The sequence below is a fragment of the Bradyrhizobium lupini genome, from assembly GCF_040939785.1.
Classification (GTDB): domain Bacteria; phylum Pseudomonadota; class Alphaproteobacteria; order Rhizobiales; family Xanthobacteraceae; genus Bradyrhizobium; species Bradyrhizobium canariense_D.
In genome coordinates this window covers 1,754,277-1,808,144 of the sequence record NZ_CP162553.1, presented here as the reverse complement: position 1 = coordinate 1,808,144, position 53,868 = coordinate 1,754,277, and the positions used below count along the sequence as shown (strand labels likewise).

60 protein-coding genes, 1 tRNA gene and 1 pseudogene (2 of these 62 running past the window's edge) are annotated in these 53,868 nt (G+C 64.2%); 37 read left to right on the top strand and 25 right to left on the bottom strand.

Annotated elements, in window-relative coordinates; all coding sequences use genetic code 11:
* Both AB3L03_RS08850 and AB3L03_RS08845 read right to left on the bottom strand, forming a co-directional pair.
* A protein-coding gene (locus tag AB3L03_RS08850) for an FAD-binding oxidoreductase (protein WP_368508441.1) crosses the window boundary here: on the bottom strand, nt 1-326 show its beginning. 1,102 nt of this gene lie to the left of the window's left edge; only the first 326 of its 1,428 coding nucleotides appear in the window; it begins with the start codon at nt 324-326; the stop codon falls past the left edge of the window.
* A 20-nt stretch (nt 327-346) separates the two neighbouring features.
* A complete protein-coding gene (locus tag AB3L03_RS08845) occupies nt 347-1,336 on the bottom strand; it encodes an L-threonylcarbamoyladenylate synthase (RefSeq protein WP_368508440.1) in 990 nt (329 codons plus the stop codon).
* A gap of 68 nt (nt 1,337-1,404) precedes the next feature.
* On the opposite strand from AB3L03_RS08845, the gene AB3L03_RS08840 reads away from it, so the two are divergent.
* Nucleotides 1,405-1,481 (top strand) — tRNA-Pro (locus AB3L03_RS08840).
* 198 nt (nt 1,482-1,679) lie between these two features.
* Here AB3L03_RS08840 and AB3L03_RS08835 read toward each other — a convergent pair.
* The 3 genes from AB3L03_RS08835 to AB3L03_RS08825 all read right to left on the bottom strand — a co-directional run bounded on the left by AB3L03_RS08835 (nt 1,680) and on the right by AB3L03_RS08825 (nt 2,873).
* Nucleotides 1,680-2,006 carry a hypothetical protein gene (locus AB3L03_RS08835; protein ID WP_085352582.1) on the bottom strand — a complete coding sequence of 109 codons (327 nt, stop codon included), beginning with the start codon at nt 2,004-2,006 and terminating at the stop codon, nt 1,680-1,682.
* A gap of 220 nt (nt 2,007-2,226) precedes the next feature.
* Nucleotides 2,227-2,451 (bottom strand): hypothetical protein, encoded by a 225-nt coding sequence (locus AB3L03_RS08830; RefSeq protein WP_368508439.1) that lies wholly within the window; start codon nt 2,449-2,451, stop codon nt 2,227-2,229.
* 161 nt (nt 2,452-2,612) lie between these two features.
* Nucleotides 2,613-2,873, bottom strand: a complete 261-nt coding sequence (locus AB3L03_RS08825; RefSeq protein ID WP_018458811.1) for a hypothetical protein — start codon at nt 2,871-2,873, stop codon at nt 2,613-2,615.
* Between the two features lie 177 nt (nt 2,874-3,050).
* Between AB3L03_RS08825 and AB3L03_RS08820 the strand changes: the two genes are divergently transcribed.
* From AB3L03_RS08820 to AB3L03_RS08795, 6 genes are all read left to right on the top strand, one after another.
* The gene (locus AB3L03_RS08820) at nt 3,051-3,485 is read left to right on the top strand and encodes a hypothetical protein (protein ID WP_018458810.1); all 435 of its coding nucleotides are present in this window, start codon (nt 3,051-3,053) and stop codon (nt 3,483-3,485) included.
* A 232-nt stretch (nt 3,486-3,717) separates the two neighbouring features.
* Nucleotides 3,718-4,677, top strand: coding sequence for an N-carbamoyl-D-amino-acid hydrolase (locus AB3L03_RS08815; RefSeq protein ID WP_026233664.1), 960 nt, complete (start codon nt 3,718-3,720; stop codon nt 4,675-4,677).
* A 1,105-nt stretch (nt 4,678-5,782) separates the two neighbouring features.
* A complete protein-coding gene (locus AB3L03_RS08810; protein ID WP_368508438.1) occupies nt 5,783-6,337 on the top strand; it encodes a TetR/AcrR family transcriptional regulator in 555 nt (184 codons plus the stop codon).
* A gap of 52 nt (nt 6,338-6,389) precedes the next feature.
* Nucleotides 6,390-7,583, top strand: coding sequence for an MFS transporter (locus tag AB3L03_RS08805; protein ID WP_368508437.1), 1,194 nt, complete (start codon nt 6,390-6,392; stop codon nt 7,581-7,583).
* A gap of 136 nt (nt 7,584-7,719) precedes the next feature.
* Nucleotides 7,720-8,130 (top strand): hypothetical protein, encoded by a 411-nt coding sequence (locus AB3L03_RS08800; protein WP_026233102.1) that lies wholly within the window; start codon nt 7,720-7,722, stop codon nt 8,128-8,130.
* A 138-nt stretch (nt 8,131-8,268) separates the two neighbouring features.
* On the top strand, nt 8,269-8,478 hold the full coding sequence (locus tag AB3L03_RS08795; protein ID WP_018456179.1) for a hypothetical protein: 210 nt from the start codon (nt 8,269-8,271) through the stop codon (nt 8,476-8,478).
* A gap of 257 nt (nt 8,479-8,735) precedes the next feature.
* Here AB3L03_RS08795 and AB3L03_RS08790 read toward each other — a convergent pair whose 3' ends face one another.
* The gene (locus tag AB3L03_RS08790; RefSeq protein WP_018456181.1) at nt 8,736-9,707 is read right to left on the bottom strand and encodes a LysR family transcriptional regulator; all 972 of its coding nucleotides are present in this window, start codon (nt 9,705-9,707) and stop codon (nt 8,736-8,738) included.
* Nucleotides 9,708-9,827: 120 nt separating this feature from the next.
* Between AB3L03_RS08790 and AB3L03_RS08785 the strand changes: the two genes are divergently transcribed.
* The 9 genes and pseudogenes from AB3L03_RS08785 to AB3L03_RS08745 all read left to right on the top strand — a co-directional run bounded on the left by AB3L03_RS08785 (nt 9,828) and on the right by AB3L03_RS08745 (nt 19,060).
* On the top strand, nt 9,828-10,865 hold the full coding sequence (locus AB3L03_RS08785; RefSeq protein ID WP_085352578.1) for a class 1 fructose-bisphosphatase: 1,038 nt from the start codon (nt 9,828-9,830) through the stop codon (nt 10,863-10,865).
* 13 nt (nt 10,866-10,878) lie between these two features.
* Complete coding sequence (locus AB3L03_RS08780) at nt 10,879-11,754, top strand: phosphoribulokinase (protein ID WP_063993396.1); 876 nt, start codon at nt 10,879-10,881, stop codon at nt 11,752-11,754.
* A 16-nt stretch (nt 11,755-11,770) separates the two neighbouring features.
* Nucleotides 11,771-13,792, top strand: coding sequence for a transketolase (gene tkt / locus AB3L03_RS08775; protein ID WP_247402984.1), 2,022 nt, complete (start codon nt 11,771-11,773; stop codon nt 13,790-13,792).
* Between the two features lie 14 nt (nt 13,793-13,806).
* Nucleotides 13,807-14,892, top strand: a complete 1,086-nt coding sequence (gene fba / locus AB3L03_RS08770) for a class II fructose-bisphosphate aldolase (protein ID WP_018456185.1) — start codon at nt 13,807-13,809, stop codon at nt 14,890-14,892.
* Nucleotides 14,893-14,921: 29 nt separating this feature from the next.
* Entirely contained in the window at nt 14,922-16,382 is a 1,461-nt protein-coding gene (locus AB3L03_RS08765; protein ID WP_368508436.1) for a form I ribulose bisphosphate carboxylase large subunit, read from the top strand.
* An 11-nt stretch (nt 16,383-16,393) separates the two neighbouring features.
* Nucleotides 16,394-16,801, top strand: a complete 408-nt coding sequence (locus tag AB3L03_RS08760; protein ID WP_018456187.1) for a ribulose bisphosphate carboxylase small subunit — start codon at nt 16,394-16,396, stop codon at nt 16,799-16,801.
* Nucleotides 16,802-16,899: 98 nt separating this feature from the next.
* Entirely contained in the window at nt 16,900-17,835 is a 936-nt protein-coding gene (gene cbbX, locus AB3L03_RS08755; protein ID WP_018456188.1) for a CbbX protein, read from the top strand.
* Nucleotides 17,832-18,568: pseudogene (gene rpe, locus AB3L03_RS08750) on the top strand (ribulose-phosphate 3-epimerase). The gene cbbX and the pseudogene rpe overlap by 4 nt, the downstream one beginning before the upstream one ends.
* 279 nt (nt 18,569-18,847) lie before the next feature.
* Nucleotides 18,848-19,060, top strand: coding sequence for a hypothetical protein (locus AB3L03_RS08745; RefSeq protein ID WP_018456190.1), 213 nt, complete (start codon nt 18,848-18,850; stop codon nt 19,058-19,060).
* 114 nt (nt 19,061-19,174) lie between these two features.
* On the opposite strand, the gene AB3L03_RS08740 is transcribed toward AB3L03_RS08745, so the two are convergent.
* Nucleotides 19,175-20,011 carry a universal stress protein gene (locus AB3L03_RS08740; RefSeq protein ID WP_368508435.1) on the bottom strand — a complete coding sequence of 279 codons (837 nt, stop codon included), beginning with the start codon at nt 20,009-20,011 and terminating at the stop codon, nt 19,175-19,177.
* Between the two features lie 209 nt (nt 20,012-20,220).
* Between AB3L03_RS08740 and AB3L03_RS08735 the strand changes: the two genes are divergently transcribed.
* Both AB3L03_RS08735 and AB3L03_RS08730 read left to right on the top strand, forming a co-directional pair.
* Nucleotides 20,221-21,759: a Do family serine endopeptidase gene (locus tag AB3L03_RS08735; protein ID WP_247298582.1), complete on the top strand. Its 1,539-nt coding sequence runs from the start codon at nt 20,221-20,223 to the stop codon at nt 21,757-21,759.
* 267 nt (nt 21,760-22,026) lie between these two features.
* The gene (locus tag AB3L03_RS08730) at nt 22,027-22,401 is read left to right on the top strand and encodes a hypothetical protein (protein ID WP_026233103.1); all 375 of its coding nucleotides are present in this window, start codon (nt 22,027-22,029) and stop codon (nt 22,399-22,401) included.
* 6 nt (nt 22,402-22,407) lie between these two features.
* Here the strand turns inward: AB3L03_RS08730 and AB3L03_RS08725 are convergent, their stop codons facing one another.
* A complete protein-coding gene (locus AB3L03_RS08725; protein WP_018456194.1) occupies nt 22,408-22,725 on the bottom strand; it encodes a DUF6496 domain-containing protein in 318 nt (105 codons plus the stop codon).
* 85 nt (nt 22,726-22,810) lie between these two features.
* Nucleotides 22,811-23,005: a DUF3072 domain-containing protein gene (locus tag AB3L03_RS08720; protein WP_018456195.1), complete on the bottom strand. Its 195-nt coding sequence runs from the start codon at nt 23,003-23,005 to the stop codon at nt 22,811-22,813.
* Nucleotides 23,006-23,120: 115 nt separating this feature from the next.
* On the opposite strand from AB3L03_RS08720, the gene AB3L03_RS08715 reads away from it, so the two are divergent.
* Together AB3L03_RS08715 and AB3L03_RS08710 are read left to right on the top strand one after the other, a co-directional pair.
* Nucleotides 23,121-23,342: a hypothetical protein gene (locus AB3L03_RS08715; protein ID WP_085352573.1), complete on the top strand. Its 222-nt coding sequence runs from the start codon at nt 23,121-23,123 to the stop codon at nt 23,340-23,342.
* An 18-nt stretch (nt 23,343-23,360) separates the two neighbouring features.
* Entirely contained in the window at nt 23,361-23,570 is a 210-nt protein-coding gene (locus AB3L03_RS08710; protein WP_085352572.1) for a hypothetical protein, read from the top strand.
* A 130-nt stretch (nt 23,571-23,700) separates the two neighbouring features.
* Here AB3L03_RS08710 and AB3L03_RS08705 read toward each other — a convergent pair whose 3' ends face one another.
* Together AB3L03_RS08705 and AB3L03_RS08700 are read right to left on the bottom strand one after the other, a co-directional pair.
* Nucleotides 23,701-23,949: a hypothetical protein gene (locus AB3L03_RS08705; RefSeq protein ID WP_085352571.1), complete on the bottom strand. Its 249-nt coding sequence runs from the start codon at nt 23,947-23,949 to the stop codon at nt 23,701-23,703.
* A gap of 95 nt (nt 23,950-24,044) precedes the next feature.
* Nucleotides 24,045-24,302 (bottom strand): hypothetical protein, encoded by a 258-nt coding sequence (locus AB3L03_RS08700; protein WP_368508434.1) that lies wholly within the window; start codon nt 24,300-24,302, stop codon nt 24,045-24,047.
* A gap of 138 nt (nt 24,303-24,440) precedes the next feature.
* Between AB3L03_RS08700 and AB3L03_RS08695 the strand changes: the two genes are divergently transcribed.
* Nucleotides 24,441-24,662, top strand: a complete 222-nt coding sequence (locus AB3L03_RS08695; protein WP_018456200.1) for a hypothetical protein — start codon at nt 24,441-24,443, stop codon at nt 24,660-24,662.
* Here AB3L03_RS08695 and AB3L03_RS08690 read toward each other — a convergent pair.
* Nucleotides 24,659-26,149, bottom strand: a complete 1,491-nt coding sequence (locus AB3L03_RS08690) for an HWE histidine kinase domain-containing protein (protein WP_368508433.1) — start codon at nt 26,147-26,149, stop codon at nt 24,659-24,661. The genes AB3L03_RS08695 and AB3L03_RS08690 overlap by 4 nt on opposite strands.
* A gap of 13 nt (nt 26,150-26,162) precedes the next feature.
* A complete protein-coding gene (locus AB3L03_RS08685) occupies nt 26,163-32,450 on the bottom strand; it encodes a HAMP domain-containing protein (protein ID WP_231188781.1) in 6,288 nt (2,095 codons plus the stop codon).
* 281 nt (nt 32,451-32,731) lie between these two features.
* Between AB3L03_RS08685 and AB3L03_RS08680 the strand changes: the two genes are divergently transcribed.
* The gene (locus AB3L03_RS08680; RefSeq protein WP_026233105.1) at nt 32,732-33,028 is read left to right on the top strand and encodes a hypothetical protein; all 297 of its coding nucleotides are present in this window, start codon (nt 32,732-32,734) and stop codon (nt 33,026-33,028) included.
* A gap of 4 nt (nt 33,029-33,032) precedes the next feature.
* Here the strand turns inward: AB3L03_RS08680 and AB3L03_RS08675 are convergent, their stop codons facing one another.
* The gene (locus AB3L03_RS08675; protein WP_368508432.1) at nt 33,033-33,545 is read right to left on the bottom strand and encodes a DUF4142 domain-containing protein; all 513 of its coding nucleotides are present in this window, start codon (nt 33,543-33,545) and stop codon (nt 33,033-33,035) included.
* A gap of 96 nt (nt 33,546-33,641) precedes the next feature.
* Here AB3L03_RS08675 and AB3L03_RS08670 point away from each other — a divergent pair, with 96 nt between their 5' ends.
* Complete coding sequence (locus tag AB3L03_RS08670) at nt 33,642-33,836, top strand: hypothetical protein (protein ID WP_026233106.1); 195 nt, start codon at nt 33,642-33,644, stop codon at nt 33,834-33,836.
* 315 nt (nt 33,837-34,151) lie between these two features.
* Nucleotides 34,152-34,358 carry a hypothetical protein gene (locus AB3L03_RS08665; protein WP_007594775.1) on the top strand — a complete coding sequence of 69 codons (207 nt, stop codon included), beginning with the start codon at nt 34,152-34,154 and terminating at the stop codon, nt 34,356-34,358.
* A 137-nt stretch (nt 34,359-34,495) separates the two neighbouring features.
* Here the strand turns inward: AB3L03_RS08665 and AB3L03_RS08660 are convergent, their stop codons facing one another.
* Nucleotides 34,496-34,744, bottom strand: a complete 249-nt coding sequence (locus AB3L03_RS08660; protein ID WP_018456205.1) for a hypothetical protein — start codon at nt 34,742-34,744, stop codon at nt 34,496-34,498.
* 176 nt (nt 34,745-34,920) lie between these two features.
* On the opposite strand from AB3L03_RS08660, the gene AB3L03_RS08655 reads away from it, so the two are divergent.
* Nucleotides 34,921-35,088 carry a hypothetical protein gene (locus AB3L03_RS08655; RefSeq protein WP_162847273.1) on the top strand — a complete coding sequence of 56 codons (168 nt, stop codon included), beginning with the start codon at nt 34,921-34,923 and terminating at the stop codon, nt 35,086-35,088.
* Here the strand turns inward: AB3L03_RS08655 and AB3L03_RS08650 are convergent.
* From AB3L03_RS08650 to AB3L03_RS08625, 6 genes are all read right to left on the bottom strand, one after another.
* Nucleotides 35,085-35,573 (bottom strand): DUF3147 family protein, encoded by a 489-nt coding sequence (locus AB3L03_RS08650; RefSeq protein ID WP_247298599.1) that lies wholly within the window; start codon nt 35,571-35,573, stop codon nt 35,085-35,087. The two genes, AB3L03_RS08655 and AB3L03_RS08650, sit on opposite strands and share 4 nt — an antisense overlap.
* Entirely contained in the window at nt 35,573-35,920 is a 348-nt protein-coding gene (locus AB3L03_RS08645; RefSeq protein ID WP_018456208.1) for a DUF3147 family protein, read from the bottom strand. Before AB3L03_RS08645 ends, AB3L03_RS08650 begins: the two co-directional genes overlap by 1 nt.
* Entirely contained in the window at nt 35,917-36,501 is a 585-nt protein-coding gene (locus tag AB3L03_RS08640; RefSeq protein WP_247298602.1) for a phosphatase PAP2 family protein, read from the bottom strand. The genes AB3L03_RS08645 and AB3L03_RS08640 overlap by 4 nt, the downstream gene beginning before the upstream one ends.
* Nucleotides 36,502-36,921: 420 nt before the next feature.
* Nucleotides 36,922-37,473, bottom strand: coding sequence for a DUF4142 domain-containing protein (locus tag AB3L03_RS08635; RefSeq protein WP_085352563.1), 552 nt, complete (start codon nt 37,471-37,473; stop codon nt 36,922-36,924).
* A gap of 87 nt (nt 37,474-37,560) precedes the next feature.
* The gene (locus AB3L03_RS08630) at nt 37,561-37,788 is read right to left on the bottom strand and encodes a hypothetical protein (RefSeq protein ID WP_018456212.1); all 228 of its coding nucleotides are present in this window, start codon (nt 37,786-37,788) and stop codon (nt 37,561-37,563) included.
* 8 nt (nt 37,789-37,796) lie between these two features.
* The gene (locus AB3L03_RS08625; RefSeq protein WP_018456213.1) at nt 37,797-39,584 is read right to left on the bottom strand and encodes a thiamine pyrophosphate-requiring protein; all 1,788 of its coding nucleotides are present in this window, start codon (nt 39,582-39,584) and stop codon (nt 37,797-37,799) included.
* A 157-nt stretch (nt 39,585-39,741) separates the two neighbouring features.
* Here AB3L03_RS08625 and AB3L03_RS08620 point away from each other — a divergent pair, with 157 nt between their 5' ends.
* From AB3L03_RS08620 to AB3L03_RS08590, 7 genes are all read left to right on the top strand, one after another.
* A complete protein-coding gene (locus tag AB3L03_RS08620; protein WP_007594753.1) occupies nt 39,742-40,116 on the top strand; it encodes a PRC-barrel domain-containing protein in 375 nt (124 codons plus the stop codon).
* Between the two features lie 24 nt (nt 40,117-40,140).
* A complete protein-coding gene (locus tag AB3L03_RS08615; RefSeq protein ID WP_204513880.1) occupies nt 40,141-40,299 on the top strand; it encodes a hypothetical protein in 159 nt (52 codons plus the stop codon).
* 198 nt (nt 40,300-40,497) lie between these two features.
* Nucleotides 40,498-41,640, top strand: a complete 1,143-nt coding sequence (locus tag AB3L03_RS08610) for an HlyD family secretion protein (RefSeq protein WP_368508431.1) — start codon at nt 40,498-40,500, stop codon at nt 41,638-41,640.
* The gene (locus AB3L03_RS08605) at nt 41,637-43,256 is read left to right on the top strand and encodes a DHA2 family efflux MFS transporter permease subunit (RefSeq protein WP_018456216.1); all 1,620 of its coding nucleotides are present in this window, start codon (nt 41,637-41,639) and stop codon (nt 43,254-43,256) included. The genes AB3L03_RS08610 and AB3L03_RS08605 overlap by 4 nt, the downstream gene beginning before the upstream one ends.
* Before the next feature lie 107 nt (nt 43,257-43,363).
* Entirely contained in the window at nt 43,364-44,365 is a 1,002-nt protein-coding gene (locus AB3L03_RS08600; RefSeq protein WP_018456217.1) for a nitronate monooxygenase family protein, read from the top strand.
* 107 nt (nt 44,366-44,472) lie between these two features.
* Nucleotides 44,473-44,892 carry a hypothetical protein gene (locus tag AB3L03_RS08595; RefSeq protein ID WP_026233109.1) on the top strand — a complete coding sequence of 140 codons (420 nt, stop codon included), beginning with the start codon at nt 44,473-44,475 and terminating at the stop codon, nt 44,890-44,892.
* A gap of 227 nt (nt 44,893-45,119) precedes the next feature.
* The gene (locus AB3L03_RS08590) at nt 45,120-45,938 is read left to right on the top strand and encodes an aldo/keto reductase (protein WP_085352693.1); all 819 of its coding nucleotides are present in this window, start codon (nt 45,120-45,122) and stop codon (nt 45,936-45,938) included.
* A 235-nt stretch (nt 45,939-46,173) separates the two neighbouring features.
* On the opposite strand, the gene AB3L03_RS08585 is transcribed toward AB3L03_RS08590, so the two are convergent.
* Nucleotides 46,174-46,401, bottom strand: a complete 228-nt coding sequence (locus tag AB3L03_RS08585; protein ID WP_026233110.1) for a hypothetical protein — start codon at nt 46,399-46,401, stop codon at nt 46,174-46,176.
* 96 nt (nt 46,402-46,497) lie between these two features.
* The gene (locus AB3L03_RS08580; protein WP_368508430.1) at nt 46,498-46,950 is read right to left on the bottom strand and encodes a hypothetical protein; all 453 of its coding nucleotides are present in this window, start codon (nt 46,948-46,950) and stop codon (nt 46,498-46,500) included.
* 157 nt (nt 46,951-47,107) lie between these two features.
* Between AB3L03_RS08580 and AB3L03_RS08575 the strand changes: the two genes are divergently transcribed.
* A complete protein-coding gene (locus AB3L03_RS08575; RefSeq protein ID WP_018456224.1) occupies nt 47,108-47,380 on the top strand; it encodes a helix-turn-helix domain-containing protein in 273 nt (90 codons plus the stop codon).
* A gap of 4 nt (nt 47,381-47,384) precedes the next feature.
* Here AB3L03_RS08575 and AB3L03_RS08570 read toward each other — a convergent pair whose 3' ends face one another.
* Nucleotides 47,385-48,617 carry a PLP-dependent aminotransferase family protein gene (locus AB3L03_RS08570; RefSeq protein ID WP_018456225.1) on the bottom strand — a complete coding sequence of 411 codons (1,233 nt, stop codon included), beginning with the start codon at nt 48,615-48,617 and terminating at the stop codon, nt 47,385-47,387.
* Between the two features lie 91 nt (nt 48,618-48,708).
* Nucleotides 48,709-49,236, bottom strand: a complete 528-nt coding sequence (locus AB3L03_RS08565; RefSeq protein WP_204513887.1) for a DUF3124 domain-containing protein — start codon at nt 49,234-49,236, stop codon at nt 48,709-48,711.
* Between the two features lie 67 nt (nt 49,237-49,303).
* Between AB3L03_RS08565 and AB3L03_RS08560 the strand changes: the two genes are divergently transcribed.
* The 4 genes from AB3L03_RS08560 to AB3L03_RS08545 form a co-directional block, all read left to right on the top strand.
* Nucleotides 49,304-51,031, top strand: a complete 1,728-nt coding sequence (locus AB3L03_RS08560; protein ID WP_085352555.1) for a cation:proton antiporter — start codon at nt 49,304-49,306, stop codon at nt 51,029-51,031.
* 153 nt (nt 51,032-51,184) lie between these two features.
* Complete coding sequence (ribB, locus tag AB3L03_RS08555) at nt 51,185-52,261, top strand: 3,4-dihydroxy-2-butanone-4-phosphate synthase (protein WP_018456228.1); 1,077 nt, start codon at nt 51,185-51,187, stop codon at nt 52,259-52,261.
* Nucleotides 52,262-52,421: 160 nt separating this feature from the next.
* A complete protein-coding gene (locus AB3L03_RS08550) occupies nt 52,422-53,636 on the top strand; it encodes an acyl-CoA dehydrogenase (protein ID WP_007594720.1) in 1,215 nt (404 codons plus the stop codon).
* Between the two features lie 149 nt (nt 53,637-53,785).
* Nucleotides 53,786-53,868 carry the start of an MBL fold metallo-hydrolase gene (locus AB3L03_RS08545; protein ID WP_204513888.1) on the top strand. The gene runs 841 nt beyond the window's last position, so 83 of the gene's 924 nt are visible here — the first part of the coding sequence; it begins with the start codon at nt 53,786-53,788; the stop codon falls past the right edge of the window.

The following is a 53,868-nucleotide window of genomic DNA, read 5'->3' as shown; positions in this document are numbered from 1 at the left end:
ATCTCGCGGATCTTGTCGAGCCGACGCAGCGACACCACCACCTCGCCATTGTGCGGGGTCTGGCCGCCGACGAGCCCGGTGTTGCCGCCCTGTGGCACCAGCGCGATCTTGTGCTCGGAGGCGAGCTTGCAGATTGCGGCGACTTCCGCGGTCGAGCCCGGGCGCAGCACCAGCGGCGAGCGGCCGTGGAATAGATTGCGCTCTTCGGTGACATAGGCCTCGATGTCGGCCGCATCGGTGATGGCGTGCCTCTCGCCGACGATCTTGCGGAATTGTTCGATCAGCTCGGGCGCAAGCGGAGGGGTGGCGGAATGATTGACGTTCATGGTCGTGTCTCTTGCTTCTCTTACCGCGCGACAGCCGCCCGGCGCAGCCGGTCGTTGATCGCTTCGCCCAGATCCTCTTCGGGGATCGCCATCACGGCGATCGCCCGCGGCCCCCTGGCATCGAGGGCGCGAAGATAGCCGAACAAATTGGCGGCGGCTTCATCGAGATCGCCGGTGGGCGACAAATTCATGACGGCAACGGCGGTCTCCAGGCCGGGCAGGCGCGCCGGGCCGAACGCCAGCAGCGCTTCGCCCGGCGCGACGTCCAGCGCATTGAGCCGCACATGGGCGTGTGGCGCGTAATGCGAGGCCAGCATGCCCGGCGCCAGCGGCTGGCTGTCTTCGCTGTCGGTCTCCGCGGGCAGTCGCGCCAGCGCTGCACCAAGCACGGCCTCGATCCGCTCGCGAGACAGCCCGCCGGGCCGCAGCAGCATCGGCGCCGCAAAACAGCCGACGATCGTCGATTCGACGCCGACCGTAACAGGCCCGCCGTCGACGATCAGGTCGATCCGCCCCGCAAGGTCGCTCTCGACATGGGCCGCCAGCGTCGGCGAGACGTGGCCGGAGATGTTGGCGGACGGCGCCACCACCGCCCCGCCAAAGGCGCGCAGGATCGCCTGCGCCACCGGATGGGCCGGAATGCGGATCGCGACCGTGTCGAGGCCCGCGGTGGCAAGCTCGGCCACCGGGCAGTTTTCCGTCTTCGGCACCACCAGCGTCAGCGGCCCCGGCCAGAACGCCTCCGCAAGGCGCAAGGCGCAGGCGTCGAATCGTCCGATCCTGCGCGCGGCCGCGAGGTCGGCGACATGCGCGATCAGCGGATTGAAGGCCGGCCGCCCCTTGGCGGCGTAAAGATGGGCGATGGCACTGGCATTTCCGGCGTCCGCCCCGAGCCCGTAGACCGTCTCGGTCGGGAACGCGACCAGCCCGCCGGCGGCCAATGTCCGGGCGGCAGCTTCCGCGCCGGCCTCGCCGGCCGGTAAAATCAGCGTTTCAAGACCCGTTTTCACAGGGATAAGATTCCTCAGCTCGGCCGCTTGCGGTGCGCCAAACCCGACGCTATAAGCCGGCCTCTTGTCGGAGTGTGGCTCAGCCCGGTAGAGCACTGCGTTCGGGACGCAGGGGTCGCAGGTTCGAATCCTGCCACTCCGACCATTCTTCCAAAAGTCGACGTTTTTCTAGAGGCTCGTTCCCAAGCTTGGCGGACCAGCCGCCGGCGCCCGGGAGCGTCTTCTTGCAACGATTTTCAGGGCGGGTCCACGGCCGATTTGGCCGGACAGGGCGGTCTGTCGCGGTGGCATGGCTCGGCATTGCCTGTTTCGATAACTCGGCGTTGCAAGCTAGGTCAGAGGACTACCGCCTCGCCACCAGCACGCCGACCATAAACGCAATCATCAGCGCCGGCAGCGGCGCCTCACGCACCATGCCGCGAACGACGTGGGTCCAGTGCTGCTCCGGGACGAGGTTCGGAGACCTGATCTCCGGCGTTGGCGTGATGCCCCATTCGGAGGCGAGTTCGGCAATCTCGCTTGAGGCAAGCCGGACGCCGTCGCGGACGCGGAAGATGGCGGCATCCGCGCGCTCGCGCGGCGCAAGCAACATCATCGTCGTGACGGCCGTACGCAGGGTCATCTCGCCGTAGCCTTGCAGCCTGACCGATTCCTCGGGGTCGGACGTCATCGAAAATACCTCACAGCGCCAAATGCCTTACAAAGCGAAGTGGCGCGCGATGGTGAATGCCATCGTCGCGCACAGGACCAGCGTGGATACCGCGCCGGCCACGCCGCGCGCGAGATCGGCCCGCGTCAGGTGCCTGGTCATGATTTTGCTCCATGCTCGGCATGGCAATGGCGGGGAGGCGGCGTTGGTTCCTGCGCGACGGGCAGATCGCGAACGCCAACTATTTCCGCAGGAGCTCGCTCAGCGCCGCCGTCGCCTCGGCGCAGCGGATGTCGTCGATCTCGCGCGACAGGCTGAGCGCAGTCGATCTGAGCTCTTCGACCTTCCAGCTCTCGGGGTGCTGAGTCTCGAGTCGACCGAGCCGCTTGTTCAGATCGTCCAATCTGGTTTGCAACTGTTCGACGCTGGCGGCCCCATTCACCACCCAGACTCTTTGCGCACGCATCGTCGTTCCCCTGCTCGTCTCACGGCGTTGTGAGAGGGGTTCGTGGCCGCAATGGGAGTTTCTTTTGTCCGGCTTCAGACGGACGGGAACCGTTGCAGATCGGCAACGGGAGTTCCTTCGCGTTAACCTGGGTGCGACGGGAGCCAATCGCCGTCGCCGCATCAGGCCGCGCGCGGCCGCTCCGTCGATCGCTTTTCGAGGCGGCTTTCGAGAATGGCGATGCTCACCCGGATATTGTCGCGCCGGGCCCGCAGGTTCTGCGCTAGCATGGGGTAGGCGAGGTTTTGGGGATCGGAGATTCCGGCCTTCCGTTCTTCCTCCAGAATGTCGGCGTCGATCATTTGCAAGCGCCAACGCAGATCGGAGATCAATGCGTGGAGCTGTGTCGGCATGGTCGCTTCGAAACGGGACGTCGGGTGCATGATCGCCTCACGATGAGACAGACCCACTGCGGGTCTGAGGGATTTGACTCCCGTGCAGCAAGCGGAATGCCAGTGGGCGGCTGAGCGTCTCGCGCGATTGCTCGACAGCGCACCGGAACGATTGCCACTCTTTCCCGTTGCTGCAGGGGCCTCGACAACGAGGCGATCGAGGGACCCATGCCGCTCATCCGCTATTTCGTCTTCACCGGCGGCGCTCTGCTCGCCCTCCTTTTCCTCGCCGACCGGTACATGACCGCCCCCGTGAGCGCCGCCGCGCCGGCCGAGCCAGATCGGTCGATTGTGCGCGTTCATTCCGCGCAAACCTGGCCTGAGAAGATCGTCCTCGACACCAGCGTACGGCAAATATCGCTGTCCAAAGCCGAGTCGGTTCCGCCGACTCCCGCGCCTGCCGTCGCCGACGCGCTGCCCACGCAGGAGAGGCCCCGCCAAGCTTTTGCAATGGTGGCGCAGCCTGATGCGACGCCGAAGCAAGCAGCTCGGACCGTTTCGAACAAGCGCAGTGCGGAGAGGCACCGTCGACGCCAGCCCTCGCGCATGGCGGCGCGCGATCAGACGATGTTCTTCAACGAACCTGCATCGGCGGGTTGGTAAGTCGCGCTCCGTGAGATGCATCTTCCCCCGGTAGGCGTGTAGCTGCCCATGCTCGATCGCCTGAGCAGCACGAGCGGGGGTTTGCGAGATTATCTGTTCTCGGTACTTTCCACGTGACGGTCGGGCTGCCTCTCGGTTGGGCACCGTGCCGGACAGCGAGGCTGTGCGCGCGGCGCATCGCGCGATAGTCTCTGCCGCGACCTGACCCGGGAAGCGGACGAGGGAAAGATTCGTGACGAGATTTGTGACGATCGCAGCCGGCCAGCTTGGCCCTGTCGCGCGGACCGAGACGAGAACCGCGGTCGTGGCGCGCCTGATGGCCTTGATGCGCCAGGCGAAGGCCAACGGCTGCGACCTGATCGTCTATCCCGAGCTCGCGCTGACCGCGTTCTTTCCGCGCTGGTATTTCGAGGATCAGGCTGAGATCGACAGCTTCTTCGAGCGCGAGATGCCGGGGCCGGAGACAAGAGGCCTGTTCGATCTCGCGCGCGAGATCGGCATCGGATTTTATCTTGGCTATGCCGAGCTGACGGTCGAGGCCGGAATTGTCAGGCGCTACAATACCTCGATCCTGGTCGAGAAGAGCGGCGCCATCGTCGCGAGATATCGCAAGGTTCATCTGCCCGGGCATGCCGAGCATGAGCCGTGGCGCGAATTCCAGCATCTGGAAAAGCGCTATTTCGATCCAGGCGATGGCTTTGGCGTGACCGAGGCCTTTGGCGGCGTGATGGGGATGGCGATCTGCAATGACCGCCGCTGGAGCGAGACCTACCGGGTGATGGGCCTGCAGGGCGTCGAGATGGTGATGATCGGCTACAACACGCCGGTGCACAATCCGCCCGCACCCGAGCATGACGATCTCTCGCTGTTCCACAATCATCTGGTGATGCAGGCCGGCGCCTACCAGAACGGCACCTTCGTGGTCGGCGTCGCCAAAGCGGGTGTCGAGGAGGGCGTCGACCACATCGGCGGAAGCTGCGTCATCGCGCCCTCCGGCGAGATCATCTCGCGATGCACGACCAAGGGGGACGAGATCGCGCTCGCCCGTTGTGATCTCGATCTCTGCAACTCCTACAAGCGCACCACTTTCAATTTCGACGTTCACCGTCAGCCGCACGCCTACGGGATGATTGTCGAACGGAAGGGAGTGACACTCATGGCCGACGGAACGCCGGTGCGAACGAAGCGGTGAGCTCTGGTAGCCCGGGTGAGCGCAGCGACACCAGGGACCGCTGTCGCTTGTGGCAAGACCCCGGATGTCGCTTCGCTCATCCGGGCTACGGGACCTTGCTGTGTCGCCCCCGTGTCAATCCGCTCTCACAAAAATATTCCGCTTTACCGAAATTCGGAAAGGGCGTATGTGTCGCCCATCCCGGCTCATCCTTGAGGGGCGATCTTGTGGTCGTCATGTTCGCGAGCCGGGCTTGCGGTGGACGCGGCAGCGTTCGGGTGCGAGAGGCTAAGGGCAGGGCGGATTGCTCTCCGTGAGCCCAAGGCTGCGTGCCGACGAGCGGCGCTGCTAGGCTTCGTCTCGTCTGTAAGTTTCCGGCTCCGTCGACAGGGCTGGGAAAACTGCGGCGAAATGGCGAGCCGTGCGTACGGCAAAACCGTGTGGTCCTGGCCGTCGTTGCTACGGTCAAGCTCTTGCGGATGCGGCAGTCGCGTCAACCGGCGCGGTGCCGGTGACTTCTGCGAGGACGAGGAGGCCAAAGAGAACTCGGCTCCCGGGAGAGCACGGCATAAGCCGTCCAACCATCGCGCAGGGAAGGCCGAGTGATTGGCTACACCTGTATGCTGCTGTGCGGTTTCCTTGCGCTACATTTTCGCGCAGCGGACCGCGGGTGCCAGCCGGCACCCGGCCTTCCCTGCGCCCTCTTGGACAAGAGGGTGGAGCGATCAAGCAAAGCTCGGGCGAAATCAGCCGCGAGGATGAGAAGGCATGTCTGCAAGTTGAAATGTGCGCAGGACCGCGATGTGGCCTGCGCCGTGGCGATGCTTGGCAGTCAGGCGTAACAACCTCAAATGTCGTCGTGGCGAAGGCCAGGACCCATACCGCGAGGTCTATCGATTTAAGGCGGTATCAATCCCACCGAACGAATGTCCGCCCAACCCCTTCCCTGGGATAATGGGTCCTGGCCTTGGCCAGGGGCGACGCCGGAGTGAGTGGCCCTACCGCCCTAATCACATCCAAGTGTCTTTGTTTGGAAACAAACATTCCCTATTATCCCGCAATGCAAAAAGCGGCCCGCAAATCCAGCTCCGTCGCCCGTTCGCCCGGCCGCCCGCGGGAGTTCGACATGGACACCGCGCTCGACAGGGCCGTGCGCGTGTTTTCCGAGCGCGGTTATCACGCCACCTCGATCGGCGATCTCACGGCGGCGATGCGGCTGGCGACCGGCAGCGTCTACAAGGCTTTTCGCGACAAGCATGCGGTGTTTCTCGCCGCCTTCGAGCGCTACGCGGCGTTGCGCCAGGAGCAGACGCGTAGCGCAGCGGCGAAAGGCGCCAATGGCCGCGAGCGGCTGCGCAACATGCTGCTGTCGTATGTAGAGCATTCCCAGGGCAGCGAGGGGCGGCGCGGCTGCCTCGTGGTCGGCAGCGCGGTCGAATTGTCCGCGGTCGATCCGGTGGTCGCCGCCCTCGTTCGCGCGCGGCTCAAGACCAACGAAGGCCTCATCGCCGGCCTCATTCGCGAGGGGCAGGCGGACGGCTCGATTCCCCGCCATGTCGCCGCCGACGACACCGCGCGCCTGATGATCTGCATCACGCAGGGCCTGCGCGTCGTCGGCAAGGCGCGCCTTTCGCTCGACGGCAAGCGCCTGGTCGCCGTCGCGATGAAGCTGCTCGCCTGAATTTATTGTCATATTAGGAAACAGACGTTTCCTATAGCTGGAGACCGTGTGAATGACGATGAATGCCACGATCGAGACTGCTCCCGAACCGGATGCGGTGTCGCAGCGCCTGACGTTCGTGCTTGCCGCGGCCTGTGGCATGGTCGCCGCCAATATCTACTATGCCCAGCCGCTGATCGCCCCGATCAGCGCCGCGCTGGGCCTGTCGCATGCGGCCGCCGGGCTGATCGTTACCATGACGCAGATCGGCTACGGCGTGGGGCTTCTCTTCATCGTCCCGCTCGGCGACCTCGTCGAGAACCGTACCCTGATTTGCTCCGTCATCACGCTCGGCGCGGCAGCCCTGCTCGCCGCGGGGTTCGCGTCCCACGCGCTGCCCTTCCTGATCGCCGCGTTGTTCATCGGACTCGGCTCGGTCGCGGTGCAGATCATCATTCCCTATGCGGCGCATCTTGCGCCGGCAGCCATTCGCGGCCGCGTCGTCGGCAATGTCTCGACCGGCCTGATGCTCGGCATCATGCTGGCGCGGCCGGTGTCGAGTTTCGTCACGGCGATGCTGTCGTGGCATGCAGTGTTCTTCTGCTCGGCCGCGTTGATGATCGTGCTCGCAGCGGTACTCTGGATGACGCTGCCGAAGCGCAGGCCGGTCGCGCGGATGCATTACGGCGAGTTGCTGCTGTCGATGCTCCATCTGGTGCGGACCACGCCGCTGCTGCGCCGCCGCGCGCTGTACCAGGCCAGCCTGTTCGGCGCCTTCAGCCTGTTCTGGACCGTGACGCCGCTGCTGCTCGCGAGCGAATTCGGCTTCACCCAGCGCAGCATCGCGCTGTTCGCGCTTGCCGGTGTCGCCGGCGTGTTCGCAGCCCCGATCGCGGGACGGCTTGCCGATCGCGGCCATAGCCGCATGGCCACGCTGGTCGCGCTGCTACTCGCGGCCGTAGGATTCCTGATTACGCATGTCGGCGCGCCCGGATCGGTGCTGAACCTCGCCTGCCTGGTCGTGGCTGCGATCGCGATCGACATCGGCGTGCAGGGCAACGTCGTGCTCGGCTTCCGCGCGATCTTCGCGCTGGGGCATGAGCACCGCAGCCGCCTGAACGGTCTCTACATGGCGACCTTCTTCACCGCGGGCGCGGCGGGCTCGGCGGTCGGCGCGTGGGCGTTTGCACAAGGCGGCTGGACGCTCGCATCGGCCTTTGGGCTCGCGCTGCCCGTCGCAGGCCTGGTCTATGCGGCCACCGAGTAGGGGCTGGTTGCTCCAATTAGCGATCCGGCCCGTTTACCAAGGCCGCCGGGTCGGCAATTTCCACCTCGCAGTTTCCCTGCCGCTGTAGTACTTTGGTCGCAAGCGAGCCTGGTTAACGGGCGGCAGGGGGAGGCTGATGAGGCGTGCGGGGCTGGTTGGCGTACCGCGGGTACGACCATGGTCGTGGCAGGCGTTCCTGCTTGGATTCATCGTTGTCGCAATGTCGGCTGCGCTCCAGGGCGGCTGTGTCGCGCTCGGCGCAAAACTCTATTTCGCGGCGTTCCTGCCCAGCCTGTTCGTGCTCGGCATTATTGCGGGCGCACCGGCGGCGGCGTTCGCCGCACTACTCACCATTCCGCTGGTATGGTGGGCATTCATGCCGCCCTTCTTCGAGTTCAATTCGCTGACCAGCGCGCATGCCGATTCCATCAAGCTGTTCTGCCTGCTCGCCGTGCTGGTGATCGGCCTTGCCGATCTCTGCCGCGAGATCATCAGCCGCGGTGGGTTGAAGCCGCGGGGCGAGAGCGCGGCGACGAATTCGCAATAGATCGGCCTTGTGCGGCCGCGCACGTTGCGCGCGGGCAACAGTCCGGAAACCATTCGCACGCTTGCTGTGCGGCGCTAACTTTTCGAAAAAGATTTGGCCGCAATTTCTCCCTCGGGAATGACGAGGGAGTTTTCGGACATGAACGGCCAAATCACCGGTCACGCCATCTTGGAGAACGTGCGCCGCTACCGCGGTATCGCATCGCTCTATCGCCAGACCGCTGCATTCCGCCCGGACCAGAGCTGGTCGCTGCTCGAGCAGGCGAAGGATTGGGAAGCGCGGGCGCTGCTGGAGCTGGAAGCCTATTTCGCCGCGCGGATGGACTACGCCCCTACACGCGCGGCCTGATCGTTAACCATCGGCGCGGCCTTGCGCAGGCCCGCCGAAGGGCCGGTCGTCGGGTCGTGCACGGAAAACACGGGGCGATTACGGAGTTATCTCGTCGCCCGTCTGTGCTAGCAACGTCCCGACCGAGACATCCCAATTCGGCCGGGGCAAGCGATGACCACCTTCAACCGCATCTTCACGACCGAGCGCCTGCTCCAGATCATCGTCATTCTCGCGGCTACGGTCGCGATGAAGCTGATGGGCTGAATTTCGACGGGCTATCGCGCGCCGAATTCGGGCACGTCGGGAAGATAGTTCGACCCCTCCGATCCCAAGAAATCGAACATCGCCTGCGCCGGCGGCAACAGCACCTTGTCGCTGCGGCGGATCACGTACCATTGCCGCACGATCGGCAGGCCCGCGACGTCGAGCACGATCAGCCGGCCCTCGGTGAGCTCGTGCGCCACGGTGTGGGCCGAGATGAAGGCGATGCCGAGCCCGGCGATGACCGCCTGCTTGATGGTCTCGTTGCTGCTCATCTCCATGCCGATGATCGGCTCAAGATCCGACCTCTGGAACATGCCTTCCATCAGTGTCCGCGTCCCCGAGCCGGGCTCGCGGGTGAGGAAGGTCTCGTGCACGAGGTCGGTGAGGTTGAGGCCGGAATCCTTCTCCAGCCAGTGCCCCTTGCGCGCGACGATGATGTGCGGATTGCGCCCGAGCTGCCGGACGTCGACGCTGACATCGGCCGGTGGCCGACCCATCACCGCGAAGTCGAGGTCGTAGCCGTGCATGGCCCCGCGGATCTCCTCGCGATTGCCGACCGTGAGCTTGATCTCGATCTTCGGATACCGCTTCGAGAATGCCGCGATCGCGTGCGGCACGAAATATTTCGCGGTCGAGACCGCGCCGAGATGCACCGTGCCGCCGGTTCGCCCCGCAAGCAGGTCGAGCGAACCCTGGCAGTCCGCGATTGCGGCCTCGACGCGCTCGGCGAGCGCCAGCACCTCCTTGCCGGCTTCCGTCAGCAGCATGCCGTCGCCGGTCCGCTGCAGCAGCGGCAGTCCGGCGAGATCCTGCAGCTGGCGCAATTGCTGGGTCACGGCCGGCTGCGTCAGGCCGAGCTGGGTCGAGGCTGCCGTGACGCTGCCTTTTGCCGAGAGCGCCGCAAGCGAGCGAAGCTGCCGGATCGTGAGATGCCGGAGCTGTGCCGCCGAATGGACATTATAAGATAATTCTTTGGCGCTCATTATGAATAGAAATTTTCCTTATTAAGCCGCCCCTGTCAATCTCGTCGTTGTTGGCACTGACCGCACCGACCTCCAGCGAGGAGGGAACTGGATGCGGCGCCTGCAAAGGGATGGACGCAGATGACCGGGCAACTCAGGCTGGACGACCACCTTCAGCGGTATTCCGAGACGGCGCCGCATGCGCTGGCCGTAGCGGCCGCGGTCGATGCCATCGCGGCGGCCGCGATCGAGATCGCCGATCTTATCGCCACGGGAGACCTTGCGGATGCGTCGGGCCTGACCACCGGCCGCAACAGCGACGGTGACGTGCAGCGCGATCTCGACGTGCAGGCGGATGCGATCCTGCGCCGCTGTCTCGGCAAGCTGCCGATCGCGGCACTGGCGTCGGAGGAGATGCGTGAACCGCAGATCGGTGACCGCGCGGCGAAGATCTGCGTCGCGATCGATCCGCTCGACGGCTCCTCCAATATCGACATCAACATGACCGTGGGCACGATCTTCTCGATCCTGCCCGCGCCCGACGATCTCGCGCTCGCCTTCCATCAGCGCGGCTCGGCGCAGCTCGCGGCGGGATTCGTCACCTACGGCCCGCAGACCTCGCTGGTGCTGACGCTCGGCGAGGGCGTCGACATCTTCACGCTTGACCGCGGGTCCGGTTGCTTCCGTCTCGCGCGTAGCGCCGTGCAAATCTCCGAGACCTGCGAGGAGTTCGCGATCAACGCCTCGAACCGCCGGCATTGGGAACAGCCGGTGCGCGCCTTCGTCGACGAATGCCTCGCCGGTGTGGAAGGGCAGGCCAACCACAATTTCAACATGCGCTGGGTCGGCTCGCTGGTGGCCGAGGCCTATCGCATCCTTACCCGCGGCGGCGTGTTCCTCTATCCCTCCGATTCACGGCCCGGCTATGGCGATGGCCGCCTGCGCCTCGTCTACGAGGCGCACCCGATGGCTTACATCGTCGAGCAGGCCGGCGGCTCGGCTTCGACCGGGCGCGAGCGTATCCTCGAACTCTCGGCGCAGAGCCTGCATCAACGCGTGCCGCTGATCATGGGTTCGAACAACGAGGTGCAGCGCGTCGAGGAACTGCATTGCGATCCCTTGCTGGTCGCCAGCGTCTCCGCACCGCTGTTCGCGCGGCGCGGCTTCTTCCGGCTCTGAGCGAGGCGCCCCGATGTCCAGGAAGCATCCGATCATCTCCATCACCGGCTCTTCCGGCGCCGGCACCACGTCGGTCAAGAAGACCTTTGAGCAGATCTTCTTCCGCGAGAAGGTCAACGCCGCCTACATCGAAGGCGACGCCTTCCATCGCTACGATCGCGCGGAAATGCGCACGCAGATGGCGAAGGAGGCCGATCGCGGCAACAGGCATTTCAGCCATTTCAGCCCCGAGACCAATCTGTTCGAGGAGCTGGAGCGGGCGTTCCGCGACTATGGCGAGACCGGCACGGCGACGACGCGGCACTACGTCCACGACGCCGAGGAATCCGCGCTGCATGGCGCCGCACCCGGCACCTTCACCGAATGGAAACGGCTGCCGGAGAGCTCCGACCTTCTGTTCTACGAGGGCCTGCACGGTGCTGTCGTTACCGACAAGGTCAACGTCGCGCGTTATGCCGACCTCAAGATCGGCGTCGTGCCCGTTATCAATCTCGAATGGATCCAGAAGCTGCACCGCGACCGCAGTGCGCGAGGCTATTCGACCGAGGCCGTTACCGACACCGTTCTGCGGCGGATGCCCGATTACATCCACTACATCTGCCCGCAATTTTCCGAGACCGACATCAACTTCCAGCGTGTGCCGACGGTGGACACCTCCAATCCGTTCATCGCGCGCTGGATCCCGACGCCGGACGAGTCGATGGTCGTGATCCGCTTCAAGAACCCGCGCGGCATCGACTTCCCCTATCTGCTCTCGATGCTGCCGCAAAGCTGGATGTCGCGTGCCAATTCGATCGTTTGTCCCGGCGCGAAACTCGATCTTGCGATGCAGCTGATCCTGACGCCGCTGATCATGCAGCTGATCGAGCGTAAGCGAAACCTGAAGTGAACGAGGGGAGGATCCGATGAACATCTCCGTCCACGCCGACGCTGACCTCACGGCGGTATCGCATAGCGATCTCGCCAACGCCGTCCGCTTCCTCGCGGTCGACGCCATCGAGACTTCGCAGTCCGGCCACCCCGGACTGCCCATGGGCATGGCCGATGTCGCCACCGTGCTGTTCTCGCGCTTCCTGAAATTCGACTCGGCTCACCCCCATTGGCCGGATCGCGATCGCTTCGTGCTGTCGGCGGGCCATGGCTCGATGCTGCTCTATGCATTGCTCCATCTCACCGGCGGCGACGTCAGCCTCGATGACATCAAGGCGTTCCGGCAATGGGGCTCGAAGACGCCGGGCCATCCGGAATATGGCCATACGCCGGGCGTCGAGACGACGACCGGTCCGCTGGGGCAGGGGATTGCGACCGCGGTCGGCATGGCACTCGCCGAGCGCATGGCCAATGCGCAACATGGCGACGGCCTCGTCGATCATTTCACGTACGTCATCGCCGGCGACGGCTGTCTGATGGAAGGCATCAGCCAGGAAGCGATCTCGCTCGCCGGGCATCTCGGGCTGGGCCGCCTGATCGTGCTGTTCGACGACAACGGCATATCCATTGACGGCCCGACCTCGCTTGCGACCTCCGATGACCAGCTCGCGCGCTTCGCTGCCTCCGGCTGGTCGGTGCGCGGTGTTGACGGGCACGATCCCGAAGCAGTTGCGCAGGCGATTGCCGAGGAGCGTGAGAGCACAAGACCGTCGCTGATCGCCTGCCGCACCATCATCGGCTTCGGCGCGCCGGATCGTCAGGGCACCGAGAAGGCGCATGGCGCGCCGCTCGGCACGGAGCAGACGGCCGCGGCGCGGCGAACGCTCGGCTGGGACTATCAGCCCTTCGTGGTGCCTGTCACGATCCTGAAAGCATGGCGGATGATCGGGCAGCGCGGGCAGGTCGAGCGTCTCGCCTGGCTCGATCGCTATGAATGCGCGACGCCCGAGCAGCGCGACCTGTTTATCGAGGGCAAGGCGGTTGCCCTGCCGAACGCCTATGCCCAGGCCTCGGCGAAATTGCGCGAGCGCTTTGCCACCGAGCGTCCGAAGCTCGCGACGCGGCAGGCGTCGCAACAGGTGCTCGACGGCATCGCCGAGACGATTCCCGGATTTGTCGGCGGCTCGGCGGATCTCACGCATTCGAACCTGACGCATGCCAAGGCGCAGACCCCGGTCAAGCGCGACGCGTTCGCCGGCGATTACATCCATTACGGCATCCGCGAGCATGGCATGGCGGCCGCGATGAACGGCCTCGCGCTGTACGGGGGCTTCATTCCCTATGGCGGCACCTTCCTCGCGTTCTCCGATTACAGCCGGCCGGCGATCCGCCTTGCGGCCTTGATGCGGATCCGCGTCATTCATGTGATGACCCATGACTCCATTGGCCTCGGTGAGGACGGCCCCACGCACCAACCGGTCGAGCATCTCGCAGCGCTCCGCGTCATTCCGAACCTGCTTGTTTTCCGGCCGGCCGACGCGGTTGAGACGCTGGAAGCATGGGACTGCGCGCTCCAAGCTGAAAATCGTCCCTCCGTGCTGTGCCTGTCCCGTCAGGCGCTGCCGACCTTCCGCAGCGATGTCCGCGGGAGGAACCGCGTCGCACGCGGCGCCTATCTGATCGTTTCGCCGGACGGTGGCCGCGACGTGACGCTCATCGCAACGGGTTCGGAAGTGTCTATTGCGCTGGAGGCGGCCCGCCTGCTCGCTACCGAGCACGTCCGTGCGGCCGTGGTCTCCGCGCCCTGCTTCGCGTTGTTCGAGGAGCAGCCGGAGGATTACCGCGCCGCTGTGCTCGGCACCGCGCCGCGGGTTGGCATCGAGGCGGCAGTCGTCGGCGATTGGCACCGCTGGATCGGAACCGAGGGCGAATTCGTCGGCATGCGCGGCTTCGGCGCTTCGGCGCCGGCCCCGGTGCTCTACCGCGAATTCGGCATCACGCCGCAAGGCGTTGCGGAAGCCGCCCGGCGGGCGATGGCCCGCGCCGGCAAGCAATAACAGGAGGATTTGTCGTGGCCCGTATCACTCTTCGTCAGCTGCTCGACCACGCCGCCAGTCACGGCTACGCGGTGCCGGCGTTCAACATCAACAACATGGAGCAGGGCATCGCGATCATGCAGGCGGCGGCCGAGGTCGACGCGCCCGTCATCATCCAGGCTTCGCGCGGCGCGCGCAGCTATGCCGGCGACCTCATGCTCTCGCACATGATCGATGCGCTGGAGCGGACCTATCCAGACATCCCGCTCTGCCTGCACCAGGACCATGGCAATGACGAGGCGACCTGCGCGTCCGCGATCGCCCATGGCTTCACCTCGGTGATGATGGACGGCTCGCTCAAGGCCGACGCCAAGACCGCGGCCGACTACGACTACAACGTTGCGATCACCCGCCGCGTCGTCGATCTCGCGCATTGGGTCGGTGCCTCCGTCGAAGGCGAGCTCGGCGTGCTCGGCTCGCTCGAGCATGGGGGCGGCGAGCAGGAGGACGGTCACGGCGTCGAAGGCACGGTCAGCCATGATCAGTTGCTCACGGATCCCGACCAGGCGGTCGACTTCGTCCGCGCTACCAAAGTCGATGCGCTCGCGATCGCGATGGGCACCTCGCACGGCGCCTACAAGTTCAGCCGCAAGCCGGACGGCGACATTCTGGCGATGCGGGTGGTCGAGGAGATTCATCGCCGGCTGCCGAACACGCATCTCGTGATGCACGGCTCTTCCTCGGTGCCTCAGCCGCTCCAGGACATGTTCAACCAGTTTGGCGGCGAGATGCCGCAGACCTGGGGCGTGCCGGTCGAGGAGATCGTCCGCGGCATCACGAGCGGCGTGCGCAAGGTCAATATCGACACCGACTGCCGGCTGGCAATGACCGCGGTGTTCCGGAAAGTGGCCGCGCAAACGCGCTCCGAGTTCGATCCGCGCAAATTTCTCAAGCCCGCCATGGATGCGATGCGCGAGCTCTGCCGCGAGCGCTTCGAGCAGTTCGGCACCGCAGGCCACGCCAGCGGTATCAAGGTCGTTCCCTTGAGCGAGATGGCGCGGCGCTACCGCGCCGGCGATCTCGATCCGCGCGTCGACGCCCGCGAGCCCGTCGCGGCCTAATCATTCAGAGAGAAGAGCAGGAGAGAGCCATGAATGCACATGCAGGAACCGTCCGCGGCAAGGAAAGATATCGATCGGGCGTGATGGAATACAAGCGCATGGGCTATTGGGAGCCCGACTACGTGCCCAAGGACACCGACGTCATCGCGCTGTTCCGCGTCACGCCGCAAGAGGGCGTCGATCCGATCGAGGCGTCAGCCGCAGTCGCCGGCAGATCCTCGACCGCGACCTGGACGGTGGTGTGGACCGATCGGTTGACCGCCGCCGAGAAGTATCGCGCGAAATGCTACCGCGTCGATCCGGTGCCGGGCACGCCGGGCTCGTACTTCGCCTACATCGCCTATGACCTCGACCTGTTCGAGCCGGGCTCGATCGCCAACCTCTCGGCCTCGATCATCGGCAACGTATTTGGCTTCAAGCCACTGAAGGCGCTGCGGCTGGAGGACATGCGTTTCCCGGTCGCGTATGTGAAGACGTTCCAGGGACCGGCCACCGGCATCGTGGTCGAGCGCGAGCGGCTCGACAAGTTCGGCAGGCCGCTGCTCGGCGCGACCGTCAAGCCTAAGCTCGGCCTCTCGGGCCGCAATTACGGTCGCGTGGTCTACGAGGCGCTGAAGGGCGGGCTCGACTTCACCAAGGATGACGAGAACATCAACTCGCAGCCGTTCATGCACTGGCGCGACCGCTTCCTTTATTGCATGGAGGCGGTGAACCGGGCGCAGGCGGCCTCCGGTGAGGCCAAGGGGACCTACCTGAATATCACCGCGGGAACCATGGAGGATATGTACGAGCGCGCCGAGTTCGCGAAGGAGCTCGGGTCCTGCATCGTCATGATCGATCTCGTGATCGGCTACACCGCAATCCAGTCGATGGCGAAATGGGCGCGCCGCAACGACATGATCCTGCATCTGCATCGCGCCGGTCACTCGACCTACACGCGGCAGAAAAGCCATGGGGTGTCGTTCCGCGTCATCGCCAAGTGGATGCGGCTCGCCGGCGTCGATCACATCCATGCCGGCACCGTGGTCGGCAAGCTCGAAGGCGATCCCAACACCACGCGCGGCTATTACGATGTCTGTCGCGAAGACTTCAACCCGGCCAAGCTCGAACACGGCCTGTTCTTCGACCAGTCATGGGCGAGCCTGAACAAGATGATGCCGGTCGCCTCCGGCGGCATCCATGCCGGCCAGATGCACCAGCTGCTCGACCTGCTCGGCGAGGACGTCGTGCTCCAGTTCGGCGGCGGCACCATCGGCCATCCCATGGGCATCGCGGCCGGCGCGATCGCCAACCGTGTGGCGCTGGAAGCGATGATCCTCGCTCGCAACGAGGGCCGCGACTACGTCCACGAAGGACCGGAGATCCTGGCCAGGGCGGCCGAGACCTGTACGCCGCTGAAAGCTGCACTTGAGGTTTGGAAGGACGTCTCCTTCAATTATGAATCCACCGACACGCCGGACTTCGTGCCGACCGCGCTCGAAACCGTTTGAGGAGATTTGACATGAAGCTGACCCAAGGCTGCTTCTCATTCCTGCCCGATCTGACCGACGACCAGATCACCAAGCAGGTGCAGTATTGCCTGACCAACGGCTGGGCGGTGAACATCGAGTTCACCGACGATCCGCATCCCCGCAACACCTATTGGGAGATGTGGGGCCTGCCGATGTTCGATCTCCAGGACGCCGCCGGCGTGATGATGGAGCTCGCCGAATGCCGCAGAGTGTATGGCGACCGATACATCCGCCTCAGCGGCTTCGACTCCAGCCATGGCTGGGAATCGGTGCGGATCTCGTTCATCGTCAACCGCCCGCCGCAGGAAGCCGAGTTCGAGCTGGTGCGGCAGGAGGTGAGCGGACGCGCGATCCGCTACACCACCGTGCGCCGGCAGCTCGCGCACGCACCAACCTAAGTCATTCTCCTCCGCGCGGAGCACTCCTGCTCCGTTTCCTTGGCGGACCACTGCTTCGCCGCTCCCCCGCGGCGAAGCCCTTTTTCTTCGAGGTGCCGATGCTGGATGTTCCCCACGCCATGACCACTGAGCCCGGCGAGACCAGTTTCGATCTCCGCAAGGAGGCCGAAGAGGCTGGAATCACGGGCACGCTGCAGCAGCTCGAGCAGGAGCTGATCGGATTGAAGCCGGTGAAGAGCCGCGTGCGCCAGATCGCGTCGCTCTTGCTGATCGAACGTATCCGGCAGCGTGCGGGATTGGCTTCGTCGCCACCGACGCTGCATATGTCGTTTACCGGCAATCCCGGCACCGGCAAGACGACGGTCGCGCTGCGCATGGCAAAGATCCTGCACGGCCTCGGTTTCGTGCGGCGCGGGCAGGTGATCTCGGTGACGCGCGACGATTTGGTCGGCCAGTATATCGGCCACACCGCGCCGAAGACCAAGGAGATCCTGAAGAAGGCGATGGGCGGCGTGCTGTTCATCGACGAGGCCTATTATCTGCACCGTCCCGACAACGAGCGCGACTACGGCCAGGAGGCGATCGAGATCCTGCTCCAGGTGATGGAAAACCAGCGCGAGGACCTCGTCGTGATCCTTGCCGGCTATGGCGAGCGGATGACGAGCTTCTTTGCCTCTAATCCCGGCTTCCGTTCGCGGATCGCGCATCACATCGACTTTCCGGACTATGCGGAAGCCGAGCTGCTCGTCATCGCCGAGCTGATGCTGAAGGAACGGGGTTATCGCCTCTCGGCGGCGGCGCGCGAGGCGTTCGAGAAATACATCGCGCTACGTCGGACCCAGCCGTTCTTCTCCAATGCGCGCTCGATCCGCAACGCCGTCGACCGCATCCGCCTGCGGCAGGCCGATCGGCTGGTGTCCGATCTCGACCGCATGCTCGATATCGCCGACCTCGAAACGATCGATCCCATGGACGTCCTGGCGAGCCGCGTCTTCAGCGGCGGTGCGGACGCGCAGGGGAGTGCGAAGCCATGACGAGAGAAATCCTCATCGCGCCGTCAATCCTGGCTGCGAATTTCGCCCGCCTCGGCGAGGAGATCGTGGCGATCGATGCGGCGGGTGCCGACTGGATTCACTGCGACGTCATGGACGGGCATTTCGTCCCGAACATCAGTTATGGCGCGGACGTCATCAGGGCGATCCGGCCGCTGACGAAGAAAATGTTCGACGTGCATCTCATGATCGCGCCCGCCGATCCCTATCTCGAAGCGTTCGCGAAGGCCGGCGCGGATGTCATCACGGTGCATGCCGAAGCCGGTCCGCACCTCGATCGCTCGCTCCAGGCCATCCGCGCGCTCGGCAAGAAAGCCGGCGTCAGCCTGTGTCCCGCGACCCCGAAAGCACGATCGAATATGTGCTCGATCGCCTCGACCTCGTCCTGGTGATGACGGTCAATCCGGGCTTTGGCGGCCAGTCCTTCCTCGAATCCCAACTCGAGAAGATCGGGCGTATTCGAAGCATGATAGGCGACCGGCCGATCCGACTCGAGGTTGACGGTGGCATCACGCGCGACAATGCCGCCGCCGTGGCCGCTGCGGGCGCCGATACGCTTGTAGCGGGCTCCGCCGTGTTTCGCGGCAAGAGCAGTGCGGACTATGCCGGCAACATCGCGGCCATCCGCGCCGCTGCGGAAGCCGGCAGGGTTCCGATGCTGCAACATAGTTCGGCGCAGACAATGCGTGCCGGTGAGCCCGCGCTCATCCGGTAGACTGCCGGATACAGGCGGGCGAGCCGGCACCGTAATGGGGTGTGCCAGGGCGTGCCCCTTTGCACTGCAGATATACGAGGATGACCCACAACCCTAGCCTTGGCCTGCGGTAAGGTCCGAAGCGTTGAGTCCGCGCTGATTGGAACTTTCGCCTCGATACGCGTTTGCCTAGAAACAAGCGAGTCAAGCGCGCGGCGGGCGCAGCAAATCTTTTGCACAACCGCCATCGCCCTGACGCAAATAAGGGCAATAAGCTCTGTGAATGCGAGGGAGGGTCTCATGGACAACGTACGTCGCTACCGCGCGCTAGCGTCCCTCTGTCGTCAGCAGGCCGCCTACCGGCCGCTCCAGAGCTGGGAACTGCTCGGCCAGGCCGAACATTTCGAACATCTCGCCGAAGTCGAACTCAAGGCGCATTTCGACGCGTGCAATGCGCAACAAGACGAGGACGGCGTCGAGGCCACGGCGTGGGAGAGACCCGCCGCGGCGTGACGGTCCAACTTGTTCGAATATGACCTGAACTTGCCAACGCCGGCACCGCTCAAGACGCGGTTGTCAGCCCGAACGACAAGGCTTGTGACCGGCCCGACCTGGATAAGCCCTCGATTAATGCGACATCAGCGTCGGGACGGTCATGGCTTCCAGCATGGCGCGGGTGACGCCGCCGAGGAACCGTTCTTGCAAACGCGAATGGCCGTAGCCGCCCATGATCAGAAGATCCAGGTTCTCATCGGCTGCCAGCGACAGCATGGTCGGCTGAATGTCAGAGCGCGCCGCCGACAGGTTGACCGTGCGGGTCGACAGTCCGCGCCGGCCGAGATGCCTTGCCAGATTGCGCGTCGAGACTTCCTCGGGAACCATATCTGTTACGTTGATCGCAATGATCACGATCTCCTCGGCGCGGGCCAGGAATGGTGAGGCGTCGCGCATAGCGCGCGCGGCGAGGCGGCTGCCATCCCAGCAGATGCCGATCCGTTTCGCCTTGAACGCTCCATGGAAGGTGTAGGGCAGGAAAAGCACCAGGCCACCCGCCTGGAACAGGATCTCGCCGGGCACATCGTTGTCGAGTGAGCCTTGCGCCGGATCCGGCTGGAGCACGATGCTGAGATCGTGCAGCCGCGCCATCTCGCCGAGCAAGCCGACCGCATCCCCCGGCATCGCCCCGAGTGGGTGGCATGTGTAGGAAATGCCGGCGTTCATCGCTTTGCTCTTGAATACCGCGAGCGCCGCCTCGGCCCGCTCCACTGCACTCTCGCGCTCCATCTCGAACACCGCCGCCACCGCAGCGCCGCCCTCCACGATATAGGCCGCACTGGTTGCCACATAGCCAACCGCAACTGCATCGAGATGGGCGTTGAGGCCCGCTGCGAGCGAGATCGAGCCGTCGATCACCGGGCGGATCGGCCGCTCGGTGGGGATGTGGACGAGAATGTCTTTGTACATGACGTGCCTCCGATGGACATCATCCGGTGGCCGCAGTCTTCCACGGTGCGCATGGCCCGCGTTGAGCTGCATCAAACGTGCAGCCTTGACCTTTGGCCGTATCGCCGGCCCGGCTACTTTGCCAAGATTTAATCGCGTGGACGGGACGCTGTAAGGTGGCGGCCACCATGTTGGGTGCAAGGCGACTTACCCAACATGGACATATCGACATGAGCGATCACGTCAATTCCGACACCACAACGTCCCGCAAGGTCCTGAGGCCGCGCCGGCTCGCGCTGCTCGGCACCGTGGCCGCGCTTGGCGTGGCCGTGCTGGCGACTGCTCCCGGCTCTTCGCCGTTCAGCGCGACCTCCTTCATTGCGCCCGCCCAGGCCGCGGAGACCGCCGCGACACCGCCGGGCTTCGGCGACCTCGTCAGCATGGTCAAACCCGCCGTCATTTCGGTGCGGGTCAGGATCGACCAGAACAATGATAAGAGCGCGATGCTGCAACAGAACCGGATGGATTCGGACGAGGCGACGCCGTTCGACCAGTTCTCGCGGCAATTCGGCTTCCGCGGCCCGGGTGGCATGGAGGGCATGCCGCGCCAGCGCCGCCAGATGATCACGGGTGAGGGCTCCGGCTTCTTCATCTCCGCCGACGGCTATGCCGTGACCAACAACCACGTCGTCGATCACGCCGAATCGGTGCAAGTGACGATGGACGACGGCACCATCTACAGCGCGAAAGTGGTCGGCACCGATCCGAAAACGGATCTCGCGCTGATCAAGGTCGAGGGCAAGAAGGATTTTCCGTTCGTCAGATTCTCCGACCAGAAGCCGCGTATCGGCGACTGGGTGGTCGCGGTCGGCAATCCCTTCGGCCTCGGCGGCACCGTGACCGCCGGCATCGTCTCGGCCAGCGGCCGCGACATCGGCAATGGTCCCTATGACGACTTCATCCAGATCGACGCGCCGATCAACAAGGGCAATTCCGGCGGCCCGGCCTTCGACATGAATGGCAACGTGATCGGCGTGAACACTGCGATCTTCTCGCCCTCCGGCGGCTCGGTCGGCATCGGCTTCGACATTCCGGCTTCGACCGCAAAGCTCGTCGTCGCACAGTTGAAGGACAAGGGCGCGGTCACACGCGGCTGGCTCGGCGTCCAGGTGCAGCCGGTGACGTCGGATATCGCCGACAGTCTGGGCCTCAAGGAGGCGCGCGGCGCGATCGTCGACAATCCGCAGGACGGCAGCCCGGCGGCGAAGGCGGGCATCGAGGCGGGCGACGTCATCACCGCCGTCAACGGCACCGCGATCAAGGATTCCCGCGATCTCGCCCGCACCATCGCTACCCTGGCGCCCGGCACGTCCGTGAAGCTCGATGTCGTCCACAAAGGCGACAGCAAGACGGTGACACTGGCGCTTGGCGAGTTGCCGAACGAGCGGCAGGCTAGGGCCGACGAGGGCAAGTCGCAGCCAGATGCCGGCATGCCGCCGCGTCTGGGGCTCAGCCTGGCTCCGGCCGGCGACGTGCAGGGCGCCGGCCAGAAGGGCGTCGTCGTCACTGAAGTCGATCCGCAAGGGCCGGCCGCGCAACGCGGCATCCAGACCGGCGACGTCATCCTCAATGTGGGCGGCAAGGCCGTCGCCAATATCGGCGATGTCCGTTCGGAACTGGCGCAGGCGAAATCGTCCGGCAAGCGCAGCGTGCTGCTGCAGGTCCGAAGCGCACAGGCGACCCGGTTCGTCGCGGTGCCGCTCGCATAAGGCGAACGTCGATCGGCGCAACTCCAAAAAGGCGGCCTTCTGGCCGCCTTTCCCGTTCGCCTTCAGGATTTCCGCAGATCGCCGATAACATTCTCGTTAACGGCAGGGAGGATGACCCGGTTTCGTCCGAAAAAGCCGTGTTCGCTCATCACAATTGCGGATCTCGTACAGACTCGGCGGCAATGAAGCCGCCGACGATTGCAAGCGTGGAACTTCGAACTTGCCGCCGCTGAGCCGGCCGGCAATTCGTATTTGATCGGTGCCGACATGGATCGATTGAAGCTCTCGCTGAGAAGTGCGCTGCTTGTGGCGCCGTTGGTAGCGCCACTCGTGCTATGGGGTGGAAACGCTCTCGGGCGCGACGACGGCCGCTACGCGGACTCACCTCTCAAGCCGTGGTTCGACGGCCTGCGCAGCCATCTCGGTCCGTGCTGCTCGGATGCGGATGGGTTTGCGGTCGCCGATCCCGATTGGGACTCGCACAATGGACATTACCGCGTGCGGCTCGACGGCGAGTGGGTCGAGGTACCGGACGAAGCCGTGATCACCGAGCCGAACCGGGCCGGCCGCACCATGGTGTGGCCGGTGAAGACCGCGTTCGGCGTTTCGATCCGCTGCTTCATGCCGGGCAGCATGATCTGACTGAGGTCAGCGCGACCGTTTGGAGGATTTGCGCTTCGACGTCTTCTTCGAACTCTTTCTCGAAGTCTTCTTGGATGTTTTCCGAGATGTCTTCTTTGACGTCTTCTTGGACGTCTTTCGTTTCGCGGCCTTCTTCGGGACCTTCTTGCCCTTCTTGCGCGCTTTCGACAGGCCGATCGCGATTGCCTGCTTGCGGCTCTTCACGCGTCCGCCTCGACCGCCCGGTCCGCTTTTCGCGGTCCCCTTCTTGTAGCGCTTCATCTCGCCTTCGACATCGCTGCCGGAGCTGCGCGAGTAGCGGCGCTTCTTTGCCTTGCGTGCCATGCATGTTCTCCCTTGGCCTGGGAAAACAATCCGGGACAGGCATGGTTCCGAAAGTGCAAGCAACGTTCCGGATAGGCGACCTAGCCTAGAACGAATCCGCCAGCTCGATCTCCGCTTCCAGCACCTGAATGCGCCGTGCTGCCTCGCTGGAGGACAGATCCCGCGCGTATTGCGCGGGCTGATACGCCTCTTCGCTCAGCCGTTTCAGCCGGAGGCCCTGCGCCCGCGTCATCTGCTCGGTGAGGAAAGACTTGGCATCGTATTTACCTTGAACCTGCATGTCGCTTCTCCCTTCTGAAATCGTGACTTGACTATATGTTCTTATTTTGTTCTAACAAGCCATGGACAACAGAATTAATGAAATTCGACGTAAAATCAGCGCCTTGAGGCTGGAAATGGCCGATGTCGAGGCGGCCGTACGCGAGCTCGTCGAGCGCGATCGGGACTGCACGGAGAAGGCCCTGGCGCAAATGGATCTGCGCCGGAAAATCAATCTGCTGATCGGCGAATGGAAGGCTGCAGGTGGCGGCGATGTCCTGCCGAATGTCCGCGATAGGATGCGCCTTCGTTCCGCGAAGACATCAGGTAGTCCTCTGCGCGTGATCGCGAGCCGCTGAGAGCCTTGGGAGCGCACGGTGGAGGAAGTCCCGGATGCATACCGGATTCTAAAGCTGCGCGCCGAGATTCTCGAACTGGGCTCTGCCATCCGGCAGCTGCAACGCGAGGGGCTCGACGACGCCGCGGCCCAGCTCTTGATCGCGCGCAAGCGCGCACGACTCGACCATCTGGTGAAGTCAGATCCTGCAGGCGTTCATCCTGACATCCTGGGCAGCCATCGTAGCTGAAGCCTGCGCGCAACGCGAGGTGCGGGGCTCGTCGATACCGCATGTTGACGAAGCGGCCCGAGAGAAGTCTGTTCGAATCCCAAAGCAAAAGGCCCCGCGATCGCGGGGCCTTCGTGTTTTCGCCGAACGCCTACTTGGTGTTGCTCATACCGGCCTTGTTGTTCGTCATGGTGCCGCCCTGGTCGGAGCCGGGGCCGGAGCCGCCCTGACCGGAGGGATCAGCACCCTTGGAGGACTTGGTGTTGGCGCCCGTGGTGGTCTGCGACGTCGACATCGATGATCCGTGTTTTGCCTTATGCGACTTGGCCTGCACTGCGAACGGTGCGGCGGCGAGGCCGGTTGCCAACATCACGGCAAGAGCGAGCTTGGTGGTCTTCATCTGCGGGAACTCCCTGAGTTGAATTGACGCAGGCAGCAAACTGCCATTCGTCGCAGGAGTTCCGAACGAAGAAATTCCGGTAAAGCACGCATAGTTCAAGATTGCTTGTCCTCGGCGAGGATGAATACGACGCCGGTCAGTGTCGCGCCGATCGCGAACGTCGTCACCAAGGTGAGGGCGAAAATGACCACGGCCTGCCTTCCGCCGTGACTCAGCAAATTGGCGACGCCGGGATTGGACAGCACGAGCAAGAGGCTGAAAGCGAGTCCTAAGGCTGCGCCCATCATCGCGTGCGTCATCAGCTTGACGAGCCCGCTGGGAGAGATCAGGTCAGACGACTTCTTCGCGCGCATGGAACTCTATCCCAATCTCGCATGCAACGCCTGCGACACGCGCCGGTTCCACCCGCATGAAGGAATTGTCATCATCCGCTTCATCCGACGTTCATGCCGGGTGGGCGAGAATGACCGCGCAACACGGGAACATTCGATATGGGTAAGGTGGTCTTTCTCTATCGCTCTCTGGCTTATCGTAACGCCGCTGCGGACATCCTCCGCAAAGCGCGCAAGCTGCCCCGCGGCGCGGAGCGAAGCGCGGCGTGCCGCTATGCCAAGGCTCTGCGCGATCTCGCCCAAACAGAAGCCTGGCTCGAAGGACGGGTCGCGCGCGAGCCGCAAACGACGCAGCGCAGGAAGAGTGCGGCCTCCGGTTAGCCGGAAGCGCGCTGCAATTCGGCGGAGCTGGCGGCTTCGAAGTTGCCGGGCGCGGTCGTCGCGGCAGTCTTGCGGACCAACGGCACCTCGAGCCGACACAGCAGACCCTCGGCGCGCCAATCAGATCGCGCCTGCCCGCCGAGCTGGGACTCGACGCTCGCAAGCAGGCTACGCGTACCAAAGCCGCGGGATTTTGGCGTCATGACGAGCGGGCCGCCGGATTCCTCCCAGGTCAGCGTGAGCAGCTCGTCCTCGACCTGCCAGCCGATTGCGAGCCGTCCCGTCCGCGTCGAGAGCGCGCCATATTTCGCCGAGTTGGTGAAAAGCTCATGCAGCGCCAGCGCCAGCGTCTGGGCGGTTGCCGGCAGCAACTGAACTTCCGACCCCGCCAATTTGATCTGGCCGCCGAGGGAATAGGGCGCAAGCTCCTCGTCGATCAGCTTCGAGAGTTCGGCGCCCTGCCAGCTCGATAGCGACAGGATCGTGTGCACGCGCGCCAGTGCATTGATGCGTCCCTCGACGGCGCTGACATAGGCTTTGACCTCGTCGGCGCGGGTGAGGCGCACGATCGATTGCGCCAGCGCCAGCGCATTCTTGGCGCGATGATCGACTTCCCGCGCCAGGAGAGTCTGCCGTTCCTCGGCGCGCTTGCGTTCGGTGATGTCCACCGTCACGCCGCTGACGCGCATGACCCGACCGCTATCGTCAACCGTGGCGGCGGCCGTGCCGACACACCAGCGCACATCGCCGTCGGGCCGCACGATGCGGAACTCCGTTTCATAGGAGCGCGTGCCCTTGTTGAATTCGGCGATCGCCTTGCGCAACTGATCGACGTCATCCGGATGCAACAGCGCCTGAACGTTGGCCGGATTCACCTCGAAGCTCTCCGGGCCAACACCAAAGATGCGGTATTGTCCCTCGTCCCACATCCAGTCGCCGGTGATCCAGTCCCAGTCCCAGGAGCCCATCTTGCCGGCGGCGATCGCCATGCTGCGCCGCTCTTCGCTCTCGCGCAGCTTTGCGGTCGAATTCTCCAGCTCGGCGGTGCGTGCACGCACGCGGTCCTCGAGATCCTGGTTCAGCCGTTCGAGCTCGCGCGTCTTGCGATAGAGCTCTGCAAACACCTTGACCTTGGCGCGCAGCACCTCCGGCACGACCGGCACCGGGACGTAGTCGACGGCGCCCATCTCGTAGCCGCGCAGGCGGTCGATGTCGCTGACTTGAATGGCCGAGATGAAGATCATCGCGGTCTTCTGGAAGCGCGGATGCTCGCGGATCATCGCGGCGAGCTCGAAGCCGTCGAGCTCGGGCATGCAGACGTCGACCAGGATCACCGCGATCTCGGTCTTGAGCAGCACCTCCAGAGCCTCGCGACCGGACGAGGCGATCACGAGGTTCTGGCCGAGATCCTTCAGGATCACCTCATAGGCGAGCAGCTTGGCCGGCTGGTCGTCGACGAGGAGGATGTTGACCTTTTCGTGGTCCATACGGGCATCCAACTCAGCGGTGCAGCCACATGCGGATTGCAAGCAGCAATTGATCGGTGTTGACGGGTTTGGCGAGATAGTCGGACGCGCCGGCCTCGAGGCATTTCTCGCGGTCGCCCTTCATGGCCTTGGCCGTCAACGCGATGATCGGAAGACGGGCGAAGGTGGGGTTTTCACGAATGACGCCGATGGTCTGATAGCCATCCATCTGCGGCATCATGATGTCCATCAGCACGATGGCGATCTCCGGGTTGGATTCGACCAGGGCCACCGCCTCGTTGCCGGTCGTGGCCGTCAGCACCTTCATGCCGCGCCGCTCCAGCACGCTCGACAGCGCGAAGATATTGCGGGCGTCGTCGTCGACGAGCAGGGCGGTCTTGCCGATCAGGTCTTCGTCGGAACTGTTCAGCTTCTCGAGCATGCGCTGCTTCTCGATCGGCAACTCCGTGATCACGCGGTGCAGGAACAGCGCGGTCTCGTCGAGCAGGCGCTCCGGCGATTCCACGCCCTTGACCACGATGCTCCGCGCCATGGTGTGGAGCTCCGCATCTTCCTCGGCCGACAGCTCGCGGCCGGTGAAGACGACCACCGGAACGTTCGAGAGCGCCTCGTCATTGCGGATCTGGTCTAGCACCTCGAAGCCGGTCATGTCGGGCAGGCGCAGGTCGAGCACGACGCAATCACAGGGGTTCTCACGCAGCATCGAGAGCGCGTCGGCACCGGTGCCGGTCGTCACGATCTCGATGTCGTCGTGATGCAGGAGCTCGCGGATCGAGAGCTGCTCGGCCTCGTTGTCCTCGACGATGAGCAGCCGCTTGCGCCGCGGTCGCGCATATTCCTTGATCTGGGTCAGCGCGGCCGAGACACCCTCGGTCGTCGTCGGCTTGTTGACGAAGGAGAAGGCGCCGCGCGCCAGCGCATGCTGGCGGTCCTCGTCGAGCGTGATGATCTGCACGGGGATGTGGCGGGTCAGCGGATTGTGCTTGAGCTGGCTCAACACGGTCCAGCCGAGCATATCCGGCAGGAATACGTCGAGCGAGACAGCCCTCGGCTGGTACTGCTTTGCAAGCTCCAGCGCCTCCGCGCCGCGGGCCGCGACCAGCACCTTGAATCCCTTGTCGCGGGCGAGGTCGACCAACACGCGCGCGTAGTGCGGGTCGTCCTCGACGATCAGGAGGATGCTATCGCCGGGTTCGAGGTTGAGTCGGTCGTCGGGAAGCTGCTCGATCACGCGCTGCGGTTCGGCTGTCGCGGGCTGCAGCGCCGGCGGCTGGCTCTGTTGGGGCGTTGCGCGGGGCGCGAGCGTCGGGCCGGAATATTTCAGCGGCAGGTAAAGCGTGAAGCACGAGCCCTTGCCCGGCAAGCTGCGCAGGTGGATCTCGCCGCCGAGCAGGCTTGCGAGTTCACGGCTGATCGCAAGGCCGAGGCCGGTACCGCCATATTTGCGGCTGGTGCCGGCATCCGCTTGCTGGAACGCCTCGAAGATCAGCTTCTGCTTCTCCAGCGGAATGCCGATGCCGGTATCGGACACTTCGAATGCGATCACGGCCGGCGCCGAGTTCAGCACGGGATGATCCGTGCCCCAGCCGCCGACCGCGGCGGCGACCTTCAGGCGCACCTCGCCTTCGGCGGTGAACTTGAAGGCGTTGGAGAGCAGGTTCTTCAAAACCTGCTGCAGGCGCTTGGAATCGGTGACGAGGCTGCGCGCAAGATTCGGATCGACGTCGATCTTGAACGACAAATTGCGGTTCTCCGCCTCGTGACGGAACGGCCGCCCGACCGTCTCGAGCAGATTCGCGGTCAGGATTTCCTCGGCGTCGACCGTCACCGTACCGGACTCGATCTTGGAGAGATCGAGAATGTCGCTGATGAGATTGAGCAGGTCGGTGCCGGCGCCATGGATGGTGCGGGCGAATTCGACCTGCTTGCCGGTAAGATTGCCGTCCGGATTGTCGGTGAGCTGCTGGCCCAGGATCAGGATCGAGTTCAGCGGCGTGCGCAGCTCGTGGCTCATATTGGCGAGGAATTCGGACTTGTACTTCGAGGTCAGCGCGAGCTCGGTTGCCTTTTCCTCCAGTGCGCGGCGGGCCTGCTCGATCTCCTGGTTCTTGCGCTCGACTTCGACGTTGCGCTCGGCGAGCTGCTGCGCCTTCTGTTCGAGCTGGTCGTTGGTCTGCTGCAATTCGCGCTGCTGGGTCTGGAGCTCGCCGGCGAGCTGCTGCGACTGCTTGAGCAGACCTTCGGTCTGCATCGTCGCCTCGATCGAGTTGAGCACGATGCCGATCGAGTCCGTGAGCTGCTCCAGGAAGGTCATCTGCGAGGTCGTGAAGGAGGTGAGCGAGGCGAGCTCGATGACCGCCTTGACCTGGCCTTCGAACAGCACCGGCAGCACCACGAGGTTCTTCGGCGCGACGCGAAGCAGCGCCGAATTGATCGGCACCACGTCGGGCGGAATGTCCGCGATCACGCGTGGGCGCCGGTCGAGCGCGCATTGGCCGATCAGGCCGTCGCCGAATGGCAGCACGCGCGGATACGGATAGACGCCGTCGCCGGCATAGGAGGCAAGCAGCAGGAGCCGCGGATTCTCTTCATTCTCGACCTGGTAGATCACGCCGGTATGCGCGTTCACCAGCGGCGACAATTCGGTCAGCAGCAGGCGACCGACGGTGGTGAGGTCGCGCTGGCCCTGAAGCATGTTGGTGAATTTCGCCAGATTGGTCTTCAGCCAGTCCTGCTCGGTGTTCACGTCCGTCGTAAGACGGAGGTTCGTGATCATCGTGTTGATGTTGTCTTTCAGCTCCGCGACCTCGCCGCGGGCGTCGACCTGGATCGACCGCGTCAGGTCGCCCTTGGTCACGGCGGTCGCCACTTCCGCGATCGCGCGCACCTGCGAGGTGAGGTTGGCTGCCAGCAAATTGACGTTGCCGGTGAGGTCCTTCCAGGTGCCCGCGGCGCCAGGCACGTCGGCCTGACCACCGAGCCTGCCCTCGACGCCGACCTCGCGCGCCACCGACGTCACCTGGTCGGCGAAAGTCGCGAGCGTCTCGGTCATGTTGTTGATGGTGTCAGCGAGCGCCGCGACCTCGCCTTTCGATTTCACGGTGAGGTTCTGCTTGAGATCGCCGTTGGCGACCGCGGTCACCACCTTGACGATGCCGCGGACCTGCTCGGTCAGGTTCGCCGCCATGAAGTTGACCGTGTCGGTGAGATCCTTCCAGGTGCCGGCGACGCCGGGCACCTGGGCCTGGCCGCCGAGTTCGCCTTCGGTGCCGACCTCGCGGGCAACGCGCGTCACTTCGCCGGCGAAGGCATTGAGCTGGTCCACCATGGTGTTGATGGTGTTCTTGAGCTCGAGAATTTCGCCCTTCACGTCGACGGTGATCTTGCGCGACAGGTCGCCGCGCGCGACGGCGGTGGTGACTTCGGCGATGTTGCGGACCTGGGTGGTGAGGTTCGCGGCCAGCAGGTTGACGTTGTCGGTGAGGTCCTTCCAGGTGCCGCCGACGCCGGGCACGACGGCCTGGCCGCCGAGCCGGCCCTCGGTGCCGACCTCGCGCGCGACGCGCGTCACTTCGGCGGCGAAGGAGCGGAGCTGCTCGACCATGGTGTTCAAGGTGTCCTTGAGCAGCAGAATTTCGCCGCGCACGTCCACCGTGATCTTCTTCGACAGGTCGCCGCCGGCGATCGCGGTCGCGACCTCGGCGATGTTGCGGACCTGCGCCGTGAGGTTCGAGGCCATGAAGTTGACGTTGTCGGTGAGATCCTTCCAGGTGCCGGCAACGCCGGGCACCTCGGCCTGGCCGCCGAGCTTGCCTTCGGTGCCGACTTCGCGCGCGACGCGCGTCACTTCACCGGCAAAGCCGTTGAGCTGGTCCACCATGGTGTTGATGGTATTCTTCAGCTCCAAAATCTCGCCACGGACGTCGACGGTGATCTTGCGCGAGAGGTCGCCGCGCGCCACGGCAGTGGTGACTTCGGCGATATTGCGGACCTGGGCGGTGAGGTTGCCCGCCATCGAGTTGACGCTGTCGGTGAGGTCTTTCCAGGTGCCGGCGACGCCGGGCACGTTGGCCTGGCCGCCGAGCCGACCTTCAGTGCCGACCTCGCGCGCCACGCGCGTCACCTCGCCCGCGAAGCGGTTGAGCTGGTCGACCATCGTGTTCAGCGTGTCCTTGAGCTGAAGGATCTCGCCGCGCACGTCCACGGTGATCTTGCGCGACAAGTCGCCGCCGGCGATCGCGGTCGCAACTTCGGCGATGTTGCGGACCTGGGCGGTGAGGTTGCCCGCCATCGAGTTGACGCTGTCGGTGAGGTCCTTCCAGGTGCCGGCGACGCCGGGGACTTCGGCCTGGCCGCCGAGCTTGCCTTCGGTGCCGACTTCGCGCGCGACGCGCGTGACTTCGCCGGCGAAGGCGTTGAGCTGGTCCACCATGGTGTTGAGCGTTTCCTTCAGCTGAAGGATTTCGCCTGACACGTTGACGGTAATCTTCTTCGACAAATCGCCCTTGGCCACCGCGGTCGCGACTTCGGCGATGTTGCGGACCTGGCCGGTCAGGTTCGAGGCCATCGAGTTGACGCTGTCGGTGAGATCCTTCCAGGTGCCGGCGACGCCGCGCACCTGGGCCTGGCCGCCGAGTTTGCCTTCGGTGCCGACCTCGCGGGCAACGCGCGTGACTTCGCCGGCAAAGGCGTTGAGCTGGTCCACCATGGTGTTGATGGTGTCTTTCAGCTCGAGGATCTCGCCGCGGACATCGACGGTGATCTTTTTCGACAAATCGCCGCCCGCGACCGCGGTCGTCACCTCGGCGATGTTACGGACCTGCGCGGTGAGGTTCGAGGCCATCGAGTTGACGCTCTCGGTCAAGTCCTTCCAGGTGCCGGCGACGCCGAGCACGTTGGCCTGGCCGCCGAGCCGGCCCTCGGTGCCGACCTCGCGCGCGACGCGCGTGACTTCGCCGGCGAAGGCGTTGAGCTGGTCGACCATCGTGTTGAGCGTTTCCTTCAACTGAAGGATTTCGCCCGAGACGTTCACCGTGATCTTCTTGGAGAGGTCGCCGCTCGCGATGGCGGTGGCAACGTCGGCGATGTTGCGGACCTGCGCGGTGAGGTTCGACGCCATGAAGTTGACGTTGTCGGTGAGGTCCTTCCAGGTACCGGCGACGCCCGGCACCTGGGCCTGGCCGCCGAGCTTGCCTTCGGTGCCGACCTCGCGCGCGACGCGCGTCACTTCCGAGGCGAACGAGTTGAGCTGGTCCACCATGGTGTTGATGGTGTCCTTCAGCTCCAGGATTTCGCCGCGCACGTCCACCGTGATCTTGCGCGACAGGTCGCCGCGGGCCACGGCGGTGGTGACGTTGGCGATGTTGCGCACCTGTGCGGTGAGATTGCCGCACATCGCGTTGACGCTGTCGGTGAGATCCTTCCAGGTGCCGGCGACGCCTGGCACGATGGCTTGGCCGCCAAGCTTGCCGTCGGTGCCGACCTCGCGCGCCACGCGCGTCACTTCCGACGCAAAGGAGCGGAGCTGGTCCACCATCGTGTTGATGGCTTCCTTGAGCTGAAGGATCTCGCCGCGGACGTCGACCGTGATCTTCTTCGAGAGGTCGCCGTTCGCAACTGCGATCGTCACCTCGGCGATGTTGCGAACCTGGTTGGTCAGGTTGTTCGCCATCGAGTTGACGCTCTCGGTCAGATCCTTCCAGACGCCGGTCACCTCAGGCACCTGGGCCTGGCCGCCGAGCTTGCCTTCGGTGCCGACCTCGCGCGCCACGCGCGTCACCTCGGAGGTGAACACGCCGAGCTGCTTGATCATGGTGTTGACGATGGTCGCCGACTGCAGGAATTCGCCGCGCAGGGGGCGTCCATCGACGTCGAGCTTGACGGTCTGGAGCAGGTCGCCCTGCGCCACGGCTGCGACCGCGCGCGTCACCTCGCGCGTCGGCCACAGCAAATCGTCGATCAGCGTATTGACCGAGCCTTCCATGTCGGCCCAGGAGCCGGAGGCCAGCCCAAACTTCACGCGCTGGCGGGTCTTGCCCTCGCGGCCCACCACCTGGCCGACCAGTTCGAGCTGCTGCGCCATGCGCTGATTGGCGGCGATGATGTCGTTGAAAGTGTCGGCGAGCTTGCCGTCGATGCCGAGATAGTCGCCGCTCATGCGCACGGAGAAATCGCCGTTGCGCATGGCCTGCAGGGCGAGCAGCAATTCTGCCCGGGAATCGGGCTCCGACATGCCGTTGGTTTTTGGCTTTGGAACGCGACGACCGGAACGTGATGCAGATCCGGGATCGAGGTCGCTCATAATTTGTCCCCCGCAGGCGTCAGCCGATTCCCAGGCAAGACGCGGATTGTCAAAATAGAGCGTCAGCCAAATTCGAAATCAAGCGCCAACGTTACGGCGCCAGGACGTGGAACCTGCTTTGCTCAGCCCGATTAACATAATAGCGATACCTCGGAATGGTTCCATTGGGTTCCTGATTTCTGCCGAGGGAAGACACCTTGGGGGCCCGTTCGGGCCTCGGTCATCGCTTCCGGAACTGACCGCTGGTCCCGCTGTTAGCCTCGAATACAGGGAGAGCGCACATGAAAGCAGGATTTGCCGTGATCGGCACCGTGATGTTGTTGGCTGGATCGGCGTTCGCACAAGGCGGCGCGCCCAGCGGCCGTGGTGCGGTGACCGGCGACCCCGCCGCAAGCTCCGCCACCCCACGCGCGGACACACCAACTACGGGTGCGTCGACCCGGTCCAATCCCAGCGGTAGCGGCACCTCGACTTCGGGCGGCAAGGATGACAATGGGGATGCCGGCCGGGACCGGATGCCGGAGAGCGACCGCACCGTGCGGCCGGAGAGCCAGCAAAGTCGTCCGAACAATAAATAAACGGCTACTTGTCTGCCATGGTGCGCTCGGCTTCTTTGACCTGTGAGCGCAACAGTGGGAGCTGCTCGCGCGCGAATGTTGCAAGCGCGGCATTGTCGGGCGCCTTCAGATAGCGCTCGAGCAGGTCGATCACCGATTCATACTCGGGAATCTGCGCGGCATAGAAGCTTCTGACGAAAGTCGGTCCGTCCGAAGTTTCGGGCTCGACCAGCCTCGCGCTCGCCGAGGTCGTCTTGGCGACGCGCGGTTCGGTGCCGATCGTCTCCTGAATCTGTTTCAGGGCCTTGTCGCGCCGGGCTGCTTCTTCGGCGCGCAGGGCGGCGAGGTTCTTGACCTCGGCATTGCCCTTCAGGTCGGTGCTCTCCAGCAAGCCCTGCTGAAAGCGGCTGAAAGTGTAGAGGTCGCTGATGGTCTCGGTTGCGGTCGGCGTGCTGCCGGTCGGCCGTCGCTCTCCGGTGCTGTCGGCAAGCGGTGCAGTGCTGATGAACGCCAAAACCATCGCGAGAAGAATCCGCATGGACGTCCAATGGCGGACGGCGGTCGAAAGTTCCGCAGATGTTACGATCCGGTAAGGGCGGTTGCGACGCGTCGGTTCCGTCCCCAATTCATGTTGATGAAACAGTCCGAGATCTTCAGGGATAACGCCGACAACTGCCTCCAGCTCGCCGAGAGGGCCGAAGCACAGCCGGCACACAATCGTTTTCTGCGCATGGCGAATGCGTGGACGGCACTTGCCGACGAGCAGGATTGGCTCGACGGCGAGGTGCCGCCCGTTCCAACGCGCAGGCCTCAAAAGCAGGATGCGTAATTCTGTCGTGTTCGTGGATCTGCGTGTGAGACTGCGCACGGACAACAAGCAGGATCATTCGTAACAGTCGATCGCGTTGATTTCCTATTTCAGGAGGTTTTTGCAATGGCTCCACGTCTGGCTCTTCTTTCGCTCATCCTCGCCTTTGGCGTGTCGGTCGCGTTCGCCACCGTGACGACAGTGCGGCAGGTGCATCACGAAAATGCATCGACCCCGGTGCACTCAGCGCACAGTTAGCAGTCTGATCTCGCGGGTCGGAACCTTCGACGCTCCGGCGCGTAAGCGCTTCGAGACAGCAAAGAGGCGAGAGCTATCATGGCCCATTCCGACCAAGGCATCATCAGAGATCAGCGCGGTGAACAGCAGCCGCGGGACAAGCAGCGTGCGCAGACCGTGCACAAGTCGGAGCCAAAGGGCTCGCCCTCTCGTGAGGCCACGCGCGATCCCAAGCTGAACGACAACAGCAAGACGCCCGGTTCCGGCATGGCGCCCGATGATTCCGGCGACGCGCCGAGCGGCTAATTCCTTCAGGAACGAATTCGCACGCGAAGAGTCGAGGGATTGCTTCCGGTTGTCATGCCCCCGGTGATCCGGAAGTAATCTCCAAGGACGGCCCTGGCACCCCGTGCCGGGGCCGTTTGCTTGAGCATCAGGCTGGACTAATCCTCGGAGCCGCGCTCGGGATGCGGTTGCGTATGGCCGTCCGGGCCGCGCCCGAAAACTCCGAACCTGCTCGATTTGACATTCGCCCCTGCATCGACTGCGGCGGTGGCCAGTCCGAGCTTCAGGAGCTCGCGCACGGCCGCGGCTCGCGTCGGCATGCGATGTTTGAACCGGAAGTCGTCCACCGCGGCCAGTTCTTCCGGTGACAGCATGACCTGGAGCCGCTCGGCGCGAAGGTCGTTCATGATCAATCACCCAAAATGAGCAAGTTGAGTAGTTTACTCAACGAACTCATTCGGCCGCGGTTCCACAAGATGCGGCTATGACGCCAAGTTAGCCACAAAATATAACGAAATCAATAACTTATGTGATGCAGGGATCCTTTGACAGGTGTATACTCCCGGCAAATGGGAGAGACGTCATGACGAACGAAGTCAGATTGCCCCGCACACATGTCGAAGAGAGCGAAGCACCCAGGCCGGTGCGCCCCAGCCACCAGAAGGTCATCGAGCAGGTCGAGCGCTGGGCCAACAGCCCGGGCCTTCAACCGCCGAGATTGCAGCCGTCAATGCATGCCAAGGCGGGCTAACGCTTCGTAAGGGGAGAATCCTTTGCTGATGGCGAATGGGCTGACCGGGGCGGTTTGCGGGAGACGATGCGCAGCTTGCGCCTGAGCCCCCAGGCCAATACCGAAACCACGGCCCAAGCTATCAACGCGGCGGCGAAAGCGCCCGGAACGCTTGCGGCCACGGTAACATGAAAGACGGCGGCGAATGCCAGGAGACCGATGCTTCCCCAGGCGGCACCAGCCGCGTCGAGCCCGGCGGCCTCTTGTCCGCGGCGCGTGCCGCTGAGGCCGGCCTTCTCCTTGGTGCGGCGTTCATGGCTTTCGACCAGCGTTGCGCTCGCGCAGAAGATGGCGGGAAGCGCAAGGAAAAGTCCGCCGACGGAAACACCGAAGCGCGCTCCCAGAACCCCCGTGAGCACGGTCGCCAGGCCACCGAGCAGGAAACGAATGCCGTATTCGTACCAGCGCGTCTGCTTCAGCGCGGAGAGCGACAGCTTGACCGGCATCAGGCCGCACCTCCAAAGCCGGCGAGCAGGCCGAAGGCGACCGCAAGCCACACGATACCAGCAAGGACGGTCGCCGGCAGCGCGGACACACAGTATCTGATCAGCAGATGGCAGACGACGACGCTGTAGCAGCCGAGCGCGACCGCGCCATAGATCATCGTCCAGCTTTCTGCCGCGGCGTATTGCGGGCCGTGCTGGACGACGGCGATGCCGAGCGTCGCCAGTGCAACTGACGGTGCTGCGCCGAGCAACCCCGCAAAGCTTTTGGGTTTGAGCATATCGCCCAAGATCGCAAAAGCGGAGACGATGATGCCACCGGCGATGAAGCGCACGACATATTCGGTCATGGCCGTTTCCGCCAAGTGAGCTGCTTGCGCAACGATTGCGTCAGTGTCCATGGCCGCAAGAGTCTCTCTACAGCCGCGCCCAGCGCAAAGCCTGCGACGACGTCGCTTGCCCAATGCGCGAGTACCGCAATCCGTGTCAGCGAAAGTGCGACCGCAATCGCACGCACCAACCGACGCGGCGTTTTCGGCAGCAGGCCCGCCGCCGAGGCAAGTGCGCCCATATGGACCGCGTGACCGGACGGGAAGGCGTCGCGCGCCTGTCCTGAGATGGGTACTCCATGTCGGTGTCCGCGTATGGTCAGCCGGTCTGGCCTGGTCTGATCGAATATGGATTTCAGGACATGCGGGAGGACGGCAGTCGCCAGCGACACGGCCACAACGTGATTTGCAACGGGGCGCTGTTGGGGCTGCCAAATATGAGTGTAGAGCCACCCTGCCGCGGCCAGCGCGAGCAGCACGTGCTCGTCGGCAGCCCAGGTCAATGTCTGCGCCGTGTGCTCGATGCCTGAATTGGTGTGATCAGCGATCGTATCCGCGATCGCGGTGTCGATCCGGCTAGGTTTAACCTCTACTAATGCCATCGGTCTGCAAGCGTGATGTCCTTCATGACAGTTTTGTAAAGCCCGGAGACAAAGAAGGTTCCTGGGCTCTGCCTCGTGGCATAAGTCTGCCGCGCCGACTACGGCTGTCCCGATCCACCAGCGGACCCATACACCTAGCCGGTCGCATTGCTCGCGTCGGCCGCGGCACGCTGCACATAAATCGAGGCCAGTTCGGCGGGCTGGCCGGAACGGCGAGCGGCGTCATGCCTCCGCTGTCGAAGAGGCCAGCGAAGCAGCAGCGAGCGTTGCGCTCGCCGCTTGGACGACGTGCCGGCGGGATACTGAAGTCTTGTCGTGATGTGTCATGACGATCTCCGCGATCTTCGATCTCACTGCGCGGAGACAGGCATCGTTGCAAAACGAGAGGACGCCGGTAGGGCCGGCGTCCTCGTAAGATGTTTACTTGGTCTGACCGACGCTCGGCGCCTTGCCGAGCTCCTTGGCCATGTCGAGATGGTGCTTGAGCGCCGGCAGCGTCTTGCCGGCCCAATCCTTCAGGTCGGAATTGTCGCCGCCCTTGGCGTAACGCTCGAACAGCGAGACCGCGTCCTCATGGGCGCTGACCTGGTACGAATTGTAATCCGAACTGAAGTCCTTGCCATTCGCGCTCTTGAGCTTGTCGAGTTTGCTCTGATGCGAGCTGTCGAGTGCTGTCGGCAGCGTCGCCTGCACCTTGCCGCCGCTGACAAGGCCCTTAAGTTCGCTGCTGGTCTTGGTGTGGTCGGTCACCATCTGTTGCGCAAAGGTCTTCTCCTGCGCGTTGCCTTTCTGCTCGGCGAGCTTGCTCGACTCGATCTCGAACATATCGCTGATGGCGACTTCCTTGACGAAGTCGGCGGTGGCGGGCGCGACGCCGAGCGCCGAGTTGACGCCGGTTTTCTCGCCGAGCGACTGGGCGAGTGCGGGGCCTGCGAGCAGCACGCAAGCAGCTGCGATAATCATTCGTTTCATGGTCCGATCCCTCCGAATGGGCGCGCAGCCTCTCGCCGCGCGACGTTGCGCCCACCAACACACTGCAGCGGCCGGAGTTCCTAACGGCTAATCCGTCGGTCTCCGCCCGCTCCGCGGGTTGATTGGATCGGTAGGCTTGCGCCGAAGCCGTTCGGGCAGAAATGGCTCGCTCGGCGTGGCAGTGGCCTCGGCACGCACGTCTGCATGGCGTTGTGCCCGTTCATGCGGCGTCCGGTTGTCGTTGATCTGCCGCTTCACGTCGAGGCCATCCACGGGATCGTTGACGCCGTGCTGGATATCGCGGAAATCGCTCATGCTTCACCTCATTCGTTTCCAGGTAGGATCTTTTCCAGCACCTGCCGCGCCGCCCCCTTGATCACTCCGCTCTCGTTGGGATCGCCCTTCAGCAGCGCAAGCGAGAAGTTCTTGGCCTGCTGCAAGGTGATGTGCGGCGGCAGCGGCGGCACTTCGGGATCGGTCTTCACCTCCAGCACCACCGGCATCTCGCTCGCCAGCGCCTGCTCCCAGGCCGAGCCCAGCAGCCGCGGGCTGTCGACATAGATGCCGGAGAGGCCGATCAGTTCGGCAAAGCGCGAATAGGACACGTTTGGTATGCGCTGCGATGCCTCGAATTTCGGATCGCCGTTGATGACGCGCTGCTCCCAGGTCACCTGGTTGAGGTCTTCATTGTTGAAGACGCAGACGATGAAGCGCGGATCCTTCCAGTCGCGCCAATACTTGGCGGCGGTGATCAGCTCGGCCATGTTGTTCATCTGCATCGCGCCGTCGCCGACGAGTGCGATCACCGGGCGGTCGGAATGGGCGTATTTCGCGGCGAGCGCATAGGGCACCGCGGCACCCATCGAGGCGAGCCCGCCTGAGAGCGAGGCCGTCATGCCGCGGCGCATCTTCAGGTCGCGCGCGAACCAGTTGGCGCAGGAGCCGGAATCGCTGGTGACGATGGCGCGGTCGGGCAGGCGCGGAGACAGCTCCCAGGCGACGAGCTGCGGATTGACCGGTGCTGCGGGCTGATGTGCCCGATCATCGAGCGTCTTCCACCATTTCGCGACGTCGTCCTGGATACCCTGGCGCCAGGCGCCATCGCTCTTGGGTTTCAGTCGCGGCAGCAGGGCGCGCAGCGTCTCGGCGGCATCGCCGACGAGGCCGACCTCCATGGGAAAGCGGATCGACATCATGCTGGCGTCGATGTCGATCTGCACGCCGCGCGCCGCGCCTTCCTTCGGCAGGAATTCGGCATAGGGAAAGGCGGAGCCGACCATCAGCAGTGTGTCGCATTCCATCATCATGTTGTAGCTGGGTTCGGTGCCGAGCAGGCCGATCGAGCCGGTGACCCACGGCAGATCGTCGGGGAGCGCCGCCTTGCCGAGCAGCGCCTTGGCGCAGCCGGCGGACAAGCGGTCGGCGACCGCGATCACCTCCTCGGTGGCGTGGAGCGCGCCGGCGCCGATGAGCATCGCGACCTTCTTGCCGGCATTGAGCACCTCGGCGGCACGGTCGAGGTCAGCGTCACGAGGCTTGATGCTTGGAGCGCTATAGCCAATGCCGGAGTGCAGAGTGCCGTGAGCGCGCGGCGGGTCCTCGTAGGGCTCCTCCTGGATATCGTTGGGCAGGATGATCACCGTTGGCGTCCGCCGGGCCAGCGCGATCCGGATCGATCGATCGATCAGATGCCGGATCTGCGCCGGCGAGGAGGCCTGCATGACGTAGGCGCCAGCCACATCCTTGAACATCGAGACGAGATCGAGTTCCTGCTGATATTGCCCGCCCAGCGCATTGCGTGCCTGCTGGCCGACGATCGCGAGCACGGGCTGGTGATCCAGCAGGGCATCGTAGAGCCCGGTGATCAGATGCGAGGCGCCGGGGCCCGAAGTTGCGATACAGACCCCGAGTTGGCCAGAGAACTTCGCATAGGCGCTCGCCATGAAAGCGGCCATCTCCTCATGCCGGGTCTGAACAAAGCCGATCTTGCCCTCAGCACGCTGAAGGGCTCCGAACACGCCGTTGATGCCATCGCCAGGATAGCCAAAGAGGTGGCGCACGCCCCATTGATGCAGACGTTGAACGATGAAGTCGGAGACGGTCTGGGACATCAAGGGCGGCCCTTCGTTTTCCGGTATTTGGTTTCCGGGATTTGAAGTTGAGAGAACCACCCGTTTCCGGCGATGTTCCTCAAGTCTGACGGAACATGCCGGAACGATCGCGCACCTCTTCGGGTTGTCTCCACAACTGGCTGAGTGGAGAATTGAGATGTTGAATCAGGGTGAACTGGACCAAAACGAGATGGGTCGGTTGATCGGCAGCGACAAGGTCGAGGGAACATCGGTCTACGGTGCCGATCGCAACAAAATCGGCTCGATCGAACGCGTGATGATCGACAAGATCAGCGGCAAGGTGTCCTACGCCGTGCTCGGCTTCGGCGGATTTCTGGGCCTCGGCAACGACCACTATCCGCTGCCGTGGCAGTCGCTGAAATACGACACGGAGCTCGGCGGTTACGTCACCGGCATCACCACCAAGGAACTGGAAGGCGCGCCCAAATACGGCGAACGGAGTGATTGGAACTGGGGTGATGACGCCGCGGTTCGCGGGATCAACTCCTATTACGGTGTCCCCTTCGCGTAAGCGTTTCCAACGAAAGGAAGCTCGATGAGCAAGGAATGGCCTAACGACGATCCCCGGCAGCAGAGCGACTGGGGTTCGCACAAGCAGACGGACAAGCCCTGGAAGGGCACTCCGGAAAAGGAGCAGGGATCGGACGAGGTGAAACCCGATCTCGAGAAATGGCACGCGACGAAGACGCACTGAGACCGGGTGCGCTTCCCATGAGATATCGAGGCGAGCGCGGCATGCACTGTGCCGCGCTCGCTTTTTGGGCAGGCGTTCACGAACGCGATGGTGCTCGCAACAAGCGGAACCATGATCAGGAGTTGCAGTTGGGCTCGCGGCGCGTGTGCCGGCTTGGCGGCTCTGCCGCCAGTTTGATCCCCGAGAAAGGTGTTCACCGTGGATGCTCAAACACGGGAGCGTGGACCGTCCGCGGAGCAGCCGCAGAGGGCGAAGGAAGCTCCGAAGATATCTCCTGATCAGGCCCATGACGCCACGGACTCGAAGCCGGCCAAGGCGCCGTCGCTTCGCGAGCATTGGTTGCTGGCAAGCGTTGGCACCATCGTCTTGCTCGCGGCCCTTATCGGCGGAGTGCTCTATTGGCTCCAGGTGCGCCACTATGAATCCACCGACGATGCCTTCGTCGCCGCGCGCAGCTTTTCCGTGGCCTCCAAGGTTGGCGGCTACGTGACCGACATACCCGTGACGGACAACCAGCATGTCAAAGCCGGGGACCTTCTCGCCAAGATCGACGAGCGCGACTATCGCATCGCCATCGATCAGGCCAATGCGCAGGTCGCGGTCGCCAGGGCGAACATCGCCAATGTCGAGGCGCAGATCGTCTCCCAGCAGGAGCAGATCAAGCAGGCGGAGGCGCAGCTCGAACAGGCCCAGGCCCAGCTTCAGTTCTCGCAGGAAGAATTCGCGCGCGCCCAGGATCTGGTCGAGAAGGGCGCCGGCACCGTGCAGCGCCAGCAGCAGACCCGCTCCGATCTTCAGGCGCAGCAGGCCAACACGGAACGCGCGAAGACCGCTGTGACGGCCGCGCAGGTCGGCATCAAGACGCTGCAGGCGCAGCTCGAGGGCGCCCGGGCGCAGCTCCAGCAGTCGCAGGCGCAGCTCGATCAGGCCAAGCTGAACCTGCAATATACCAGCGTGGTTGCGGCGCAGTCCGGCCGCGTCGTCAAGCTCAGCGGCGCCAAGGGCACTTTCGTGACAGCCGGACAGAGCCTGATGATGTTCGTGCCTGACGAGGTCTGGATCGTCGCCAACTACAAGGAGACGCAGCTCAACGACATGCGGCCGGGTCAGCCGGTCGAGATCCGCATCGATGCCTATCCCGCGCGCAAGCTCACCGGCCATGTCGACTCCGTGCAGCCGGGCTCCGGCACCGCGTTCAGCCTGTTGCCGGCGGAGAACGCCACCGGAAATTACGTCAAGGTGGTGCAGCGCGTGCCGGTGAAGATCGTGGTCGACAGCTGGCCGGCCGATCTGCCCGTTGGTCCCGGCATGTCGGTCGTGCCCTGGACCAGGGTGCGATGACCGACACGGCGCAGGGCAGTGCATCCGCGGGCGGCTGGTCGCCGGAGCGCTCGGCGGCGGGCGGTCATAATCCCTATCTCATCGCGTTCGTCGTCTCGATCGCGACCTTCATGGAGGTGCTCGACACCACCATTGCCAACGTTGCCTTGCGCCACATCGCCGGTGGGCTTGCCGTCGGCATCGACGAGAGCACCTACGTCATCACCAGCTATCTCGTCGCCAACGCCATCGTGCTGTCGATCTCGGGCTGGCTGTCGACCGTGATCGGCCGCAAGCGCTTCTACATGATGTGCGTTGCGATCTTCACGGTCTCCTCGCTTTTGTGCGGCTTCGCCTGGAATCTGCAGGCGCTGGTGCTGTTCCGAATCCTTCAGGGCCTTGGTGGCGGCGGCATGGCGACCAGCGAGCAGGCGATCCTCGCCGACTCCTTCCCGCCGCACAAGCGCGGCCAGGCGTTCGCGATCTATGGCGTCGCGGTCGTGGTCGCGCCCGTGGTCGGTCCGACGCTCGGCGGCTGGATCACCGACACCTACACCTGGCACTGGGTGTTTCTGATCAACGTCCCCATGGGATTGCTGTCGCTGTTCCTGGTCGGCACGCTGGTCAAGGAGCCCTCGGGCGCGGAGGAGGAGAGGGAGAAGCTGCTGAGCAAGGGCCTGCGCGTCGACTATGTCGGCTTCCTGCTGGTCGCGATCGGGCTCGGCTCGCTCGAATACGTGCTGGACGAGGGCCAGCGCAACGACTGGTTCGGCTCGAACATGATCGTGTTCTTCGCGGTACTTTCGGCCATGTCACTGCTTGCGCTGATCCCGTGGGAGCTGACGCGGGAGGATCCCATCGTCGATCTCCGCCTGCTGGGCCGTCGCCAGTTCGCCGCCTGCTTCCTGGTCATGCTTGCGACCGGCGCGGTGCTGATCTCGACGACACAGCTTTTGCCGCAACTGCTCCAGAGCGATTTGAACTACACCGCCATGCTGGCCGGTCTCGCTTTGTCGCCCGGCGGCGTCGCGACCCTGGTGCTGATGCCAGTGGTCGGCCGCCTCGTCAGCAGCGTGCAGCCGAAATATCTCATCATGTTCGGTGCCGCCATCGTCGCCTTCTCGATGTGGCATCTCACGGGCCTTACCGGCGATATCACCTACGGCTATGCCGCGATGTCGCGGATCTTCCTCGCGCTCGGTCTTCCTTTCCTGTTCCTGCCGGTCACGACCGCGTCCTATGACGGTGTGCCGCCCGACAAGACCAACCAGGCGTCGGCGCTGATCAACGTCGCCCGCAATATCGGCGGCTCCATGGGCGTCGCGCTGGCGCAGACAATTCTGGCGCAGCGCCAGCAATTCCACCAGAGCCGCCTGATCGAGCACGCCGCGCCATCGGACCTCGGCTATCAGCAGACCATCGAGATGATGACCCGCTTCTTCCAGGCTCAGGGCTCGAACGCGAGTGATGCAGCCTCGCAGGCGGTCGCCTGGGTTGGGCGCACCTTGCAGCAGCAGGTCGATTTGCTCGCTTATATCGACGTGTTCTGGACGCTCGCGATCATCGCGGTGCTGATGATCCCGACCGCCGCGGCGCTGCGCCCGATCAAGCTGGGCGCTCCCGCGCGGGGGCATTGAGCCTACGGCCGTTCTGAGAGAAATGGCGAGAGAGAAAGGATGACCGCGGCGCAAAAGTCCGGCTAGACTGGCGCGAACGTCAAGCAAAAGCCCGGGAGGTAATTTAAGTGAAGACCGCGATCACCGAACTGTTCGGCATCGAGCACCCCATCATCCAGGGCGGCATGCATTTCGTCGGCTTTGCCGAGCTGGCGGCTGCCGTCTCCAATGCCGGCGGACTCGGCATCATCACCGGTCTCACGCAGAAGACGCCGGAGCTGCTGGCAAAAGAGATCGCACGCTGCCGCGATATGACCGACAAGCCGTTCGGCGTGAACCTCACTTTCCTGCCGACCTTCGCCGCGCCGCCTTATCCGGAATACATCGCCGCCATCGTCGAAGGCGGCATCAAGTCCGTGGAGACCGCCGGCCGCAGCCCGGAAGCCTACATGCCGGCGCTGAAGGCCGCCGGGATCACGGTCATCCACAAATGCACCTCGGTGCGCCACTCCTTGAAAGCCGAGCGCATCGGATGCGACGCGGTCAGCGTCGACGGCTTTGAGTGCGGCGGCCATCCCGGCGAGGACGACATTCCCAACATGATTCTGCTGCCGCGCGCGGCGGAGGAATTGAAGATTCCGTTCGTCGCATCCGGCGGCATGGCGGACGGCCGCAGCCTCGTCGCGGCGCTGTCGCTGGGGGCGGCCGGCATGAACATGGGCACGCGCTTCATCGCGACCAAGGAAGCCCCGGTGCATCAGAACGTCAAGAACGCGCTGGTCGCGGCGACCGAACGCGACACCCGCCTCATCATGCGGAGCCTGCGCAACACCGAGCGCGTGCTGAAGAACGCCAATGTCGACCGCCTGCTCGAGATTGAACGCGAGAAGGGCGACAAGCTGAAGATCGACGACATCCACGACCAGGTCGCGGGCGTCTATCCCAGGATCATGCTGGACGGGCAGATGGACGCCGGCGCCTGGAGCTGCGGAATGGTCGCAGGCCTCATCCACGACATCCCCACCTGCAAGGAACTCGTCGACAGGATCATGGCTGAGGCGGAAACCATCATCCGTACCCGTCTAATGGGGTTTCTTGAAGAGACGGGTGCACCGCGAAAGGTCGCCTGACACCGCCAAACTTCTTAACCACGGCGGCAGCTGACCGCTGGAATTGCGCGCGACGCCTCCTAAATAGAGGTAAATTACCTCTTAACAATCAATTTCAGGAGGCGTCCGTGATTCTGAAGAGCGCTCCTTTTGCAATGGCCGTTGCCCTCGTGCTCGCATGGGGCGGCGTCGCGCGCGCTGACGACTACAAGCCCGACGACTATCTCGGCCTCGATCTTTCGAAGGCGGTGTTGTCGCCCAAGCGGCTCGGGCCCGAAACCCGGTTCGCGCCTGTCGCGCTGGAGGCGCGCGGTGGCAACGAGGCGCAGGCGCGCGCCGAGCCGGTCGACGTGCCGAAGAAGGTCGCCGCCGAACGCGTGCGCGTGTCGGAGCCGAAGGTCGCGCACGTCAAGCCCGCGCAGCCACGCGGCGCGGCACGCACCAAGCTCGCGCATCGCCACGGCAATCCGCTCGACGCGCAGGCGATGGACACCCGGATCCAGACCTGGCCGTGCCGCAGCGGCGGCATCTGCAACTGGAAGCACTAGGTCAGCTCCGAGCCGTCATCCGGCACGTTGCAAAACCGTAGGCCCGCGGTCAAGAAACCGTAAGCCGGGGGACGGTGAGGAAGCACCTAACCCGATCTTGATTGGCCGCCGTGCGTCTGCCGCACTATGCTGTCCGCTCCCGCCACCTCTTTTCCATCCCCGAAGAGTCTGCTCACGCAGCATCGCTGCTGGCCTCCGGCGGGCCGAACGATGTCAGGAACTTGTTCATGGATAATCTCAAGACACAGGGCATCAGCATGCCCAAGCTCGGCCTCGGGACCTTCCGCATGCAGGGCGATACCTGCCGCGCGGCGGTCGAGAGCGCACTGTCGATCGGCTATCGCCATATCGATACCGCCGAGATGTACGGCAATGAAGAACCGATCGGCGCGGCGCTCGCCGCGGCCCGGCTGCCGCGGGGCGAGCTGCACGTCACGACGAAAGTCTGGCACGAGAACCTCAGCCCCGACGCCATCCGTCGCTCTTTCGACGCCAGCCTGACCAAGCTCGGGCTCGATCATGTCGACCTCTATCTCGTGCACTGGCCGTCCAAGGCGGCGAACTGGGGTGCTGTGTTCGAGACCTTGATGACGCTGAAGCAGGAGGGGCGGACGCGGGCGATCGGCGTCGCCAATTTCACCACGGCGCTGCTGAAGATCGCGGTCGAGGACATCAAAGCGCCGATCGCATGCAATCAGATCGAATACCACGCCATGCTCGATCAATCGAAGGTGCTGGCCTATCTCAACGCCAAGTCGATCCCGCTGGTCGCCTATTGCCCGCTGGCGCAGGGACGCATCGCGTCAGATGCGGTGCTGGCCGAGATCGGCGCCAAGCATAATGCAACTGCGGCGCAGGTCGCGCTAAAACGGCTGCTGGACCAGGACGGTGTCGCCGCGATCCCGAAAGCCTCGCGCCGAGAGAGCCAGCAGGCCAATCTCGACGCGCTGAAGATCACGCTCGACGATGCCGACCGCAACAAGATCGCCGCGCTGCCGAAGGACAGGCGCTGCGTCAATCCCGGCTTCGCGCCGGCATGGGACTGAGAGTCGACGCTGGGCCGCACCGCCGGACCCTCTCCCCTTGTGGGAGAGGGTGGCTCGCCGCGCAGCGGCGAGACGGGTGAGGGGTCTCTCTCCGCGCGCACATTTGTCAGTTTGAATTCGCCGAGGGATACCCCTCATCCGGCGCTTCGCGCCACCTTCTCCCACAAGGGGAGAAGGAAGAAGGCACGCAAAGAAAATGGCCCCGTGAAGGGCCATTTCCATATTGCGTTGCGCATTAGTCCCAATGATGACGGTGACCACGCTTGATCACGACGACGCGGTCGCGATGGCGCCAGCCGCGATGCCAGCCGTGATCGCGATGCATGCCGTATTCGGCGCGGGCGCCATACATGCCGTGATGATGACCACCGCGCTTGATCACTACCGTCTCCGCGCTGGCGAGCGTCGGCATTGCAACCGCGAGCGCGCCGACAGCGGCAAGCACATAACCAATCTTCTTCATGATGTCCTCCTCCAATGGAATGCAAATCTAAACGGCGCATTCGCGGGAACGTTCCGGAGGAATCGCAGGAGATTTCTGAACGCCTGTTCAGGTGGGTTAATCGCAGCGCTGTTGTGAAGGTGTTGGCGCGCCGGTCGCGACGTATTTGCGGTCCCTGATCGTGTACTCGCCGCGCTCACTGCGATTGTAGATTGCGCGCAAGCTGCCTTGCTTCGAGAGTAGGAGGCCGAACTCGCGGGTCTGCTGCAGCAAGGGGAAGTACACCATCACATTGAGTAGGCCGTCGGCGCTGACCATCGCCGATACCACTTCGTTTTCGTCCTTGGCCTCGCCGAAATTGCGCCGGTACATCACCCTTCCGTCCTTCCGGATCTCGTAAGTCAAGAGCGCTCCCTTATCGCGGTCGGGCCGGGCCGCGCAATCGACCGCCCATGAGCCGAGCAGGCCCCATTGCTCGACGGTCGCCGCAAGCGACTCGGCACCGGCCGCGGGCGTGAACGCAACCCACAGCACTGCTGCCGCGATAGAGCGGCACAAACAACGTCTCATGTCCTGAAAGGCCCCACCTGCAAAGAATTCCGAAGTGTAGCATCCCGCGCGCCATCGTCCACGCTGACCGCCATTCGCGCGCGAATTTGATCCGCGTCAATGAGGCAGCCCGTTTCCCCGGTAGGATGGCGCTCCCGAAGGGAAATTGGATAAACCGATGCTGAATCAAGTCAGGGATTTCGCAGGCGAGGTGCTGCCGGGGAGCTGCGCCGTGCCGCCTTATTCCGAGAGCGCGTTTCTGGCCGAGCTGGGCGACCGCTTGAAGTCCTCGCGCATGCGCTGCGTCCTGTCGCGGCGGGAGCTCGCCCGCCGCTCCGGGATATCCGAGCGCTACATCGCCCAGATCGAGGCCGGAAAGGGCAACGTCTCGATTGTGCTGCTGCTGCGGCTGGCCTCCGCGATCCACGGCAGCCAGCCCCAGATCGTCTGAAGGCTCAAGCTCGATTCTCCACATTGGCACTGCGGGCCGGCACGCCGAACTCCTTGCGGCAGACCTCGGCCAGCACGGCCACGCCCTCGCGGATCTGCTGATGCGAGGGGCTCGCAAAGCACAGCCGCAGTCGCGATCTGGAGTGGTTTTTGTCAGTCGACCATTCCGGCCCCGGATTGATCGATACGCCGGCGGCAAGCGCGGCCTGATACAGCTTCAGCGTATCCACCTGATCGGGCAGCTTCACCCACAGGAAGATCCCGCCCTTGGGCTCCTCGAACTCGGCGGCCGTCCCGAACTGCTCGTTGACGGCCTCCATCAGCGTATCAAGCTTGGTCCGTAGCGCCTTCGTCAGTGCCGGCACGTGGGTCGAAAAATGCGGCTTGCAATAGGCAGCGAGCACCATCTGCTCCAGCGCGCCTGAGCCGGCGTCCGTCTTCAGCGCCAGCATCCGCGACATCACATCCCAGGGCGCGACGATGAAGCCCACGCGCAGCGCCGGCGCGATCGACTTGGAGAACGAGCCGATATGGATCACGCCGCCGTTCGGGCTCATCGCATGGATCGCCGGCGGCCGCTGTCCCGACCAGACCAGATCGGCATAGCAATCGTCCTCGAAAACAGGCACGCCGTAGTCTGCCGACAGCCGCAACAGCTCGGTGCGGCGGCCCTCCGGCATGATGCTGCCGGTCGGGTTCTGCACGGTCGGAATGGTGTAGATGTATTTCGGACGGATGCCGCGGCCCTTGAGGTCGGCCAGCGTCGTGGCCAGCACGTCCATGCGCATGCCGTCGTTGTCGAGGGGAATGCCAATCACGTTGACTCCGAGCCGTGCCAGGCGGGTCAGCGAGCCCTGATAGCTATCCTGCTCGAAGATCACGGTGTCGCCGCGCGTCAGCAGCGTGGCGTTGACGAGGTCGAGCGCCTGCAGCGAGCCGGACACGATCAGGAGATCGTCGACCGTGCAGTTGATGCCGGCATCGCGCTTGAGTTTTGCCACCAGGAATTCGCGCAAGGGCAGATAGCCCTGGGGACCATGTGCCAGCCCGTAAGTGGCGAGCGAGCGGCCTTCGCGTTGCAGAGCCAGATTGGCCGCCTCGATCAGATCATCGAGCGGCACCTGCTCGGAGTCGTTGTTGCCGCCGACAAAACTGTATTTGGCGAGGCCCGTCCAGCGCGCAGAGGGGGCCGGCAGCCCTGCGGGAAACAGGGGCGCAAAATCGAAGCTGGACGTCATGGGAGCGTTCCTCGTTGTTTTCTTTTTGAGCCGGCCGGCGTTGCGTCGGCCATGCCTATTTCTTTTGCCCGCATCCGGCGGACAGACGGCCTTAGTTCTTGCCGGCCGTCCGGGTCGGACGGCCTTGGCTGATGAAAGCGTAATGCGCATTGGCGACGCCGCCAACCATCAAGGCCTCGACAGCAGGCTCGGCGATCTCGCTTGCTGCGGCCCAATCGACCAGGAAATTGGCTCCGGTCCCGCCGCGTACGTCGTCGGTCGGAATGAAGATCGAGACGGTGGCGAGGGGCTTCAACGCGACGGGCGCCTTCAGATAGCTCTCGACCTGCTTGCCTGCGGTGTCGAAATAGGCGATGCGTTTGACGACCAGCGGCTGGGTCTCGGAGGCGTTGTGCACGCTCAAGGTCACCGAGAAGTCGACGCGCAGCTTGCCCTGGCTCATCGCGACACTGGAATAGGCGGGCACGTAGAACCCGCCGGCGACGGCGAGTTCTTCTTTCGGCAGCGCGGTGAGGGAATCTGCAAAGTTTTGTTCGATATTGACCTTGGATTGAGCGGCTGCGGGCACGGAGCAGGCGAGGGGGCATAGCAGCAGTGCAGTGGCGAGCCCCATCCGCATGTGACGAATTGCTTGCTTGCCGCACCGCACTCGATCACTAGGGTGCGGCAAAACGGACCAATCTGGCATGCACGAGCTCATTCGCGACATCACTCTCTGTATCCTGTTTGCCTGGATGCTGGGCCTGCTTGCCCACTTCTCCAGGCAACCGCTGATCCTTGCCTATCTTATCGCCGGCTTCTGCATTGGTCCATTTGGCGCCGGCTGGGTCAAGTCGCAGGAATCGATCAGCGTCATCTCCGAGCTTGGCCTGATCTTCATGCTGTTCATGATCGGCCTGGAGATCGACCTGAAGAAGATCGTGCGGGCCGGAAAGGTCATCCTGTTCGCGGCGGGCGGCCAGCTCCTCGGCGGCTGCCTGCTCGGGGTGCTGTTCTTCGTCGGCATCGGCCTGTCGCTCGGGGGCGGACAGTTCGATGCGGTTTACCTCTGTGTCGCCTGCGCGCTGTCGAGCACCGTCATCATCGTCAAGGTGCTCTACGAGAAGCGCGAGCTCGACACGCTGCCCGGCCGCATCACCCTCGGCGTGCTGGTGCTCCAGGACATCTTCGCCATCCTGTTTCTGGCGGTGCAGCCGAGCCTTGCCAATCTGGAAATCAGCGTGATCCTGCTCTCGATCGGGCGGGTCGCAGTGCTGGTCGCCGCGGCACTGCTGGTGAGCCGCTACGTGCTGCCGCGCCTGTTTCACCAGATCGCCCGCCGCCCCGAGTTGATCCTGCTCGGCGCGCTCGCCTGGTGCTTCCTGGTCGCCGAGACCGCCGAGCGGCTGTCGCTGTCGCGCGAGATGGGCGCCCTGATCGCCGGCGTCTCGCTCTCGACCTTTCCCTATGCGCTCGATGTCACGGCCAAGGTCACCACGCTTCGCGATTTCTTCATCACGCTGTTCTTCGTCGCGCTCGGCATGACCATTCCCGTGCCCGGCCTCTCCGTGATCGGACTTGCCCTGATGATCGCGGCGTTCACGGTGGTGAGCCGCCTCGTGACCACCTTCGTCCCGCTCTATCTGATGAAGCAGGGCCTGCGCGCCAGCCTGTTGCCGGCCCTGAATCTCGCGCAGATCTCCGAGTTCTCGCTGGTGGTGATCCAGACCGGCGTTGCCGACCACCACATCGCAGCCCAGACGGCGAACGCGGCCTCCTTCGCCTTCGTGGTACTGGCGGTGCTCTCGACCTTCGTGATGACCCGCAGCGACGAGATCACCCGCTGGGCGATCGGTCCCCTGAAGCGGATCGGCCTGCGCGATCTCGACCACGGCAATGGCCACGGCGAGGAAGGACACGAGGGCCATGGCGAGGCGCGCCGCATCGTCATCCTCGGCTTTTTCCGTGCGGCGAGCGCGCTGCTGGCCGAGATCGAGCGGCAGGCACCGGTGCTGCTCGAGCAGATCACCGTGATCGACTTCAATCCCAATGTGTACCAGACGCTGCTGTCGCGCGGCCTGCACGTGATCTATGGCGATATCAGCAGCGCCGACACGCTGCTCCATGCCGGCGTCGGCAAATCCGAGATGATCATCCTCAGCGTCCCGGATGCGCTTCTGAAGGGTGCCAGCAACGAGAAGCTGGTCCGCCACGTCCGCACCCTCAACCCGACCGCCATGATCATTGCCACGGCCGATCTGTTGTCGGATGTAGACGAACTCTACGCGGCTGGCGCCAGCTATGTCACCGTGACCCGGCTCAGCGACGCCCATGAGCTGTTCACGGTGATCGAGGCCGCCCAGGCCGGCCTGTTGGCCGACAAGCGGGCCGAGCTCGATCAGCGGCTCGGCGAGCGGCGCGAAGTGCTGCCCTGACCGCTCCCGGCCGGCTTCTCACCGGGCTTAGGCCCGACGCGAGCCGCCCGTCGGGCAGGGCTGCGGTCCGGCATATGCGGTTGCGCCGGGGACACTAGCGCCCCGGCTCAAGTCCGGCTAAGCCTCCGGGCCATAACCGATAGAGATTGGGAAATGCCGGATAACGTCCAGGAAGTCTTGCAGGCCTTTGCCCGGGGTGAGCTCGTGGTCGTCACCGACGACGAAGACCGCGAGGGCGAGGGCGATCTGATCGTCGCCGCCTCGTTCTGCACCGCCGAGAAGATGGCGTTCATCATCCGCCACACCTCCGGCATCGTTTGCGCCCCGATCACCAGCGAAGATGCGCGCCGCCTGCGGCTCGATCCGATGGTGGCCCACAACGACTCAGCGCACACCACCGCATTCACGGTCTCGATCGACTACAAGCCCGACGGCGGCACCGGCATCTCGGCCGAGGAGCGCGCCTCGTGCTGCCGCGCGCTGTCCAATCCCAATGCCGGCGCCAACGACTTCGCCCGTCCCGGTCACATCTTCCCGCTGATCGCCAAGGACGGCGGCGTGCTGCTGCGCTCCGGCCATACCGAGGCCGCGGTCGACCTGTGCAAGCTCTCCGGCCTGCCGCCGGTCGGCGTCATCAGCGAGTTGATGAACGACGACGGCAGCGTGATGAAGGGCGAGCAGGTCGCCCGCTTCGCCGCCCAGCACAAGCTCAAGCACGTCACCATCGCCGACATGATCGCCTACCGCCAGGTGCGCGAGAAACTGATCGAGCGGGTCTCGACCTTCGTCACCGAGAGCCCGATCGGGCCGCTGCAGGGCTATGCCTACCGCTCGCCGTTCGATTCCATCGCCCATGTCGCCTTCGTCTACAACGGCGTCGGCGACGGCAAGAACGTCCTGACACGCTTTCACAAGCCGAACATCGTCAAGGACATCTTCACCGGCCACAAGCGCATGGCGGCGGTGCTCGAGCACTTCAAGAAATCGGGCCGTGGCGTTCTGGTCTATCTGCGCGACGGTGCGGCCGGTGTCCCTGTGGCGCCGCTGCCCGATGAGAGCGCGACCGAGGCCGACCGCAACCGCCAGTGGCGCGAAGTCGGCGTCGGTGCACAGATCCTGCGCGATCTCGGCGTCACCTCGATCCGGCATCTCACCTCCTCGGTGCACGACTACAAGGGCCTTTCGGGCTTCGGCATCGAGATCGTCGCCAACGAGCTACTCGAAAGCTAGCGCTGTCATCCAGGGGTGCGCGAAGCGCATCCCCCGAGGCGCGCCTCGCGGGTCCCCGGGAATCACGCAGACCCGTACATCTGCAACGCAATTGCACTTGTTGCCGCGGCGCTTTACTTTGTCGGGCAAATTTTGACGGAACCAGACGAAAGGACGTTTCATGACCGCGCGCCCTCAGGCCAAGGACAAGCCGGCTTCGGCTTCTTTCCAGTGGGACGATCCGTTCCTGCTCGACGAGCAGCTCACCGAAGACGAGCGCATGGTGCGCGACACCGCGCGCGCCTACGCCCAGGACAAGCTGCTGCCGCGCGTCGCCAAGGCCTATCTCGAAGAGAAGACGGATCGCGAGATCTTCAACGAGATGGGCGAACTCGGCCTGATCGGCATCACGTTGCCGGAGGAATATGGCTGTGCCAATGCAGGCTATGTCGCCTATGGTCTGGTCGCGCGCGAGATCGAGCGGGTCGATTCCGGCTACCGCTCGATGAACTCGGTGCAGTCCTCGCTGGTGATGTATCCGATCTACGCCTATGGCGACGAGAACCAGCGCAAGAAGTACCTGCCGAAGCTCGCCAGCGGCGAGTGGGTCGGCTGCTTCGGGCTGACCGAGCCTGATGCCGGCTCCGATCCGGCCGGCATGAAAACGCGCGCCGAGAAGGTGTCGGACGGCTATCGCCTGACCGGCAGCAAGATGTGGATCTCGAACGCGCCGATCGCCGACGTGTTCGTGGTCTGGGCCAAGTCGGCCGCGCACGACAACCAGATCCGCGGCTTCGTGCTGGAGAAGGGCATGAAGGGCCTGTCGGCACCGAAGATCGGCGGCAAGCTGTCGCTTCGCGCCTCCATCACCGGCGAGGTCGTGATGGACGGTGTCGTGGTTCCGGAAGACGCGCTGCTGCCCAACGTCTCCGGCCTGAAAGGCCCGTTCGGCTGCCTCAACCGCGCCCGCTACGGCATTTCCTGGGGCGTGCTCGGCGCGGCCGAGGACTGCATGCACCGCGCCCGCCAGTATACGCTCGACCGCAAGCAGTTCGGCAAGCCGCTCGCCGCGACCCAGCTCGTGCAGAAGAAGCTCGCGGACATGCAGACCGAGATCGCGCTGGGCCTTCAGGGCTCGCTGCGCGTCGGTCGCCTGATGGACGAGGGCAAGTTCGCTCCCGAGATGATCTCGATCATGAAGCGCAACAATTGCGGCAAGGCGCTCGACATCGCCCGCGTCGCGCGCGACATGCACGGCGGCAACGGCATCTCGATCGAGTATCACGTGATGCGCCACGTCCATAACCTCGAGACCGTCAACACCTACGAGGGCACCCACGACGTCCACGCCCTGATCCTGGGCCGCGCGATCACGGGCATTCAGGCGTTTTTCTGAGCAAACCGCCCCAGTGTGGGATGCGACTGAACTCTCCAATCGCGTCATGGCCGGGCTTGTCCCGGCCATCCACGTCTTAGACCACGCGAAGAACGTGGATGCCCGGCACGAGGCCGGGCATGACGAAGTCAGCAAGGTACGAGCAAGCCATGTCCGACAACGACGACGTCCCGTTCAACCGCGACTTTCCGCTGAAGCCCGGCATCGTCGAGGAAGTCCGCCCCGGCGTGCG

What these genes read in the sequence shown, in the direction of transcription:
- AB3L03_RS08835 (WP_085352582.1), bottom strand. Translation starts at nt 2,006, where the DNA reads ATGACGTCCGACCCCGAGGAATCGGTCAGGCTGCAAGGCTACGGCGAG.
- AB3L03_RS08830 (WP_368508439.1), bottom strand. Translation starts at nt 2,451, where the DNA reads ATGCGTGCGCAAAGAGTCTGGGTGGTGAATGGGGCCGCCAGCGTCGAA.
- AB3L03_RS08825 (WP_018458811.1), bottom strand. Translation starts at nt 2,873, where the DNA reads ATGCACCCGACGTCCCGTTTCGAAGCGACCATGCCGACACAGCTCCAC.
- AB3L03_RS08820 (WP_018458810.1), top strand. Translation starts at nt 3,051, where the DNA reads ATGCCGCTCATCCGCTATTTCGTCTTCACCGGCGGCGCTCTGCTCGCC.
- AB3L03_RS08810 (WP_368508438.1), top strand. Translation starts at nt 5,783, where the DNA reads ATGGACACCGCGCTCGACAGGGCCGTGCGCGTGTTTTCCGAGCGCGGT.
- AB3L03_RS08805 (WP_368508437.1), top strand. Translation starts at nt 6,390, where the DNA reads ATGACGATGAATGCCACGATCGAGACTGCTCCCGAACCGGATGCGGTG.
- AB3L03_RS08800 (WP_026233102.1), top strand. Translation starts at nt 7,720, where the DNA reads ATGAGGCGTGCGGGGCTGGTTGGCGTACCGCGGGTACGACCATGGTCG.
- AB3L03_RS08795 (WP_018456179.1), top strand. Translation starts at nt 8,269, where the DNA reads ATGAACGGCCAAATCACCGGTCACGCCATCTTGGAGAACGTGCGCCGC.
- AB3L03_RS08790 (WP_018456181.1), bottom strand. Translation starts at nt 9,707, where the DNA reads ATGAGCGCCAAAGAATTATCTTATAATGTCCATTCGGCGGCACAGCTC.
- AB3L03_RS08785 (WP_085352578.1), top strand. Translation starts at nt 9,828, where the DNA reads ATGACCGGGCAACTCAGGCTGGACGACCACCTTCAGCGGTATTCCGAG.
- AB3L03_RS08780 (WP_063993396.1), top strand. Translation starts at nt 10,879, where the DNA reads ATGTCCAGGAAGCATCCGATCATCTCCATCACCGGCTCTTCCGGCGCC.
- tkt (WP_247402984.1), top strand. Translation starts at nt 11,771, where the DNA reads ATGAACATCTCCGTCCACGCCGACGCTGACCTCACGGCGGTATCGCAT.
- AB3L03_RS08765 (WP_368508436.1), top strand. Translation starts at nt 14,922, where the DNA reads ATGAATGCACATGCAGGAACCGTCCGCGGCAAGGAAAGATATCGATCG.
- AB3L03_RS08760 (WP_018456187.1), top strand. Translation starts at nt 16,394, where the DNA reads ATGAAGCTGACCCAAGGCTGCTTCTCATTCCTGCCCGATCTGACCGAC.
- cbbX (WP_018456188.1), top strand. Translation starts at nt 16,900, where the DNA reads ATGCTGGATGTTCCCCACGCCATGACCACTGAGCCCGGCGAGACCAGT.
- AB3L03_RS08745 (WP_018456190.1), top strand. Translation starts at nt 18,848, where the DNA reads ATGGACAACGTACGTCGCTACCGCGCGCTAGCGTCCCTCTGTCGTCAG.
- AB3L03_RS08740 (WP_368508435.1), bottom strand. Translation starts at nt 20,011, where the DNA reads ATGTACAAAGACATTCTCGTCCACATCCCCACCGAGCGGCCGATCCGC.
- AB3L03_RS08735 (WP_247298582.1), top strand. Translation starts at nt 20,221, where the DNA reads ATGAGCGATCACGTCAATTCCGACACCACAACGTCCCGCAAGGTCCTG.
- AB3L03_RS08730 (WP_026233103.1), top strand. Translation starts at nt 22,027, where the DNA reads ATGGATCGATTGAAGCTCTCGCTGAGAAGTGCGCTGCTTGTGGCGCCG.
- AB3L03_RS08725 (WP_018456194.1), bottom strand. Translation starts at nt 22,725, where the DNA reads ATGGCACGCAAGGCAAAGAAGCGCCGCTACTCGCGCAGCTCCGGCAGC.
- AB3L03_RS08720 (WP_018456195.1), bottom strand. Translation starts at nt 23,005, where the DNA reads ATGCAGGTTCAAGGTAAATACGATGCCAAGTCTTTCCTCACCGAGCAG.
- AB3L03_RS08715 (WP_085352573.1), top strand. Translation starts at nt 23,121, where the DNA reads ATGGCCGATGTCGAGGCGGCCGTACGCGAGCTCGTCGAGCGCGATCGG.
- AB3L03_RS08705 (WP_085352571.1), bottom strand. Translation starts at nt 23,949, where the DNA reads ATGAAGACCACCAAGCTCGCTCTTGCCGTGATGTTGGCAACCGGCCTC.
- AB3L03_RS08700 (WP_368508434.1), bottom strand. Translation starts at nt 24,302, where the DNA reads ATGCGCGCGAAGAAGTCGTCTGACCTGATCTCTCCCAGCGGGCTCGTC.
- AB3L03_RS08695 (WP_018456200.1), top strand. Translation starts at nt 24,441, where the DNA reads ATGGGTAAGGTGGTCTTTCTCTATCGCTCTCTGGCTTATCGTAACGCC.
- AB3L03_RS08690 (WP_368508433.1), bottom strand. Translation starts at nt 26,149, where the DNA reads ATGGACCACGAAAAGGTCAACATCCTCCTCGTCGACGACCAGCCGGCC.
- AB3L03_RS08685 (WP_231188781.1), bottom strand. Translation starts at nt 32,450, where the DNA reads ATGAGCGACCTCGATCCCGGATCTGCATCACGTTCCGGTCGTCGCGTT.
- AB3L03_RS08680 (WP_026233105.1), top strand. Translation starts at nt 32,732, where the DNA reads ATGAAAGCAGGATTTGCCGTGATCGGCACCGTGATGTTGTTGGCTGGA.
- AB3L03_RS08675 (WP_368508432.1), bottom strand. Translation starts at nt 33,545, where the DNA reads ATGCGGATTCTTCTCGCGATGGTTTTGGCGTTCATCAGCACTGCACCG.
- AB3L03_RS08670 (WP_026233106.1), top strand. Translation starts at nt 33,642, where the DNA reads ATGAAACAGTCCGAGATCTTCAGGGATAACGCCGACAACTGCCTCCAG.
- AB3L03_RS08665 (WP_007594775.1), top strand. Translation starts at nt 34,152, where the DNA reads ATGGCCCATTCCGACCAAGGCATCATCAGAGATCAGCGCGGTGAACAG.
- AB3L03_RS08660 (WP_018456205.1), bottom strand. Translation starts at nt 34,744, where the DNA reads ATGAACGACCTTCGCGCCGAGCGGCTCCAGGTCATGCTGTCACCGGAA.
- AB3L03_RS08655 (WP_162847273.1), top strand. Translation starts at nt 34,921, where the DNA reads ATGACGAACGAAGTCAGATTGCCCCGCACACATGTCGAAGAGAGCGAA.
- AB3L03_RS08650 (WP_247298599.1), bottom strand. Translation starts at nt 35,573, where the DNA reads ATGCCGGTCAAGCTGTCGCTCTCCGCGCTGAAGCAGACGCGCTGGTAC.
- AB3L03_RS08645 (WP_018456208.1), bottom strand. Translation starts at nt 35,920, where the DNA reads ATGACCGAATATGTCGTGCGCTTCATCGCCGGTGGCATCATCGTCTCC.
- AB3L03_RS08640 (WP_247298602.1), bottom strand. Translation starts at nt 36,501, where the DNA reads ATGGCATTAGTAGAGGTTAAACCTAGCCGGATCGACACCGCGATCGCG.
- AB3L03_RS08635 (WP_085352563.1), bottom strand. Translation starts at nt 37,473, where the DNA reads ATGAAACGAATGATTATCGCAGCTGCTTGCGTGCTGCTCGCAGGCCCC.
- AB3L03_RS08630 (WP_018456212.1), bottom strand. Translation starts at nt 37,788, where the DNA reads ATGAGCGATTTCCGCGATATCCAGCACGGCGTCAACGATCCCGTGGAT.
- AB3L03_RS08625 (WP_018456213.1), bottom strand. Translation starts at nt 39,584, where the DNA reads ATGTCCCAGACCGTCTCCGACTTCATCGTTCAACGTCTGCATCAATGG.
- AB3L03_RS08620 (WP_007594753.1), top strand. Translation starts at nt 39,742, where the DNA reads ATGTTGAATCAGGGTGAACTGGACCAAAACGAGATGGGTCGGTTGATC.
- AB3L03_RS08615 (WP_204513880.1), top strand. Translation starts at nt 40,141, where the DNA reads ATGAGCAAGGAATGGCCTAACGACGATCCCCGGCAGCAGAGCGACTGG.
- AB3L03_RS08605 (WP_018456216.1), top strand. Translation starts at nt 41,637, where the DNA reads ATGACCGACACGGCGCAGGGCAGTGCATCCGCGGGCGGCTGGTCGCCG.
- AB3L03_RS08590 (WP_085352693.1), top strand. Translation starts at nt 45,120, where the DNA reads ATGGATAATCTCAAGACACAGGGCATCAGCATGCCCAAGCTCGGCCTC.
- AB3L03_RS08585 (WP_026233110.1), bottom strand. Translation starts at nt 46,401, where the DNA reads ATGAAGAAGATTGGTTATGTGCTTGCCGCTGTCGGCGCGCTCGCGGTT.
- AB3L03_RS08580 (WP_368508430.1), bottom strand. Translation starts at nt 46,950, where the DNA reads ATGAGACGTTGTTTGTGCCGCTCTATCGCGGCAGCAGTGCTGTGGGTT.
- AB3L03_RS08575 (WP_018456224.1), top strand. Translation starts at nt 47,108, where the DNA reads ATGCTGAATCAAGTCAGGGATTTCGCAGGCGAGGTGCTGCCGGGGAGC.
- AB3L03_RS08570 (WP_018456225.1), bottom strand. Translation starts at nt 48,617, where the DNA reads ATGACGTCCAGCTTCGATTTTGCGCCCCTGTTTCCCGCAGGGCTGCCG.
- AB3L03_RS08565 (WP_204513887.1), bottom strand. Translation starts at nt 49,236, where the DNA reads ATGCGGATGGGGCTCGCCACTGCACTGCTGCTATGCCCCCTCGCCTGC.
- AB3L03_RS08560 (WP_085352555.1), top strand. Translation starts at nt 49,304, where the DNA reads ATGCACGAGCTCATTCGCGACATCACTCTCTGTATCCTGTTTGCCTGG.
- ribB (WP_018456228.1), top strand. Translation starts at nt 51,185, where the DNA reads ATGCCGGATAACGTCCAGGAAGTCTTGCAGGCCTTTGCCCGGGGTGAG.
- AB3L03_RS08550 (WP_007594720.1), top strand. Translation starts at nt 52,422, where the DNA reads ATGACCGCGCGCCCTCAGGCCAAGGACAAGCCGGCTTCGGCTTCTTTC.